Annotated in this window: 51 protein-coding genes (2 of these 51 only partly in view); 31 read left to right on the forward strand and 20 right to left on the reverse strand. The window is 57.2% G+C overall.

Annotated elements, in window-relative coordinates:
- Together ACONT6_RS07100 and ACONT6_RS07105 are read left to right on the forward strand one after the other, a co-directional pair.
- On the forward strand, positions 1–635 hold the 3' portion of the coding sequence (locus tag ACONT6_RS07100; RefSeq protein ID WP_428821038.1) for a CaiB/BaiF CoA transferase family protein. 481 nt of this gene lie to the left of the window's left edge; the window shows 635 of its 1116 coding nt (coding positions 482–1116); its start codon lies beyond the left edge, outside the window; its stop codon occupies positions 633–635.
- 93 nt (positions 636–728) lie between these two features.
- Complete coding sequence (locus tag ACONT6_RS07105; protein WP_181253367.1) at positions 729–1898, forward strand: aromatic ring-hydroxylating oxygenase subunit alpha; 1170 nt, start codon at positions 729–731, stop codon at positions 1896–1898.
- 124 nt (positions 1899–2022) lie between these two features.
- Here the strand turns inward: ACONT6_RS07105 and ACONT6_RS07110 are convergent, their stop codons facing one another.
- The 5 genes from ACONT6_RS07110 to ACONT6_RS07130 all read right to left on the reverse strand — a co-directional run bounded on the left by ACONT6_RS07110 (position 2023) and on the right by ACONT6_RS07130 (position 9305).
- Positions 2023–3477, reverse strand: a complete 1455-nt coding sequence (locus ACONT6_RS07110; protein WP_428821039.1) for a sodium/proline symporter — start codon at positions 3475–3477, stop codon at positions 2023–2025.
- Positions 3478–3644: 167 nt separating this feature from the next.
- The gene (locus tag ACONT6_RS07115; RefSeq protein ID WP_428821040.1) at positions 3645–4292 is read right to left on the reverse strand and encodes an SOS response-associated peptidase family protein; all 648 of its coding nucleotides are present in this window, start codon (positions 4290–4292) and stop codon (positions 3645–3647) included.
- Positions 4293–5321: 1029 nt separating this feature from the next.
- Entirely contained in the window at positions 5322–7466 is a 2145-nt protein-coding gene (locus ACONT6_RS07120; protein WP_428821041.1) for a M4 family metallopeptidase, read from the reverse strand.
- Between the two features lie 452 nt (positions 7467–7918).
- Positions 7919–8401: a GNAT family N-acetyltransferase gene (locus tag ACONT6_RS07125; protein WP_428821042.1), complete on the reverse strand. Its 483-nt coding sequence runs from the start codon at positions 8399–8401 to the stop codon at positions 7919–7921.
- Positions 8402–8435: 34 nt separating this feature from the next.
- Positions 8436–9305, reverse strand: a complete 870-nt coding sequence (locus tag ACONT6_RS07130; RefSeq protein WP_181253363.1) for a LysR family transcriptional regulator — start codon at positions 9303–9305, stop codon at positions 8436–8438.
- A gap of 93 nt (positions 9306–9398) precedes the next feature.
- On the opposite strand from ACONT6_RS07130, the gene glyA reads away from it, so the two are divergent.
- The 5 genes from glyA to gcvP are packed head-to-tail and all read left to right on the forward strand — an operon-like array spanning position 9399 to position 16545.
- On the forward strand, positions 9399–10679 hold the full coding sequence (glyA, locus tag ACONT6_RS07135; RefSeq protein ID WP_428821043.1) for a serine hydroxymethyltransferase: 1281 nt from the start codon (positions 9399–9401) through the stop codon (positions 10677–10679).
- A 2-nt stretch (positions 10680–10681) separates the two neighbouring features.
- Positions 10682–12082 (forward strand): L-serine ammonia-lyase, encoded by a 1401-nt coding sequence (locus ACONT6_RS07140; RefSeq protein ID WP_428821044.1) that lies wholly within the window; start codon positions 10682–10684, stop codon positions 12080–12082.
- 13 nt (positions 12083–12095) lie between these two features.
- Entirely contained in the window at positions 12096–13211 is a 1116-nt protein-coding gene (gcvT, locus tag ACONT6_RS07145; RefSeq protein WP_428821045.1) for a glycine cleavage system aminomethyltransferase GcvT, read from the forward strand.
- A gap of 40 nt (positions 13212–13251) precedes the next feature.
- Positions 13252–13626, forward strand: coding sequence for a glycine cleavage system protein GcvH (gcvH, locus tag ACONT6_RS07150; protein WP_181253359.1), 375 nt, complete (start codon positions 13252–13254; stop codon positions 13624–13626).
- Between the two features lie 24 nt (positions 13627–13650).
- Positions 13651–16545, forward strand: coding sequence for an aminomethyl-transferring glycine dehydrogenase (gcvP, locus tag ACONT6_RS07155; protein WP_428821046.1), 2895 nt, complete (start codon positions 13651–13653; stop codon positions 16543–16545).
- A 56-nt stretch (positions 16546–16601) separates the two neighbouring features.
- On the opposite strand, the gene ppnN is transcribed toward gcvP, so the two are convergent.
- From ppnN to ACONT6_RS07170, 3 genes are all read right to left on the reverse strand, one after another.
- Positions 16602–17975, reverse strand: a complete 1374-nt coding sequence (gene ppnN / locus ACONT6_RS07160; protein ID WP_428821047.1) for a nucleotide 5'-monophosphate nucleosidase PpnN — start codon at positions 17973–17975, stop codon at positions 16602–16604.
- 273 nt (positions 17976–18248) lie between these two features.
- Positions 18249–19415 (reverse strand): NAD(P)-dependent alcohol dehydrogenase, encoded by a 1167-nt coding sequence (locus tag ACONT6_RS07165; protein ID WP_428821048.1) that lies wholly within the window; start codon positions 19413–19415, stop codon positions 18249–18251.
- A 66-nt stretch (positions 19416–19481) separates the two neighbouring features.
- Positions 19482–20645, reverse strand: a complete 1164-nt coding sequence (locus tag ACONT6_RS07170) for a (R)-mandelonitrile lyase (RefSeq protein ID WP_428821049.1) — start codon at positions 20643–20645, stop codon at positions 19482–19484.
- Between the two features lie 650 nt (positions 20646–21295).
- On the opposite strand from ACONT6_RS07170, the gene ACONT6_RS07175 reads away from it, so the two are divergent.
- Together ACONT6_RS07175 and ACONT6_RS07180 are read left to right on the forward strand one after the other, a co-directional pair.
- Positions 21296–22237 (forward strand): AraC family transcriptional regulator N-terminal domain-containing protein, encoded by a 942-nt coding sequence (locus ACONT6_RS07175; RefSeq protein ID WP_428821050.1) that lies wholly within the window; start codon positions 21296–21298, stop codon positions 22235–22237.
- 73 nt (positions 22238–22310) lie between these two features.
- On the forward strand, positions 22311–22727 hold the full coding sequence (locus ACONT6_RS07180; RefSeq protein WP_428821051.1) for a (R)-mandelonitrile lyase: 417 nt from the start codon (positions 22311–22313) through the stop codon (positions 22725–22727).
- Here ACONT6_RS07180 and ACONT6_RS07185 read toward each other — a convergent pair.
- Positions 22724–23485, reverse strand: coding sequence for a pseudouridine synthase (locus ACONT6_RS07185; RefSeq protein WP_428821052.1), 762 nt, complete (start codon positions 23483–23485; stop codon positions 22724–22726). The genes ACONT6_RS07180 and ACONT6_RS07185 overlap by 4 nt on opposite strands.
- A 34-nt stretch (positions 23486–23519) precedes the next feature.
- Positions 23520–23915, reverse strand: coding sequence for a YchJ family protein (locus tag ACONT6_RS07190; RefSeq protein ID WP_428821053.1), 396 nt, complete (start codon positions 23913–23915; stop codon positions 23520–23522).
- 245 nt (positions 23916–24160) lie between these two features.
- Between ACONT6_RS07190 and ACONT6_RS07195 the strand changes: the two genes are divergently transcribed.
- Positions 24161–24415 (forward strand): hypothetical protein, encoded by a 255-nt coding sequence (locus tag ACONT6_RS07195; protein WP_428821054.1) that lies wholly within the window; start codon positions 24161–24163, stop codon positions 24413–24415.
- 48 nt (positions 24416–24463) lie between these two features.
- On the opposite strand, the gene ACONT6_RS07200 is transcribed toward ACONT6_RS07195, so the two are convergent.
- On the reverse strand, positions 24464–26089 hold the full coding sequence (locus tag ACONT6_RS07200) for a hybrid sensor histidine kinase/response regulator (RefSeq protein ID WP_428821055.1): 1626 nt from the start codon (positions 26087–26089) through the stop codon (positions 24464–24466).
- Positions 26090–26312: 223 nt separating this feature from the next.
- Between ACONT6_RS07200 and ACONT6_RS07205 the strand changes: the two genes are divergently transcribed.
- From ACONT6_RS07205 to ACONT6_RS07215, 3 genes are read left to right on the forward strand one after another with little or no spacing between them, the layout of a single operon-like run.
- On the forward strand, positions 26313–27755 hold the full coding sequence (locus tag ACONT6_RS07205) for an amidohydrolase (RefSeq protein WP_428821056.1): 1443 nt from the start codon (positions 26313–26315) through the stop codon (positions 27753–27755).
- A complete protein-coding gene (locus ACONT6_RS07210) occupies positions 27755–29050 on the forward strand; it encodes an amidohydrolase family protein (RefSeq protein ID WP_428821057.1) in 1296 nt (431 codons plus the stop codon). The genes ACONT6_RS07205 and ACONT6_RS07210 overlap by 1 nt, the downstream gene beginning before the upstream one ends.
- Before the next feature lie 51 nt (positions 29051–29101).
- Positions 29102–29494: an MAPEG family protein gene (locus ACONT6_RS07215; RefSeq protein WP_428821058.1), complete on the forward strand. Its 393-nt coding sequence runs from the start codon at positions 29102–29104 to the stop codon at positions 29492–29494.
- A 155-nt stretch (positions 29495–29649) separates the two neighbouring features.
- Here the strand turns inward: ACONT6_RS07215 and ACONT6_RS07220 are convergent, their stop codons facing one another.
- The 3 genes from ACONT6_RS07220 to ACONT6_RS07230 all read right to left on the reverse strand — a co-directional run bounded on the left by ACONT6_RS07220 (position 29650) and on the right by ACONT6_RS07230 (position 31334).
- Positions 29650–29952: a YebG family protein gene (locus ACONT6_RS07220; protein WP_181253352.1), complete on the reverse strand. Its 303-nt coding sequence runs from the start codon at positions 29950–29952 to the stop codon at positions 29650–29652.
- 114 nt (positions 29953–30066) lie between these two features.
- Positions 30067–30693: a LysE family translocator gene (locus ACONT6_RS07225; RefSeq protein ID WP_428821059.1), complete on the reverse strand. Its 627-nt coding sequence runs from the start codon at positions 30691–30693 to the stop codon at positions 30067–30069.
- Positions 30693–31334, reverse strand: a complete 642-nt coding sequence (locus ACONT6_RS07230; protein ID WP_428821060.1) for a DUF924 family protein — start codon at positions 31332–31334, stop codon at positions 30693–30695. Before ACONT6_RS07230 ends, ACONT6_RS07225 begins: the two co-directional genes overlap by 1 nt.
- A 330-nt stretch (positions 31335–31664) precedes the next feature.
- On the opposite strand from ACONT6_RS07230, the gene ACONT6_RS07235 reads away from it, so the two are divergent.
- From ACONT6_RS07235 to ACONT6_RS07245, 3 genes are read left to right on the forward strand one after another with little or no spacing between them, the layout of a single operon-like run.
- On the forward strand, positions 31665–32519 hold the full coding sequence (locus ACONT6_RS07235; protein WP_428821061.1) for a DUF6249 domain-containing protein: 855 nt from the start codon (positions 31665–31667) through the stop codon (positions 32517–32519).
- A 12-nt stretch (positions 32520–32531) separates the two neighbouring features.
- A complete protein-coding gene (locus ACONT6_RS07240) occupies positions 32532–33086 on the forward strand; it encodes a sigma-70 family RNA polymerase sigma factor (RefSeq protein ID WP_078085785.1) in 555 nt (184 codons plus the stop codon).
- Positions 33087–33126: 40 nt separating this feature from the next.
- Positions 33127–33495 carry a hypothetical protein gene (locus tag ACONT6_RS07245; RefSeq protein ID WP_428821062.1) on the forward strand — a complete coding sequence of 123 codons (369 nt, stop codon included), beginning with the start codon at positions 33127–33129 and terminating at the stop codon, positions 33493–33495.
- A gap of 80 nt (positions 33496–33575) precedes the next feature.
- On the opposite strand, the gene ACONT6_RS07250 is transcribed toward ACONT6_RS07245, so the two are convergent.
- The gene (locus ACONT6_RS07250) at positions 33576–33989 is read right to left on the reverse strand and encodes an LEA type 2 family protein (RefSeq protein ID WP_428821063.1); all 414 of its coding nucleotides are present in this window, start codon (positions 33987–33989) and stop codon (positions 33576–33578) included.
- Positions 33990–34483: 494 nt separating this feature from the next.
- Here ACONT6_RS07250 and ACONT6_RS07255 point away from each other — a divergent pair, with 494 nt between their 5' ends.
- Positions 34484–35401: a 2OG-Fe(II) oxygenase gene (locus ACONT6_RS07255; RefSeq protein WP_428821064.1), complete on the forward strand. Its 918-nt coding sequence runs from the start codon at positions 34484–34486 to the stop codon at positions 35399–35401.
- 94 nt (positions 35402–35495) lie between these two features.
- A complete protein-coding gene (locus tag ACONT6_RS07260) occupies positions 35496–36521 on the forward strand; it encodes a mechanosensitive ion channel family protein (protein ID WP_428821065.1) in 1026 nt (341 codons plus the stop codon).
- Positions 36522–36530: 9 nt separating this feature from the next.
- On the opposite strand, the gene maiA is transcribed toward ACONT6_RS07260, so the two are convergent.
- Positions 36531–37166: a maleylacetoacetate isomerase gene (gene maiA, locus ACONT6_RS07265; RefSeq protein WP_428821066.1), complete on the reverse strand. Its 636-nt coding sequence runs from the start codon at positions 37164–37166 to the stop codon at positions 36531–36533.
- Between the two features lie 374 nt (positions 37167–37540).
- Here maiA and ACONT6_RS07270 point away from each other — a divergent pair, with 374 nt between their 5' ends.
- From ACONT6_RS07270 to ACONT6_RS07290, 5 genes are all read left to right on the forward strand, one after another.
- The gene (locus ACONT6_RS07270) at positions 37541–38062 is read left to right on the forward strand and encodes a MarR family winged helix-turn-helix transcriptional regulator (protein WP_428821067.1); all 522 of its coding nucleotides are present in this window, start codon (positions 37541–37543) and stop codon (positions 38060–38062) included.
- 102 nt (positions 38063–38164) lie between these two features.
- Positions 38165–39361 (forward strand): aromatic amino acid transaminase, encoded by a 1197-nt coding sequence (locus ACONT6_RS07275; protein ID WP_428821068.1) that lies wholly within the window; start codon positions 38165–38167, stop codon positions 39359–39361.
- Between the two features lie 90 nt (positions 39362–39451).
- The gene (locus ACONT6_RS07280) at positions 39452–40849 is read left to right on the forward strand and encodes a class II 3-deoxy-7-phosphoheptulonate synthase (RefSeq protein WP_428821069.1); all 1398 of its coding nucleotides are present in this window, start codon (positions 39452–39454) and stop codon (positions 40847–40849) included.
- 42 nt (positions 40850–40891) lie between these two features.
- A complete protein-coding gene (locus ACONT6_RS07285) occupies positions 40892–41575 on the forward strand; it encodes a glutathione S-transferase family protein (protein ID WP_428821070.1) in 684 nt (227 codons plus the stop codon).
- Positions 41576–41979: 404 nt separating this feature from the next.
- Positions 41980–44199, forward strand: coding sequence for a M3 family metallopeptidase (locus ACONT6_RS07290; protein WP_428821071.1), 2220 nt, complete (start codon positions 41980–41982; stop codon positions 44197–44199).
- 112 nt (positions 44200–44311) lie between these two features.
- On the opposite strand, the gene ACONT6_RS07295 is transcribed toward ACONT6_RS07290, so the two are convergent.
- Positions 44312–45964 carry an amidohydrolase gene (locus ACONT6_RS07295; protein ID WP_428821072.1) on the reverse strand — a complete coding sequence of 551 codons (1653 nt, stop codon included), beginning with the start codon at positions 45962–45964 and terminating at the stop codon, positions 44312–44314.
- A 349-nt stretch (positions 45965–46313) separates the two neighbouring features.
- On the opposite strand from ACONT6_RS07295, the gene ACONT6_RS07300 reads away from it, so the two are divergent.
- Positions 46314–46520: a DUF2905 domain-containing protein gene (locus ACONT6_RS07300; RefSeq protein ID WP_428821073.1), complete on the forward strand. Its 207-nt coding sequence runs from the start codon at positions 46314–46316 to the stop codon at positions 46518–46520.
- Positions 46521–46524: 4 nt separating this feature from the next.
- Here ACONT6_RS07300 and ACONT6_RS07305 read toward each other — a convergent pair whose 3' ends face one another.
- Entirely contained in the window at positions 46525–47007 is a 483-nt protein-coding gene (locus tag ACONT6_RS07305; protein ID WP_078085797.1) for an Lrp/AsnC family transcriptional regulator, read from the reverse strand.
- Between the two features lie 404 nt (positions 47008–47411).
- On the opposite strand from ACONT6_RS07305, the gene ACONT6_RS07310 reads away from it, so the two are divergent.
- Entirely contained in the window at positions 47412–50948 is a 3537-nt protein-coding gene (locus ACONT6_RS07310) for an indolepyruvate ferredoxin oxidoreductase family protein (protein WP_428821074.1), read from the forward strand.
- A gap of 70 nt (positions 50949–51018) precedes the next feature.
- Here ACONT6_RS07310 and ACONT6_RS07315 read toward each other — a convergent pair whose 3' ends face one another.
- Positions 51019–51735, reverse strand: coding sequence for a ChrR family anti-sigma-E factor (locus tag ACONT6_RS07315; protein ID WP_428821075.1), 717 nt, complete (start codon positions 51733–51735; stop codon positions 51019–51021).
- Positions 51736–51741: 6 nt separating this feature from the next.
- A complete protein-coding gene (locus tag ACONT6_RS07320) occupies positions 51742–52338 on the reverse strand; it encodes a sigma-70 family RNA polymerase sigma factor (protein ID WP_428821076.1) in 597 nt (198 codons plus the stop codon).
- Between the two features lie 245 nt (positions 52339–52583).
- Here ACONT6_RS07320 and ACONT6_RS07325 point away from each other — a divergent pair, with 245 nt between their 5' ends.
- From ACONT6_RS07325 to ACONT6_RS07350, 6 genes are all read left to right on the forward strand, one after another.
- Entirely contained in the window at positions 52584–53036 is a 453-nt protein-coding gene (locus ACONT6_RS07325) for a nuclear transport factor 2 family protein (protein WP_428821077.1), read from the forward strand.
- A gap of 54 nt (positions 53037–53090) precedes the next feature.
- Positions 53091–53879 carry an SDR family NAD(P)-dependent oxidoreductase gene (locus tag ACONT6_RS07330; RefSeq protein WP_428821078.1) on the forward strand — a complete coding sequence of 263 codons (789 nt, stop codon included), beginning with the start codon at positions 53091–53093 and terminating at the stop codon, positions 53877–53879.
- Complete coding sequence (locus ACONT6_RS07335; protein WP_428821079.1) at positions 53879–55171, forward strand: NAD(P)/FAD-dependent oxidoreductase; 1293 nt, start codon at positions 53879–53881, stop codon at positions 55169–55171. The genes ACONT6_RS07330 and ACONT6_RS07335 overlap by 1 nt, the downstream gene beginning before the upstream one ends.
- On the forward strand, positions 55171–55923 hold the full coding sequence (locus tag ACONT6_RS07340) for a DUF1365 domain-containing protein (protein ID WP_428821080.1): 753 nt from the start codon (positions 55171–55173) through the stop codon (positions 55921–55923). Before ACONT6_RS07335 ends, ACONT6_RS07340 begins: the two co-directional genes overlap by 1 nt.
- Positions 55924–56097: 174 nt before the next feature.
- Complete coding sequence (locus ACONT6_RS07345; RefSeq protein WP_428821081.1) at positions 56098–57432, forward strand: class I SAM-dependent methyltransferase; 1335 nt, start codon at positions 56098–56100, stop codon at positions 57430–57432.
- Between the two features lie 4 nt (positions 57433–57436).
- Positions 57437–57671 carry the 5' end (the start) of a DUF2878 domain-containing protein gene (locus tag ACONT6_RS07350; protein ID WP_428821082.1) on the forward strand. The gene runs 338 nt beyond the window's last position, so 235 of the gene's 573 nt are visible here — the first part of the coding sequence; it begins with the start codon at positions 57437–57439; its stop codon lies off the right edge, out of view.

Below are 57671 nucleotides of genomic sequence, written 5' to 3' on the forward strand. Positions count from 1 at the left end.
TGCCGGTGGCAGATATGGCCGCGTCATTGATGGGGCTTTCGGGCATACTGATGGCATTACTGCGGCGGAACGAAACCGGGTGCGGGGACTACCTGGATATCTCCATGCAGGACAGCCTGGTGGCCTGGTTGCCCAATGCGCTTGGCCCTGTGTTTGCGGAGAATCGCTCACCGGTCGTCAAGCAGGAACGCTCCTGGGGCGGCAATGCCATGTACCGTATCTACCGTACCGCGGACGGGCGACATCTGACACTCGGTGGCAGTGAAATCAAATTTGCCAAAAACCTCTTTTCCCGTTTGGGTCGGCCAGAATTGGCCGCAGTCTGCGAGCGTCCACCCGGCGATCAGGAAGAGGCAATTGAGTTTCTGAAAAAGGAATTTGCCGGCCGTACACTCGCTCAGTGGAGCGATTGGTTCGAAGGCTTGGATGTCTGCTGGTCGCCGGTTCGTCTTCTCGATGAAGCCCTGGAAGAAGAGCATCTGCGCGTTCGGGAAATGGTTTTTGAAGATGACGCAGGTAATCGGCATCTCGGGGTGCCGATCAAGTTTTTACACGAGCCGGCACAGGTAAATACCTGCTTGCCGAAACTCGGTGAACACAATCAGAGTTTTTTGGCCTCGGGTCAGGAAATTTGACAGAAAAAATTACTTATAAATACAAAATAAGTGATCTTGCTGTTGCCATATAACGTAAACAGATTAGATCAATAACGCACTGAGGTGGTAATCATGCTGACTAACCTTTGGTATGTAGCAGAGTGGTCCAAGGCGGTAAAAGACAAGCCCGTTCGGGTGAAAATGCTGGGACAGAATTTCGTTCTGTTTCGCGACAAAAGCGGCAAGGTGAACTGCCTGAGTGATGTGTGTATTCACCGGGGTGGCGCACTGTCCAAAGGCTGGACCACCGAACGCGATTGTGTGGCCTGTCCTTATCACGGTTGGGAATTTGACGCGGAAGGTAAGGTAAAGTTCATCCCTTCGCGGGGTGAGGATGCGCCGATCCCAGAGCGCGCGCGTATTGACGCTTATCCCACGGAAGAGCGTTACGGCATGATCTGGGTATTCCTTGGTGACCTCCCGGAAGAAGAGCGCTACCCGATTCCCGAGTTCCCTGAGTACGAAGACAAGGCCAACTGGCGCCCGGTTGAAGTCGAATACAACTGGAAGGGTTCGGTTGATCGGGTGGTCGAAAACGGTATCGATATCGCGCATACCTCCTTCGTGCATCCCGGCTTCGGCTACAAGGAAATGGCCGATAAAAACAAGATTCTGAAGGTGGATCGGGGTGAGTACTGGGGCTCTTCTGACAACGTGCTTTATCCGCCGCAGCTGCAGGGTAATTTCGGGCTGATGAAGTTCTTCCGTCGCGACAAGGAAGCGACGTATGTGACGCCGTCTTTCTATCTGCCGGGACACTGTGTGCGCCTGCATATCAAAGTGAACTCCTGGATGGAGATGATCATCTTTGACGCCAATACACCGGTAGATGAAAACACCACTCGCTCGTTTGCGGTACAGGTGCGGAACTTCTTCAAGTGGTCGATATTTGATAAGGGTGCGAAGAAGCGCACCAGCAAGGTCTTTGGGGAAGACGGCGAGATTGTTGCGGAACTTTCCCCCAACTACCTGCCCGAGTCCCTCGAGAACGAGGTGTCTGTGGAGCAGGACAAGTTTATGGGCGCCTGGCGTATGATCCGCAGGAAGCATATCGAAGAGAAAGGCTGGAAGATCGATACCAAAGCCATGCGGCCTTTCGAAGGTGAAAAGGTGTTTACCATTCCTTCTCCGGCGCGTCGAACCAATCCCCATTTCAAATGGGCACTGGATACGGTGCCATTGGTGGCGCCGACCCGACGTCCGGTGAATGTACAGGTGGAGCCTGAGCCGGAGACTACCTGATCGTTTTGCAGTGGACCTGAAAAAGGTCCAAAGATGATGAAATAAAAAGCCGCGCTTTATGCGCGGCTTTTTATTTGACTTCCTGCTGTCCAACCAGTGCCCGGTGGAGACCTTTATGGTTGTTTTACCTGGCGGGGTCCGAGGTGGTACGGGTGCGGAGTCTGCTGAGAAAGCGCTGGAATAACATGGGTGCAAGCAAAACTGCCATCGCAGCGGAGAAGGGGACGAGCCTCTCAGCCCAGTCACCAGGGGTGTTGGGGCGCAGGTAAAAGGCCACTGCGAGCACAAACCCGGTAATCATGGAGCGTGTGACATCTTTCGGGTAAATCGGTATGCCCGAGAGCCGTGCAAGAATCGTCGGCGCAAACGCAGATCCGATGGCAATCCACGCAAACAGCACGCGTTCGAATATCGTCGCCGGTAAAAACATGGCCACCAGCACTGCCAGTGTTGCAACGGCGACCATAGACACGCGCGACAGCAACAGCTCCCGGCCCGGCAGTAACCGCTGGAACTGCAGGTCATTGGAGATGGTGGCGGCAACCACGAGAAGCATGCTATCGGCAGTAGACATAATGGCGGACAGAACCGCGGCCAGCAGGATCGCGCCGATAAATGGAGGGAGCAACTGGCTGGAAAGCTCGAAGAATAAAGCCTCTGGATCTACCAGGTCCGGTAACAGAACTTTACCCATGAGGCCAAGGGCGAACATGCTGAGGAACATCAGCGATATCCAGCCAATCGCCAGTACCTGCGCAGTTTTAAGCGCGCGCTGATCCCGCAGCGCCATAAAGCGGTTCAGCAGGTGTGGTTGGCCGAGCGTGCCGATCCCCACCGCCAGATTGCCAGCGATGAAACCTGCGGCGGCAAGCCCTGCGTTCTCTCCCGTGAGTGTCAGAGACTGGTCAGTGAAAATGCCGGAACCCTTTATCGACTCCCAGCCGCCAAGATAGATAAACGCCGTACCCGGCAGCAGAATGGCGGCGATCAGCATCAATCCACCCTGCAATGTGTCCGTTATGCTGGCGGCCCAGAAGCCGCCGAGAAAGGTATATATGGTAATGATGGCTGCACCTGCAATCAGGCTTTCTGCCAGTGGCAGTCCGAACACGCTCGCAAAGGTGGTTGCTGAGCCCTGGAATTGTGCTGCGATGTAGAAAATGAATGAGAGCAGGATGATTGCAGACGCAATTTTGGCGACCTGTGCTGAATTCTCTGTTGAAGCTTGTTCGGGGTTCTCAGCAAGAAATTCCGTGAGGGTAATCTGGTTCCTGGCGCGGGTATATTGCATCAGTCGCGGGGCGATCCAGATCCAGGCGACAGCGCAGCCCAAAATTGCCCCCGCGGCTATCCAGATGGCGGGTAGGCCCAGCATGTAGGTAACACCGCTCATCCCGAGTAGCGTCCACGCAGAGGCACTGCTGGCGCCGTAGCTGATGGCCGCCACTACCGGTCCCAGATTTCGCCCACCGAGAAAATAGTCTTCGGTATCCCTGGTGCGTCTTTGGCTCCAGAAGCCGATGAATATCAGAATGATCTTGTAGATGATCAGGGTATATACAGCAACGGAAACGTCCATGGGGATTCCCCACTTGTATAGCGTGAGAGAGGGTTGAGTCAGAAAGGTATAAAAAATCTATAGATATAACAATAGATTTATTGTGGCGGGATCGTTTGCAGAGTAGGCGCGGTAACGTAGTGACTGAGGCCGAGGCGGATATCGTCCCAAGCTGTGTACCAGCGGTTTCAAACCTGCAGTCGGGGACCGGTGTATTCCGTCGCGGTCGCGCGCGTGACGGGCTGAACGTAAAGCGGGGCGCCGCCCGCCGTGGTATCCGGGCGCAAATAGGGTTCGAATGGATGGGTGTCCTCATCCGGCCCCAGCCACCGCGCAATAAATTCTTCGTTATCAGGCGCGATCATCGGGAAGCTCTTTTCGTGGTACCTGGCGGTATCCGGATGCGCATCCAGGGTGATGATGCTGCAGCTCAGGGTCTCGCCCCAGGTTTTATACAGCCCGCAGAAAAAGAACGGTTTGTGATCGCCAAAGGTGAATTCAACGGGGTTTTTACCATGCTGGCTTTCTACCCAGGCGGTGGCGGGAATCAGGCAGCGGGATTTTCGGTATTCCGGGCGCTGCCCCAGTTTTTTCCAGTTGCTGTTAATGGACCAGTATTTCTTGTGGGGTTTCCAGCCATCGCCATCGCGCTGCAGATAGAGGTGCCAGATGGCGTTCTCCACCGCGGGTTCTCCGTGGCGAGCGGTGACGATACTGATTTTGGAAGTAGGGCGCCGCCGGCGGCCGAATAGCATCTGCTGCGGGTGGTGGATGCCGTGCTCTTCAATAAATCGCTCCAGGCCGGCATCGTCATCTGCATCAAATAGGCTACACATGCGTCGATATCTGAATACTTGGTGGATTTACAGCTTAATTGCTTTCAGGGCTATTTGCATATTACTGATAGACCTAAGGTGCCGATTGGGTGGGCGCAGCACCGGTCGGAGCGGTTGCTGAATGGCTGTGGGCATGAGTATGAATGATCGGCCAGTCACGTTTTTGATAACTCCTGGTGATCTGCATAGAACGTAATGGGGCGGAAAGCGGAGGATATCCGGGATGTTCATAGGATCAGGCAAGGATTTTTAAGCTTTCAGATATCGTTGAAATTGCCATGAGCGCAGAATTCACTGGCCGGAAAGAAGTGAATTGGCTTTAAAGCGGAGCCACCAGCAATCTTTCGTGAGAGCAAAAGAGCGGAGGTCTGGAAATGAAAATGTTTAACGCGAAAGTCAAATGGGTAATCGGCGGGCCTGCCGACGCTCTGCGTTCCGCGGTTATTGAGCTGGGGCTGATGCGCGCACGTCGCATGCGGGCGGAAAGCGGGCAGGGATGCCGATCGTCGATACCGAGAGGTGCTGAGAATGTGTAAGCGCGTGTTGATCGCCACTTTGATGATGTTCGTTACCGCATTGGCCTTTACCGGACCGGCGGTATCCGAGCAGGACTTCCTGACAGAATTGCACAGCAGTCAGCTGTAACTCGTCGGGCTTCTACCCCGACCATCCCCTTGGGCCCTGAATCCTTTTCGTTAGTGACCACCCCATACTCACGGAAATCAGGGCCTTTTTTTTATTTCTGTAGTGCGAAACCCTATAGCGTCTAGTCCGAAGCGGGGAGCAACATCTCAATATTCGGAATCCCGTGTTCTTCAATAAATCGTTCAATGCCGGCGTGGTCATCCAGGTCCCAGAGGCTGTACATGGGCTTCCCGTCTTTCTGATTCGTGTTGTTGTTAGCATGTTATCGAATCTAACCGATTGCAGGTTTGCGAGCGAATTGCCAGGCAGTAGGTCTGTCATTATTCCAAAAATTAAAAAAATGGCGGCCACAGGCCGCCATTTCAATTTGACTAGCGGTTAACCTTACGGACTGGCCTGTGCCTCGAGGGTTACGCCGGAATACGCACGATAGCCCCGGACACTGATATACCAGGTGCCTGCCTGAGGGTTGTTGAAGTTGCAGTTTTCACTGTTGCCCGAGGTGTAGGGGCGGCAGTCGTAGCTACTGGTGGTTGGTTGCGAGCCGAAACGGACGTAAAGGTCTGCATCTCCAGTCCCGCCAGACATCTGCACATCAAGCGCGGACATCCCAGACGCCACATTCAGGGTGAAGTGCTGCCAGGAACTCCGGTTGCCGGAGAGATTGTTCTCTACCCAACCATCGCCATCGTTACCGCCGCCGGTATCCTCGTCGTAGCTGCCTACCAGGCTGACTCCAGAGAAGCTGCTGTAGGCCCGGACCATGACGTAGTAAGTGCCGGCCTGCACATTGGAAATATTGCAGGTCTCACTGTTGCCGCCGATATAGGGGCGGCAATCGTAGCTGGCGGTGGTGGGTGCAGAGCCGTAGCGCACGTAAAGATCAGCATCTCCACTGCCACCAGAGATCTGGAAGCTCAGGTTGCTCGCGCCAGCCGGTACATCCAGTGTGTAGTGGATTTCCTCGCCGGTGCTGCCGGAAAGGCTGCTCTCGGTAACCCCGTTTTCCAGTTCGCCGCCACCGGGGTTGCCGCCACCGCCGCCACAGCTGGCAGTGGATACGCCGACGGTATCAAATGCAGATGAAACCGCGGCAGCATCGTAAGCGAGGTCGGCTGTCGCCGACATAACCCCGCAAGCCGCATCGACGTAGTTAGAGGTGGAATTCCAGTACATCTGGTTCGCCAGTACGAATATGTCGAATGCCTTGCGCGTATCCCAGCCACTGGTGTTGGCGATCAGATAGAAGGCGCGATTGAAGACCCCAGAGCTATGATGCACGTCCATACCGGAGTAGTAGTCGGAGGCGTGCCCGATAGAGCTTCCATCCAGAGTGGGGTCTTCCATATACCGCAGCGCGCCGTTGGCCTTGTAGATGTCGGCACCTACCAGCCAGTCGTTGCTGCCGCGCATGTAAAACTCCGCGGCCTCACCGGCCATATCGGAAAAGGCTTCGTTGATGCCGCCGGACTGGGCGGAGTACTGCAGACCGGAGTTCTGCTCGGTAAAGCCGTGGCTCACTTCGTGGGCAGATACATCCAGGCTGACCAGTGGGTGGAATGTACTGCCGCCATCCCCGAAGGTCATCTGGCTGCCGTCCCAGAATGCGTTTTCGTAATTGTTACTGTAGTGCACGCGCATCCGCAGTTTCTGGGTTAGCGGTGCGGTGTTATACCAGTCGCTGTACAGCCCGAAAACCACGCCGCCAAAGAAATGTGCATCGTTTAGCGGTGAGTAAGCACCATTAATGGTTTTGTAATCGTTGTACGGACAGGTAAATGAGAAAATACTACCGCCGCTGGTTCGGTTGTTCATGTCGACGGTTTCAACGTCGGGTGTATCCATACGGCAGCTGCTGTCTACCTGCATGGCGGGAAAGTCTGTGCCGTATTCGTAGCGCCCGGTTTTCTGGTTGCCGCCAGGGCCGGTGGCATCCTGATGGGCAAGCCCATCCCAGTGCTCAATGACTTCACCGGTCAGGGCGTCGATGAAATAGAAGGGGCGTGACGGCTCATCCCCGTATTCCACCCAGCTTACCAGGTACGCAAGGCGTGCATGGTTTTGGCTATCCACATGAATATACAACTGCTGCTTCTGGTTTTTGGCAGCGAGTTTCAGTGCCGGCATCGACAGTGCGCCGTTGATCTCTCCCTGTTGTGCACGCTGGTTAACCATATGGCCCATGGCACGCTGGATGGCGTTGGAAGCCTGGATGGATGGTTTAGTAGACGGCACGTCCAGGGTCAGGCCCATCAAGACATCACCGCTCACCTGTGCAGATATCCCCTGGCCGGCACTGGTAACGGTTTGCCCCCATACGGGAATTCCCTGATGTGTCTGGCGGTATCGTTTAACAACCTTTCCGTTCGGCAGAGTGCGGGAACGGATTTCCTCTAGTGCGATGTCGGTGCCACTAGTCGCTGCGAGTGCTTGAGGGGAAAGCATGTCCGGGGTGGCCGGAACGCGGTCCGCCGCATGGGCGCTGATCGCAAGTGCAAGTGTGCAACTTATTCCTAGAAAACGCGTCATTGCAAATTATTCCTTATTGTTCGGATTGCTTTTCGAAATTCGAATTCCTGAGGGGTCGCCTCTGCAGCGCGCACAATACGAATGCGCGGCAAGTACGCGCGCACTGCCATTCGATTTCAAAAAAATGGAAGGTAAGACTGCAGAAGACGAACTTGAGTACGGGATACGCGAAGTGGAAGCAGGCAGAGGGGACTGACTGCTTACTGGGGGGCACTCAACTTTCTCAAACCGAAGATGCCCGGGGTTACCGGACTGTCTGGATAGTACCCCTCGTACTCACATTTACAATCTAGTGGTGATAGCGAGGCTAAGATCTCGCAGTTTTTTAAACTGTATTGAGGAATTGGTCGCACAAACGAGCTGACTATCCCGCCTGAAATAGTCAGTTTGTACGCTTGTACTGGTGGCGTATGGCGTGAAGAACTACTTGTAGGTAGTACGTCCGTGTTAACTCATTTGAGCGCGGGGCGCAGCATCTCGACATGCGGGATCCCATCTTCGTCGTAGGTTTCTGAACATTGCTCAAACCCAAGCGCTTCATAAAACCGCTTTAAATAAAGTTGCGCCGAAATACGAATGCGCGCTTTCGGATATTCTTGCAGCGTATGTTCAATCCCCAGTCGCATCAGTTCTCTCCCAATGCCTGTGCCGCGCACGCTACTTCGCGTTAGCACCCGGCCGATGGAAGGCTCGGCATATTTTTTCCCTGGCATCACCACACGCAGGTAGGCGAGGAGGGTGGGGGTATCGGCATCACTGTCCCAGCAGGCGAGATGCCAGGCAACGGGATCTTTGCCGTCTACGTCCTGATAGGCACATTCCTGTTCTACGACGAAGACCTCCTGGCGCGCGCGCAGAATTTCGTACAGTTCGGTAGATGTCAGCTGGTCGAAAGGTGACCAGCGATAGTGGTGCTTGGGTGTGGGCTTTGGCATGGGAGTATTGTAGAGAGTATTGGTCGATTCTTGTCTAGCTCAGGCTAAGCCCACTCTGCAGGTGCTCCGCAAGACGCATCGCGGCCTCACTGGGGCGGCGGTTCTTGAAGTGGAGCCCAATGGAGATCTCCCCCAGTTTCGGCAGGGCGCGGGAGGGGCGGAGTATGCGCAGGGACTCGGGCACCGTGCTGCGGGTGAGGGCGGTGATCCCCAGTCCTGCCTCCAGTGCTGACTGGATACCGTTCAGGTCGGGAATGGTAAACACATTGCGCGAGGCGATACCCGCAGACTGCAGCACCGATTGCGCCCGCTTGCGATAGATACACCCCTCGGGAGCTAGTACCAGTGGCAGCGGCTTCAGCAGGTGCGCCGAGTGCTTGTGGCTGGCGACCCACACCAGGTCGTCGCGTATTACCAGCTGTCCCTCTGCGGCGTCCGGTTTTTCCTGCAGCGCCAGTATCAGGTCAAACGTATCCCTGTGTCCTTTGGCCAGCAGATTGCGGCTGAGGTCACTGGTGACTTCCAGGGATACCTCCGGGTAGCTCTGGGAAAACTGGCCGATAATGCGCGGCAGCAGCACCGAGGCGAATTCACTGGGAATCCCCAGGTGCAGTTTGCCGGTTACCGAGGCGCCGCTGAACTCGAATACCAGCTCGTCATTGAGGGCGAGTATCTTCTTCGCCTGGTCGTAGACCCGCAGGCCGCTCTCGGTCAGGTTCAGGGTGCGCCCCGAGCGCAGCAGCAGCTGTCTGCCCAGCCGTTCTTCCAACTCCTTGATCTGCCGACTGATCGCAGGCTGTGTGCGTGCGAGCAGTTCCCCTGCCTGACTGAAACCGCCGCAGTCCACCACAGTGACCAGGGTGCGCAGCCATTCGGTGGGGAGATTCTTGTGGGATAGCTGCATAAGAAAATCTTATAGATGGATCAGAAGTATAAATTTAACAGATTCTATCGGCGGGGCTAGCATCGCTCAATACATAAGAATCAGGAGAGAGCCATGGACCCCGTAGAGACCCACCTCAAAGCCGTCGACGGCGAAGTATTTGCCGCAATCGAAGCCGAGCGCGCGCGTCAGGAAGCGCATATCGAGCTGATCGCATCCGAGAATTACACCAGCCAGGCGGTGATGGCCGCACAGGGCTCGGTACTCACCAACAAGTACGCCGAGGGCTATCCGGCCAAGCGTTACTACGGCGGCTGCGAGCACGTCGATGTGGTAGAGCAGCTGGCGATCGATCGGGCCTGCGAGCTGTTCGGTGCCGAGTACGCCAACGTGCAGCCACACTCCGGTTCCCAGGCCAATGCCGCGGTTTATATGGCATTGCTGCAGCCGGGTGATACCTTCCTTGGCCTTTCCCTGGATCACGGTGGGCACCTGACCCATGGCGCAAAGCCCAATTTCTCCGGCCGCCTGTACAACGCGGTGCAGTACGGTCTCAATCCGGAGACCGGTGAAGTCGACTATGACGAAGTCGAGCGGCTGGCGCTGGAGCACAAGCCGAAGATGATCGTGGCGGGCTTCTCTGCCTATTCCCAGGTGATGGACTGGACCCGTTTCCGCGCTATCGCCGACAAGGTCGGTGCCTATCTGTTCGTGGATATGGCGCACGTGGCGGGCCTCGTGGCAGCGGGGCTGTACCCGAACCCGGTACCGGTGGCCGATGTGGTCACCACCACTACCCATAAAACCCTGCGCGGCCCCCGCGGCGGCCTGATTCTGGCCCGCGATCCGGAGGGGCTGGGCAAGAAATTCAACTCGCTGATCTTCCCCGGTATCCAGGGCGGCCCGCTGATGCACGTGATCGCCGCCAAGGCGGTGGCCTTCAAGGAGGCGCTGGCACCGGAGTTCGTGGCGTACCAACAGCGCGTGATTGATAACGCAAAGGCCATGGCAGCGGTATTTATCGGGCGTGGTTTTGACATCGTGTCCGGCGGTACCGAAAACCACCTGCTGCTGATCGATTTGAGCAAGCGCGGTGTGACCGGCAAGGCCGCGGATGCGGCGCTGGGTGCGGCCCATATCACCGTCAACAAAAACACGGTACCCAATGATCCGCAGTCGCCATTCGTTACCAGCGGTGTACGTATCGGCACCCCGGCGATTACCGCGCGCGGTATGGGCACCGCAGAAGCAGAGCAGTTGGCCAGCTGGATGTGCGACATTCTCGAGAAGCTCGAACAGCCGGAAGCCCTGCCGGAAGTACAGGCGCGGGTGCGTGCTGACATTGAAGCACTGTGCATGCGCTTTCCGGTCTACCCGGCGCACGGAGCGGACTGAATATGTCGCTCAGTGTTTTTGACCTGTTCAAGATTGGTATCGGCCCGTCCAGCTCCCATACGGTGGGGCCGATGAAGGCTGCGGGCCTGTTTCTGCAATTGCTCCGCGACAGGGGCAGCTTCGCGGATGTAACGCGGGTGACCGCGCATATGTTCGGCTCTCTCGGCGCTACCGGCGTTGGTCACGGTACTACCAAAGCGGTGATGCTGGGGCTGGAAGGCGAACAGCCGGAGCTGGTGGATACCAATACCGTCGATGAACGTGTTGCTGCGATAGAGCAATGCTGCAGCCTGAATCTGGACGGCGAGCGGGTAATCGCCTTTGACCCGCAGCAGGACCTATTGCTGATCGGCGAGGAAGAGCTGCCACTGCACGCCAATGGCATGCGCTTTACCGCACTGGATGCGCACGAGCGGGTTCTGGTGGAGGAGGTCTACTACTCCATCGGTGGTGGCTTCGTGGTGACGGAAGCCGAGGCGCAATCGGAAAATGCGCTGGAGCAGGCGCTGGCGGTACCTTACGAATTCGATACCGCGGAAGAGTTGCTGGCGATTTGTGCGCGGGAAAACCTCAAGATCAGCGACGTGATGCTGGCCAATGAGGCTGCCTGGCGCAGCGAAGAGGAAACCCGTGCGGGCCTGATGAAAATCTGGCAGGTGATGCAGGACTGCGTGACCAACGGTATGCACAACGAGGGCATTCTGCCCGGTGGCCTCAAGGTAAAACGCCGCGCGGCCAACCTCTACCAGCAGCTGCGCAGCCGCCCGGAAGCCTGTCTGTCCGATCCCTTGTCGGCACTGGACTGGGTAATCCTGTATGCACTGGCGGTGAACGAGGAAAACGCCGCGGGCGGTCGTATCGTCACTGCACCCACCAATGGTGCCGCCGGCATTATTCCTGCGGTGCTGCATTACTTTATGCGTTTCTCCAGAAGTCCCACCGAGGAAGATGTTATCCGCTTCCTGCTCACCGCGGCCGCGGTGGGCATTCTGTTTAAGAAAAATGCCTCCATCAGCGGCGCCGAAGTGGGCTGCCAGGGCGAGGTCGGCTCCGCCTGTTCCATGGCTGCGGCCGGGCTGGCAGAGGTGCTGGACGGTACCCCGCAACAGGTGGAAAACGCAGCGGAAATCGCCATGGAGCACAACCTGGGCCTCACTTGCGATCCGGTGGGCGGCCTGGTGCAGGTGCCCTGTATCGAGCGCAACGCCATGGCTTCGGTAAAGGCGATCAGCGCTGCGCGCATGGCCCTGCGCGGTGATGGCGAACACTTTATCTCCCTCGACAAAGTCATTCGCACCATGCGCGACACCGGTCGCGACATGCAGGACAAATACAAAGAAACCGCGCGCGGTGGCCTGGCGGTGAACGCCATCGATCTGCCCGTCAGCGTTATCGAATGCTAAGGACTAGAAAACCATGAATAACGAAGTACGCAAGACCCCCTTGTACGACCTGCACAAGGAACTTGGCGGCAAGATGGTGCCGTTTGCCGGCTACGCCATGCCGGTTCAATACCGCGCCGGTATCGTCCAGGAGCATCTGCACACCCGCGAAGCGGTCGGTGTATTCGATGTTTCCCATATGGGCCAGCTGGTGGTCAGCGGTAGCGATGCGGCGAGCGCGCTGGAAAAGCTATTGCCTATCGACGTGCAGACCCTTGAGATCAACCAGCAGTGTTACGCCGTGATGACTTCGGAAACGGGCGGGATCCTCGATGACCTGATTATTACCCGCTGGGGTGATGATGAATTTTTCCTGGTGGTGAATGCAGCCACCGCGGCAGCAGATATCGCACACCTGCAGCAACACCTGCGCGGCTGTGATATCCGCGTGCTCGGCCAGCAGGCACTGCTCGCCGTTCAGGGCCCCATGGCCGGTGAACTGATCGGCGCGCTGGCACCGGCAACCCGCGCGCTGACGTTTATGCACGGTGCGCGCGTCGAGCTGTTTGGCGAAGACTGTTATGTGACGCGCTCCGGGTACACCGGCGAAGACGGCTTTGAAATTTCCGTTGCTGCCAGTGCCGTGGAAAAGATTGCCCGCAAACTGCTGGAAGACGGCCGCGTGCAGATGATTGGTCTCGGTGCCCGCGACACCCTGCGCCTGGAAGCCGGATTGTGTCTGTACGGCAATGATATGGACAGCGACAAAACGCCGGTAGAAGCGAGCCTGCTGTGGAGCATCGCCAAGTCCCGCCGCGCCGACGGCGCAAAGGCCGGTGGCTTCCTCGGGGCAGAGGTCGTAATTGGGCAGATTGCCGACGGCGTTGCGCACAAGCGCGTGGGCTTCTCGGTACAGGGCAAGATCCCGGTACGCGCCGGTGCCGACATTATCGACGAGGCCGGCAATGTCGTGGGCAAGGTCACTAGTGGCGGATACGGGCCCACCCTGGGTGCTGCTGTCGGCATGGGCTATGTGGATCGCGGCTACGAGAAAGTCGGCACCGACCTGCAGGCCCTGGTACGCGGCAAGACGGTACCGATCGTCGTGACCAAGACACCTTTCGTACCCCAGCGCTATTACCGCGGTTGAGCGGCTGCAACATCAAATTTGAATTTCAGGGAAAAAGAACATGAGCAACGTGAAATACACCGAAAGCCACGAGTGGTTCTCCGTCGACGGCGATGAAGTCACCGTAGGCATTACCGATTTTGCCCAGTCACAGCTGGGTGATGTGGTTTTTGTGGAGCTGCCGGAGGAGGGCGCCGAGCTGGCGGCCGGTGATGAGGTCGCGGTGATCGAATCGGTAAAAGCCGCAGGTGATATATCCCTGCCATTCGCCGCTACCGTGGTCGCGATCAACGGCGCACTGCCGGACGATCCGGAGCTGGTCAACAGCGATCCCATGGGTGAGGGCTGGTTTATGCGTGTGCGCCCGCAAAACCCCGCGGACCTGGACCAGCTGCTGAGTGCGGATGCCTATACCGCATTGATCGACGGCGAGTAATTTCCCGGAGCGGAGGAGACCCAAATGTTGCAAGCCAAGCAAACCCTGCGCGACCTGGAGCGTCGCGATGAATTTACCCATCGCCATATCGGCCCTGCGGACGGCGGTCTTGCGCACATGCTGAAGACGCTGGGGCACGACCGCCTCGAGGCGTTTATCGATGAGGTGGTGCCCGGCGGTATCCGTATGTCGGACGCCCTGGCGCTCGAAGAGGGCATGCCCGAGCACGAGGCGCTTACAGAGTTGCGTGCACTGGCAAGTGACAACAAGCCGTTCCGCTCCTTTATCGGCCAGGGCTATTACGGGACCCGCACGCCCAATGTCGTGCTGCGTAATATTCTCGAGAATCCCGCCTGGTACACAGCCTATACGCCTTACCAGCCGGAGATTTCCCAGGGCCGGTTGGAGGCGCTGTTCAACTTCCAGACCATGGTCAGTGATCTCACCGGTATGGACCTGGCGAATGCCTCGATGCTGGATGAAGCCACTGCCGCGGCCGAGGCCATGACCCTGTGCCAGCGTATGTCGAAATCCAGGGCGCAGGCATTCTTTGTGGATCGTGATTGCCTGCCGCAGACTATCGAAGTGCTGCAGACCCGCGCGGAGCCGCTGGGTATTGAGGTAATCGTCGGTGACCCCACCACAGAGCTGGATGCGAGTTCCGTGTTTGGTGTGCTGTTGCAGTACCCCGGTGCCAGTGGCGCAGTGCGAGATTACCGCGCGGTGATCGACACGGTACACGAGCAGCGCGGCCTGGCGGTGATGGCGGCAGATATCCTGAGCCTGGTGTTGCTCACCTCGCCGGGCGAGCTGGGTGCGGATGTCGCTGTCGGTTCCACCCAGCGTTTCGGTGTTCCCATGGGCTTTGGTGGCCCGCATGCGGCGTACATGGCGACACGCGCCTCCTACAAGCGTTCGCTACCGGGTCGTTTGGTCGGGCAGTCCATCGATGCCAATGGCAAACCGGCATACCGCCTTGCCCTGCAGACCCGTGAACAGCATATCCGCCGTGAAAAGGCCACTTCCAATATCTGTACCGCGCAGGTTCTGCTGGCGGTAATGGCTTCCATGTATGCGGTGTATCACGGTCCCCAGGGGCTGCGTACTATTGCCGCCCGGGTGCATTACCTGACCAGCGTGCTGGCGCTGGGATTGCAGGAGCTCGGATTCGAGCTGGATAACGATACCTGGTTTGACACCCTTACTGTGCGTGTTCAAGGCGGCAGTGCAAAGGTGCACGAAGCAGCGAAGAGCCGGGGGCTCAACCTGCGGAATATCGACGGCGAGTACGTGGGGATTTCCCTGGACGAAACCGCAACCCGCGAAGATGTGGAAGCGCTGTGGTCGCTGTTTGATGCGGATAACCGCTTAAGCTTCGACGCCATCGAGGCCCGCGAAGCACCGGTGCTGCCCGGCAACCTGCTGCGCAGCGGTTCGCTGCTCAGTCATGAGGTGTTCAACCGCTACCATTCCGAAACCGAAATGCTGCGCTACCTGCGCACCCTGGCGGATCGGGATATCGCCCTGGATCGCTCGATGATCCCGCTGGGCTCCTGCACCATGAAGTTGAATGCCACCGCAGAAATGCTGCCGGTAACCTGGCCTGAATTTGCCAATGTGCATCCGCTGGCGCCCGCAGAGCAGGTGCATGGTTACAGCGCGATGATCGATAGCCTGGAGTCCATGCTGTGTGAGATCACCGGCTACGATGCCATTTCCCTGCAACCCAATGCGGGCTCCCAGGGCGAGTACGCGGGGCTGCTGGCGATCCGCGCCTATCACGCCAGCCGCGGCGAAGCGGAGCGCGATGTCTGTCTGATACCCAGCTCTGCCCACGGCACCAATCCGGCCTCCGCGCAAATGTGTGGTATGCGCGTGGTGGTGGTGAAGTGTGACGAAAACGGCAATGTCAGCCTGGAAGATCTGCGCGCGAAAGCGAGTGAACACGCCGCGCGACTGGCTGCGATCATGGTTACCTATCCGTCCACTCACGGCGTGTTCGAGGAAGGCATCAGTGAGATCGCCGAGATCGTACATAGCCATGGCGGTCAGGTGTATATCGACGGCGCTAACCTCAATGCCATGGTGGGCCTGTGCCAGCCGGGCAAGTTTGGGGGGGATGTTTCCCACCTGAACCTGCACAAAACCTTCTGTATTCCCCATGGCGGTGGTGGTCCGGGTGTGGGGCCGGTGGCGGTTGGGGCGCATCTGGCGGAATTCCTGCCGGGCGCGGTATCTGCCAGCAGCAAGGGCATGGCCCAGGCCGGTCGCAACGGCGCGCCGGTTTCCGCAGCCACTGCAGGTAGTGCGAGTATCCTGCCGATTACCTGGATGTATATCCGCATGATGGGGCGCGATGGATTGCGCAAGGCTACCGAGCTGGCGATCGTGAACGCGAACTATATCGCCGCGCGCCTGCAGGACAGCTATCCGATTCTGTATCGCGGTGCCAATGGCCGCGTGGCCCACGAGTGCATCGTGGACCTGCGACCGCTGAAGGAAAGCAGTGGTATTTCCGTCGACGACGTGGCCAAGCGCCTGATCGACTACGGCTTCCACGCGCCCACCATGTCATTCCCGGTGTCGGGAACGCTGATGATTGAGCCTACGGAAAGTGAGTCGGTGGAAGAGCTGGACCGTTTTTGTGACGCGATGATCCAGATTCGCGAGGAGATTGCCAGGGTGGAGCGGGGCGAGTGGTCCCTACACAGTAATCCGCTGGTCAACGCACCGCACACTGCGGAAGTGTTGGCTGCGGAGTCCTGGGAGCATGCCTACAGCCGTGCGGAAGCGGTGTTTCCGCTGGAAAGCCTGCGCCAGAGAAAATACTGGCCACCGGTGGGACGGGTGGATAATGTCTACGGGGATAAAAACCTGGTGTGTTCTTGTCCGCCGATGGCGGACTATATGGAAGACTGAAAAAAAGCGCAGCCCTCGGGCTGCGCTTTTTTTACTTTTGTTTTTCCCGCGAGTGGTCAGTCGCGTGTAATCCGATAGCAGGGTACGTACTCCTTGCCTGGCAGTTTCATGCGGTGCTGTTTGGCAAAGGATTCCAGCAGGGTATCCATGCTGCGCATCAACTCCGGGTCCCCATACAGCTCGTAGGGACCGTTTTTCTCAACGTTGCGGATACCTTCGTCTTTCACATTGCCCGAGACAATGCCGGAAAAAGCCCTGCGTAAATTCGCAGCCAGCAGGTAGGGCTCCTGATTGGTGTGCAGGGCCAGGTTGCGCATGTTTTCGTGGGTGGGGGCAAAAGGCCTCTGGAACTCCGTGGAAACCTTCAACTGCCAGTTGAAGTAATACGCATCGCCCCCTTCCTTGCGGTATTGCCGCACAGCCTGGATACCTTTCGCCATTTGCCGGGCCACTTCCTCCGAGTCGTCGATGATGATCTGATACTTGGAGCGGGCCGCTTCCCCGAGGGTGGAGGCAATAAATTGGTCGATACGGATGAAATAGTCAGCGGCACTGGCCGGCCCCGTAAAAATAACCGGGAAGGGCTGGTTCCGGTTGTCCTCGTGCAGGAGTATGCCCAGTAGGTACAGGATTTCCTCGGCGGTACCGGCACCGCCGGGAAAAACGATGATGCCGTGGCCGGTACGTACAAACGCTTCCAGGCGTTTTTCGATATCCGGCATGATCACCAGTTCATTGACGATCGGGTTGGGTGCTTCTGCGGCAATGATACCGGGCTCGCTAATTCCCAGATACTGCCCGTGCCGGTAGCGTTGCTTGGCGTGGCCGATGGTGGCGCCTTTCATTGGTCCTTTCATGGCACCGGGACCGCAGCCGGTGCAGATATCCAGATGCCGTAACGCCAGCTGGTAACCCACGCGCTTGGTGTAGTCGTACTCCTCTTGAGAGATGGAGTGACCGCCCCAGCACACCACCAGTCTGGGGGTGCGGTCCCCATCAAAGGTGCCGGCATTGCGCAGGATATGGAAAACCGCATCGGTAACACCCTGCGCGGATACCAGGTCGTAGCGCGGGTCGCCGGTAATTTCGCTGTTGACGTATATGATGTCCCGCAGGACCGCAAACAGGTGCTCGGCGATTCCCTGGATCATCTTGCCATCGACGAACGCCGACGCGGGTGCGTTTTTTACTTCCAGTTTGACACTGCGCTCAGTGGGCACCACCGCAATATCAAAATCGGCGTACTTTTCCAGCAGTTCCTTGCCGTCATCCATGTAGTTTCCACAATTCAGAACGGCGAGGGAGCAGTTGCGGAAAATCTGATAGTGCGGGCCATGGCTGTGGCGGGTCAGTTTATGAATTTCGTATTTGGACAGAATGTCGAACTGTCCGGTGGGGGATACCTGTGCATCAACGAGATCTGTAGACATGCAAGCCTCAAGCGGCGCTGTAAGCTTCTACGGCGCAATCATTGCTGTACAGCTGTTATACCCAAATTATTGATTGCGCTTACTTTTACATTACGCCACTGGCGGGATTTTGCGCGTCAAGAAGGTGAAATTTGGCGCCAAAATTCGCACTCTGGCGATCATTTGTGCTGTATGGATACTAATTGGCTGGAAGTGGGACGGATGGTGGTGGTTTACCTGGACGAATAAGGGGGGCGCAGGGGCCGGGTGGGCTCCCTGCACGTTAAATCAGCCTCAGAAAGTGGCTGCATCAATCACGTAGCGGAAACGCGCTTTCTTGTTTACCACATTCTCCCAGGATTCATTGATCTGATCGGCTTTGATCATTTCAATTTTGGGCAGTACTTTGTTGTCTGCGCAGTAATTGACTACATCCTGAGTATCTTTCATACCGCCAATCAAGGAGGCATTAAAGTTAACTCTGGAAGCCGCCAGTGCGAGGTTGTTGAGGTTGATCTCGAATTTGTCCGGCATGCCCACGTAGGTGAAATCCCCATAGGGTTTAACCACGGAACTGTAAGCTGCGACATCGAACTGGTAGGGGATGGTGGAGATCATGTAGTCCAGCTTGCCTTTATAGGGGGCCAGTTTTTTGAGGTCGTCAACCACGATGACTTCTTTTGCACCGAAGGATTTGATGTCTTCGACTTTATCCGCGGAGGTGGTAAAGGCGTAAACGTCCGCGCCCTTGGACACCGCAAGCTTGACCGCCATATGACCCAGGCCGCCAATACCGGCAATACCGACTTTATCGCCTTTCTTTAGATCGGCCTTGAGAATGGGCGTGTAGGTGGTGATGCCGGCGCACAGCAGCGGAGCGGCTTCCTCGAAGCTGATATTCTCCGGAATATGCACGGCAAAATGGTCATTCACCACGATGTTGGTGGCGTAGCCGCCCTGGGTAATACCGGTTGGGGAGCGCTTGTCCGGATAGCCGTAGGTGAAGAGGGTGTCACTGTGGTACTGCTCTTCATTCTCCTTCATGTCTTTGCAATCCATGCAGCTGTCTACCATACAGCCAACGCCAGCTCGGTCGCCGACTTTGAACTTGGTGACATTCTTGCCTACGGCGGCAACCACACCAACAATCTCGTGGCCCGGCACCTGCGGGTATTGCTGCTTGCCCCAGTGCCCCTTCATCTGGTGAATGTCTGAGTGACAGATGCTGGCGTACTTGATGTCGATCAGTACATCGTTGTCACCGACCGGGCGACGCTCGAATTCCCAGGGAACCAGCTTGCCGGAGGTGTCAATCGCCGCATAACCCTTTGCCTTGATGTTGTTGTTTTGCGGGTTGTCCGCAGCGAACAGGCGCGAGGGGTTGGCCAGTAGCGCGCCGCCACCGACGAGTGCGCTCCGGTACATGAATTGACGTCGATTGAGATCTTTCTTTTCAGTCATAAACAATTTCCTCTCTAATAAGTATGCTCAGTCGAGGTTTAAGTGATTCGAAAAGCCATGTGGGGCTTAGTCGTCGCCGGCTAAAACCGCCTGAATAGCTTGCTGGGTTCTTGCGCCTTCCTCGGTGCCGACGTTGTCGCTCAGCACACTCGCTAGCGCGGTAAGCTGCTGCTTTGTCAGGCCGACATTGCTGGCAATGCCAATGTGAGATTTCAGCTGGGAGTCGACACCATCCATGCTTGCAAGGGCAGATACAGTGGCAATTTCCCGCCCTTTGTAGTCAAGAATCCCGCGGCCGAAGAGGTCGCCAAACAGATGGCTTTGCAGAAATATATTGATCGCAGGTGCGAAGTCGAACAGTGGCCCGGTCACCGGCTTTCCAACCAGTTCGGTCTGGACTTCCTCGCCATATTCCTGGCTGGTCTTGTTTGCCGGCAGGGCGGCCGCTTCTTCGCCTGTCTCGTCCTTGATACCTGCTGCCTTGCGGGCTTCGACGGTGTTCATCAAAGTGGCGAGGCCATTTAGCGCGCGGGGGAAGCCGGCGTAGGCGTAAAGGTGGATCATGATTTCTTTGAGTTCATTGACGCTCAGCCCTGCGTCCAGCGCTGCAATGATGGCGGCATCGAGGCGCTGCAGATCACCGTTCGCGGTAAACGCCGCAACTGGCACCATATGCTGTTGTTTTGACGTCAATGCATCTGCGCTTTTGTCGCTTTTCATGTTCACCTTTCCTTGATCGTTTCCCAGATATTCTGAATCCGTGACCTTTTTCTTCCAGACGACGTTCTCACCATCCTTGCTGCCGGTGACGACCAGATGTGTCATGGAGCTGCCGAGCGTTGCACCGTGCCAGTGGTCAATGTTGGGCGGGCACCAGAGGGAATCACCTTCCGTGATCTCGATGATTTTCCCGTCGCGGGTTCCGGTGAAGCCGGTACCTGAGGTCACCACCATATGCTGACCAGCGGGGTGGCTGTGCCAGGCGGTTCTGGCGCCGGGCTGGAAGGTGACGTAAGCCCCTGAATAGTGAGCGGTGTCATTGCCGGGAAACAGCATGTCCACTTTTACGTCGCCGGTGAAATAGGTGTCCGGTCCTTTAAAGGATTTTTGCTTACCAGCGGCGTACAGGGTCTGGGAGGTGGCCGATGGTTCGGCGGCGATAGCGAAGTTGGCCAGGTACCCGATCGCTGCAAACAGTACGGACCTGAAAAGCCATCCTTTCTTTTGCATGCGTCAATCTCCCTGTGCGTTGCGTTTATCGTCGAGTTGACCTGTGCTCTTTCGTGCTGAACACGAAGGCCCCGGGGCTCTATCAAGACTGACAACTACTATAGATAGTCCCGTCACGTGAGTTGTAGAACATTACTGCTAACCTCTTGCCTATTCCTTTAGTTTTCATGCAGAGGCGTGAAGCGCGAGACGGTTCAACCTGGTTGAGTCATAGGCCTTCTGGAACAGATCATCCCAAAAGAGAAATAGGCGAGGGGGTGGCCGGAATGTTCCAGAGCGATAGTAGGCCCAGGGTGGGAGGGCGTGTGATCAGTTGTCGGGGACCATTGATACGTCGATGGTGGTAGGGATGAAAGCTCGGCCTATCCTGTAGGCCTCGGGCATTCTCATAACCTTAATGTGGTACTACGCACACAGGCGAATAGCCGGTTAGCTTCCCGCCATTCTCTCTAGGTCCCACGATTCGGCGATGCCCCTCCCTGAAGGGGCGTTGCTACTGAGCTCTGCTGGTTGCGTATTTTCATGAGTGAAATGGTGGATCAGTAGAACATTGATCTGGTTTTCTTGCCTGATCCTATGGGTTGTTCGTGAAATGGTGGTCGTGGCCGGGGTGGCAGAGTAAAGTTGCTATTAACAGGAGGGATGTGTAAATGGCGAACCAAAACCCCACGAAAAAAGAGTCTGGCAAAGAGGTTGGTGCCCTCCATAAGTCCCTGGCGGGTGTGATTTCCCGCTGGGTAACCACGGAGGCAGACTTTTCCACGCCTATTCCAAATCTCAACTTTTTCCGGCGAGAGGCACCTTCGCAGCCTGACTTCTGTCTGATTGAGCCAAGCGTGGTGCTGGTGGTCCAGGGCGAAAAGAAGATCGCGATTGGCGGTGAGGAGTACCCCTACGATACGTCTCACTTCCTGGTGACATCTCTGGATCTTCCGGCTACGTCTCAGGTGATTTCTGCCAGCGCCGATAAGCCCTGTCTCGGGTTTGCGCTGAAACTCGATTTGCGCATGCTGGCCGAGCTGGTTGCGCAGGGGAACGTGCCTCCGCCGAGGGAGCGATTGGGAGCCAGTAGCATTGGGTTGGGCGCGGTGTCCGTAGATATTCTTGAGCCATTTAATCGCCTGTTGAAACTAATGGATGAACCTGAATCGATCAGCGTACTTGCACCGCTCATCGAGCGAGAGATTCATTTTCGTCTGCTGATGAGTGATCAGGCGGCGTTGGTGCGGCAGATTGCGTCCGTGGACAGCCATGGCTACCGGGTGGCAAAAGCCATCGACTGGTTAAAACTGAACTTTGCATCCGCGCTGAGAGTGGAAGAATTGGCTGCCCGGGTGCAGATGAGCGCACCGACGTTTCATCACCACTTCCGTCAGCTTACTTCCATGAGCCCGCTGCAATACCAGAAATGGCTGCGACTGAATGAGGCAAAGAGCTTAATGCTGAATGAGCATCTCGATGCAGCCAGTGCCGCATTCCAGGTCGGCTACGAGAGCCCTTCGCAGTTCAGCCGTGAATACAGTCGCCTGTTCGGCGCACCGCCGAAGCGCGATATCGAAAGGTTGCGCAATCAGGTCAACAATGTTGCCTGAGTCTTTTTAAATCGGCTCCGCTGAGCGATCCGGGGTCGGGAATGTCGGGAATGAAAGACGAGGAGAATTACCGATGGATATGCAAATTTACCGTGCGGGCTCCCAACCTTCAGTGTCTGGGCCCGAAGAGTTTTTTACCGGCCGAGTACGTATAGATCCCCTGTTCAACCCCGCAGATCCCGCGCGCACCTCGGCAGCTCTGGTGACCTTCGAACCCGGTGCCCGATCCGCTTGGCATACCCATCCGCTGGGGCAGCACTTGATCGTGACCGCTGGCGTTGGCTGGACCCAGTGTTGGGGTGGCCCGAAGAAGGAGATCCGCGCCGGGGATGTGGTGTATTGCAACTGTGGCAAGAAGCATTGGCACGGCGCCACAGACACCACCGCGATGAGCCATATAGCGATACAGGAATCGCAGGATGGCTCGGCGGTGGATTGGCTGGAGAAAGTCTCTGACGAACAGTACCAGTCGCCGGTGGAGCCGGACTAAGGGGTGTCAGCCGAAATTTCCGGCGTAAGCGTCCAGCCAAACTGCTGGATCAACTGCTGAAAACAGCCCTGGGGCTCGGCTTGCAACAGCATGGCCTCGCCGGTTACCGGGTGTTCCAGTTGCAGCCTGTGCGCATGCAGGAGTAGTCGGGCGCAGCCAAACTGATCGGCAAAGAAGCGGTTATGGGTGGACTTCCCGTATTTCGGACACCCGATCAGCGGGTGCGAAATATGCTTGAAGTGCCGTCGGATCTGGTGGCGACGCCCGGTCTTGAGTTGTACTTCCACCAGTGAGTAGCGACTCGTGGGATATCGATCCACGAGGTAGGGCAATTCGACGGTGCCGAGGCGGCGGAACAGCGTAATTGCATCCTGGCGGGGCAGCTCACTTTTGGGGCGTTTGCGCTGGTGTTTGAAGTCCGCAACCGGCGGCAGGGGATGATCGATCACCCCCTGTTCCGGGCAGTAGCCACGGCAGACCGCCAGGTACTGTTTGATCGAGCTGTCGCTGTCCAGCTGGGCCTGCAGGCCCGCCGCGGCCTCGCTGGTTTTACCGAATACGATAACGCCGGAGGTGGGCTTGTCGAGGCGGTGTACCGGGTACAGGTGAGCGCCGGCGAGATCCCGCAGGTATTGCAGCAGGATTCGGTTTTCGTGGGGATCTATCCCCGAGCGGTGCACCAGCCAGCCCTCCGGCTTGTAGGCGGCAAGCAGGTGTTCATCCTCAAACAGGATTGCGGGCTTGAGGTGGCTGGTCATAACGATGCGCGCCCGGTAAGGGCCAGTTGGCGATTCACGGCCAGGCGTCCAGCGGTGACACATACACCCAGCGCTTCTTGTTCAGTTTGAACAGGGAGATTTCATGCAGCGCACGCTCCTCACTTCCTGCACCTTCCTCGCTCTCATCACTGAACCACGCCTTGAATTCTACGATGGACTTTTTCAGCCCCTGTTTACTCTTGATGACTTCGAGTCTGGTCCAGCGCGTCTGCAGGTCTTGGCTGTCCAGCTCGGGACAGGTATCGGGGTGCCAGGTCTTGCGCAGGTAGGGGAGGTTGCCGGTCACGTAGGCACTGTAGCGGCTGCGCATCAGCGCCTCGGCAGTATTGGGGTAGGCTTTGCCGGAGAGGTAGATCTCGCAGCACTGGCTGAATGGCTTGCCGGAGCAGCAGTAACAGGAGGCTGACATGGTCGTTGAGGGGGTCCGTACTTCGTGGGCTTGGAATGGCTGGGCGTATGATAACAGCGGAAGGGGGGAACTGGCTGGTCAAACATTCTGGCCAAACTAGGCAATGAAACAGGCGCCGCAGCTGCTAGTCTCTAGGGAGTAGTGGGCACTTTTCAGGTGTTGAGATGAGTCGCTGTAATCGAACTTCCGGAGCCCTAGCCTTTGGTTCGCTGATTGTCGGGATACTGTCCGCTGTCGGGTACGCTATGGCACAGACGGAGAATCCTGGCCAGACGCAATTGGGGGGCGGGCAGAGCCCATACCTGAGCTTTTGTCAGGAGCGATTCTACGAGGAGGATGACGGGCTGATACGCTGCAACTGGGCGGTCAATTTCAATTACGCGTGTTTCGTTTCCTACCCATCCAACAAGGTCATCCAGCTCGGATCAAAAATTACCGAACCGGAAGTGGTGGGGGAGTGCGACAGCGGTGAAAAAGTCATCAAGATCATGCATTACTAGCGGCTGATTGTTTCGCCATCCCATGTCTACTATTCATCCATCGCAGATTCAGGACGGTTCCGCCTGTAGATGTCCTTCAGACAGCATGTCAGTGATTTTTCGCTGCAGCTGATCGTAGGTGAAGGGTTTCTTCAGGCAGTCAAGGATTCCGTCTTCCACGATTTCCTGCACCTTACTTTCCACACTGTACCCGGTGGCCAGCATGGCTTTGATATCCGGGTTGATCTGCTTCAATTCGGCAAACAACTGCTGTCCATCCATATGCGGCATGATCATGTCCAGTAGTACCAGATCAATATCCGCACAATTATGTCTATAGAATGCGATGGCTTCACTGGCGGTGGCGAAGGTGTCCACTTGGTGGCCGTGCATTTCAAACAGGGTTTTCGAGTAGCTGCGTACGATCGCTTCGTCGTCCACCACCATCATGCGAATGGGGCGTTCCGGTATCTCGTTGTCCTGTTTGTTTTTCAGATGTTTGCTGCAATCCCGGATGATGGGCAGGTAGAGATCAAAGCTACTGCCTTTGCCGATTTCGGATCGGCACTGGATGGCGCCCCGGTGCATGTGGGTGGTGCCGTAAACCGCAGCCAATCCCAGTCCGGCGCCGCGCCCGCTGGATTTGGTGGTGAAAAACGGCTCGAAAATTCTCTGGCGGACTTCTTCCGTCATACCCATTCCGTTGTCACTCACATGGATCTGCAGATACTGGCCCGGCTCCAGCTGGAAGTCGGAGATCGCCAGGGGCTCGTCCACGGTAATATTGCGGGTACTGAATTCCAGTACACCCCCTGAGGGCATGGCATCTTTCGCGTTGATTCCCAGATTCAGCAGGGCGCTTTTCAATTGCGCGGAATCCCCTTTGATATGGGGCAGCCCTGCCGACAGCTGTTGTCGGATGACGATTCTGCGATCAATGGTGCGTTTGAGCATGGCGCAGACGTCGCGCACGATATCGTGGGTATTGCAGTCGTTGAGCTGGTAGGAACCTTTGCGGGCAAAGGTGAGCAGTTGCTTGGTAAGTTCTGCGGCGTGGTGTGCGGTGGTAAGGATCTGGCTGGCGTACTGCGCAATCTTTTTATCGACGGTCATCTGGTGAATGACTTCGGCAAAGCCTGCGATACCGTGCACCATATTGTTGAAGTCGTGGGCGATACCCCCGGCGAGCTCACCGATGGCCTGCATTTTCTGGGCCTGGCGCAGTTCTTCTTCCAGCTGTCGCTGTTTGGTGATGTCGCTGCCGATACTGAGTACACCGATGGCTGAGCCTGTGTCATCGGTGAGGATTTTATTGGTCCAGGCTACCCAGGCACGAGCGCCGTCCTTGGTGATGTTTTCGTTGACGTTATAGCGGTGTTTTTCGGGATAGTTGCAGATGTGGTCCATGAGCGGGCGCAGGTCGCGGCCGGTACTTTCACTCTCGGGGACGATGGTCCCAACCACGTGTTTACCGATGATCTCTTCTTCACTGAACCCGAAAAAGTTCTGGGCATACTCGTTGAAGAAGGTGATGACACCGTTTTTATCCCAGCGCAGGATAATGGAGTTGGCGTGTTCCACCAGCTCCCGGTAGCGCTCTTCACTTTTGCGTAGCGCCTCATATACCTCTCGCGAATCTCCCTGTAAGCCGGGTTGTCCAGTGTGCACTGCAGGCTGAATTGCACCTGCATTCATTGGTTTTTCCATCCGTCCATCCTGGATTCAAGGAGAGAAGCTAAATTGCAACACGGTGATTTACCGTTGTCTAGGGCGGGTTCTCGTGCATTCTGTGACCTGCGGCGCAAACAGGATTTATTGGGCAGTACCAGTTGGCAGACTGGCGGATTCCTGAATTGCTGATAGCATGGGATCTGTTTATGAAAATTTCCTAATAACAGTAAAACAAGTAGGAGGGGCAATGCGGCCAGCTCTGGAATCGACAAAAGTGGTGCGACGTCTGTTGGCAACGGCCTGCAGTGCAGCTATGGCACTGACATTGACGGCTTGCGGGGGAGATGACGAAGCCAAGTCAAAAGGGGCTGATTTTTCCCGGCAGGATGCTTTCCCCTCTACTTATAAAGCAGACGAAGCCGGTCCGGTTCTGATCCGTGGTGCTACGCTGCTGACCGGCACCGGGGAGCAGTTGAACAATACCGATGTGCTGCTGAAGGACGGAAAAATCGCAGCGGTTGGTGAAGAGCTGAAAGTGCCCAAAAAAGGCATGGTGGTGGAAGGTGCCGGTAAGTGGGTAACCCCGGGCATTATCGATGTTCACTCCCACCTGGGCGACTATCCGGCGCCGGCCATTGAATCCTCCCAGGACGGCAACGAGATGACCGCACCGAACACCGCACAGGTGTGGGCCGAGCACTCGGTGTGGACCCAGGATCCCCAGTTCGCGCTGGCACTTGCGGGAGGCGTTACCACGCTGCAGATCCTGCCGGGTTCAGCCAACCTGTTTGGCGGCCGCGGGGTAACCCTCAAGAATGTGCCCGGGCGCAGTGTGCAGGATATGAAATTTCCCGGCGCGCCTTACGGTTTGAAAATGGCCTGCGGCGAGAACCCGAAACGCGTGTACGGTGGTAAGGGCACCTTGCCCTCCACGCGTATGGGAAATGTGGCGGGCTATCGACAGGCTTGGATCTCTGCCGCCGCCTACCGCGACAAGTGGGACAATTACCATGAGAACGGCGGTGAGGAGCCGGATCGGGACCTGCAGATGGAAACCCTGGCGGGGGTATTGAACGGCGATATCCTGGTACACAACCACTGCTATCGCGGTGAGGAAATGGCCATCATGATGGATATTGCCAAGGAATTCGATTTCCAGATTTCCACCTTCCACCACGCGGTTGAGGCCTACAAGGTCGCGGATCTGCTCGCCGAAAACAAGGTGTGTGCCGCGATGTGGGCAGACTGGTGGGGTTTCAAACACGAAGCCTTCGATATGACCGAAGCCAATATCGCCATCGTCGACCAGGCCAAGGCCTGCGCCATGATCCATTCGGATTCCGCCATCGGTATCCAGCATCTCAATGAAGAAACTGCCAAAGCCATGCTAGCGGGGCAGCGCGCCGGTTTCCATATTGAACCGCGTCATGCGGTGACCTGGATGACCCTGAACCCGGCGCGTGCGCTCGGCGTTGACGAAGTTACTGGCAGTCTGGAGAAAGGCAAGATGGCGGATGTGGTGGTCTGGTCCGGCAACCCATTCAGCGTGTACAGCAAAGCGGAAAAAGTGTTTATCGACGGTGTGCTGATGTACGACCGGGACAACCCCGAGCGACAGCCGCACAGTGATTTTGAACTGGGTATTCTCAACGCGGAAGGCGAACGCCTGCCGGAAGGAGGGCAGCGCTAATGGGTATTAAGCAGGTATTCAAAATTGGCGCCATCGCCTCGCTGGTTTCTGCGGTAGTCGCTGCACCACTGGCAACTGCACAGACACTGCTCATCAAGGACGCCAAGGTCATCACCCTGGGCGATCAGGGCACCGTGCAGATGGGGGACCTGTTGGTAAAAGACGGGCGTATCGAGCAGGTGGCCGAAGACCTCGGCAATCTGAATGCAGACCTGGTTATCGACGGCCGCGGCAAGGTGGTGACCCCGGGCATCATCGCGCCAAGCAGTGAACTGGGGCTTACCGAAATCGGCGCGGCGGCCTCCACCAACGACAGCGCGATCGAGGACGCGTCCATCGGTGCCGGGTTCAATCCATCGGTGGCTTTTAACCCGCACTCCACCCTGATTCCCTTCAATCGCGCCGGCGGTGTCACCCGCGCGGTTGTGGTGCCGAGCAGCCAGGAGAAGATATTTGCCGGGCAGGGGTTTGCCATCAAGCTCACCGGTGAATTCGACAGTGTTACCAATGATGCGCTGGTACAGAAAGTCTATTTCGGCGAGTACGGCGCGGAGCTGGCGGGCGGCAGTCGGGCCCGGGCCTACGAGCAGATTGAGGGCGCTCTGGCACAGGCGAAAGAATATGCCGATAACCGCGATGCCATCCGTCGAGGAGAGTGGCGGGAACTGGATTATTCCATTGATGATCTTGAATCCCTGCAGCCACTGTTGATAGGGGAGCAGTCCCTATTAATCACGGCGAACAGAGCCAGCGATATCCTGCAATTACTGGCGCTTGCAGAGCAGTACAAGCTGAAACTGATTGTGGAGGGTGCTGCCGAGGGCTGGATGGTGGCCGAGCAACTGTCTGCGGCGCGGGTACCGGTGATCGTGGATGCCATGGGGAATTCCCCGGATGCCTTTGAGAAACTGGGCGCGCGTATGGATAACGCAGCGCTGTTGCAAAAGGCGGGTGTGACGGTGGTGATCAGTGGGCCAGGTTACGCTGGGTCCCACAACAGCTATCTGTCACGACAGGGGGCGGGCAATGCGGTGGCGTATGGCCTGCCATTTGAAGAAGGGATACGTGCGATCACGGCCAACGCGGCTTCGGTATTCGGCCTCGAAGGCGGTGTGCTGGTGCCGGGCGGCGTCGCCGACCTGGTATTGTGGAGCGGAGATCCCCTCGAGGTCACCAGCTACGCAGAGCTGGTGGTGATTGATGGCAAGCCACAATCCCTGGTGAACCGCTCGACGCGTCTGCGCGACCGTTATCTGCATCCGCAGTCTGGTACCGGGCACGGTTACAAAAAATAACGATCAATCCGAAAAAACGTTAACAGGAGTTTCAAGCGAAATGGTGAGCATATGCTGAATATTGAGGTAACCGCACTTTACGCAGGACTTTGTGCGCTGCTGGTCATAGCCCTGGCGTTCAAGGTGGTCGCGTTCCGTCGCGGCAAGAAAGTGGGACTGGGTACCGGCGGCGACAAGCAGGGGGAGATTGCGGTGCGGATCCACGCCAACGCGGTCGAATATATCCCGCTGGCCCTGATCCTGATGTTGATTGCGGAAATCAACGGCCTGTCTCATCTGTGGCTGCACTGCCTGGGCGCTGCGCTGTTATTTGGCCGTCTGTTGCATGCAATCGGTCTGTCTGCGGGTAGCGGCGGCTATCACCCCGGTCGTTTTATCGGCACCTCGTTGACCTGGCTGGTCATTATCATCCTTGCGGTGATCGATATAAGTGCAGTGTTCTAAACCAGCTATTCCTACTGAACGCGCCAGGCAGAGGCTGCCTGGCACGGTATAAAAACGGTATAAAAAAAGCCCGGCAAGCCGGGCAGAGTACAGGGATGGAATTTCTGGGGAATATGCGCAACCGGTGGGGGCGCCGGCTGCGCGGGCTGCCAGAATTACTGGTTGGCAGCGAGTGGGGTGACGTTTTCACCACTGTTATCTGATTGCTCGCTGGTTTCTTCTGCGGCGAGCAGCTCCTCCGGCTTACCTTTACAAGCCTTGGCCAGCACTTCGCGGCGCTTGGCAAGCATCAGGCCGATTTCTTCGCTGGCTTCTTCAGAAACGCCTTCAATATTGCGCTCGATCAGCGCAGTAATATTGGCAGCCAGTTCCAGCATCTTGTCGTGTTCTTCGGCATCTTTTTTGTTGTCGAACATGGCTCCGTCTCTATCGCATTTCCAAACCGCTACTACCGCCATAATGGCCTCCTGTTGTCATATACAGTGATTCCGGGCTGAATCCGGACAATAACCGTAAATTGTTATTGAGTTGGATGAATGTACAGTATCTGTATGCCTGTCCAGTGTCAACCGTCAAATCTGCCACAGCAGACGACCGGCGAGGGCAATCAGCAGAATGCCGAACAGCTGCTGCAGGCGATGGCTCCAGCGCCCGGGGCGAATGCCCCTGCGGCGGCCAAAGTAGAGGGCTGCACTGACCAGCAGATACCAGAGTGTATCGATACCTGCGGCCACGCCGGCCATGGTGAACTTGGTGGCCGTGGCCTGCTCGGCGCCGACAAACTGGCTGAACAGGGCGGCGAAAAACAGCGCCACCTTGGGATTGAACAGGGCGATTCCGAAGCCCTGTGCCGCGGCCGCAGCAATGGATTGTCGTGGGGCGTCGGTCTCTGGAGTCGCCGCATCAGACGCCTTTGGCGCGGGCGCGCGTATGGACTTCCAGCCCAGATACACCAGAAACAGGGCGCCGCCCCATTGCAGGCCAGTGAACACTAGTGGGGAATTCGTCAGCACCAGGCTGAGTCCCAGGGCCGTCAGCAGCGCGTAACCGCCAATACCGGCACCGTGGGCGATGGCACAGGCGGCCCCGTGGGCAAAACCGGCACTGGCATTGCGCACCACAATCAGCAGGCTCGGCCCCGGGGACATGGCACCCAGGGCACAGACACCAGCGAGAGAAAGCCAGGCTAACCAGTCCATTAAAAGCCGCCCCCGTTGTCCAGCCATTCCTGCTCTTGCGGGGTATTCTCGCGGTCGAGCGCGGCGTTGCGGTGGGGGTAGCGTCCGAACTGCTCGATGACTTTCTGGTGGGCCACGGCGAAGCGATAGTAGTCCTCGGCCAGCCTGGCGGCCTGCGGGCCGGCATTGTCCTCGCTGTAATCCGTGCGCAACTGGTCGAAGTAGGCCACCGACTGGGCCTGTACCTCGGCCAGCTCCGAGTGCTCCAGTGGCATGCCGGCAAATGCGCGCTGGTGCAGCCCCAGCTTGCACTGGTGATTGTTGCGAATCATTGCCTGGGTGATCTCCAGCGCAATCGGGTCTCCGGCGAAGGCTTTGGGCGAACCTCGGTAGATATTGCGGGTGAACTGGTCGCAGAGAAGGACCAGGGCCAACTGGCCTTCGGCGGTGTCGCTCCAGCTTCCCAGCTCCCCGGCCAGTGCCGCGTCGATGGCTTTTTCGAAACGATTGCGGATCTCCCGATCAAATTCGTCATTGCGTTGGAACCAGCGGGCGCGCTGTTGCGCCGGGATTTCTCCGTCCAGCGCCTGGCTGCCGAACCAGAAAGAGAGGACTTCGGCCGGGTGGGTGATTGAGGTGACGGTGAGCGCGTCTGAAGTCATGAATACCCCGTTTTTGGTTATGTTGCGGCGATTGATCGGCCTCAGGCCCGGTCGTCAGGCCGGCAGAGCGGTCGTGATTCCGGGGCCGCTGAAATATTTGATCCGGCCTTGCATCTAAAGGGCGCATCTCCGGCGTCCATCAGGGGAAGGGTAAAGCCCGGCCAAGTCACAGTCAGTAAGGTAACCCGGAATGTGCCCCTGATACAGGGTGCTCAAAAAAGGTACACTCTGACGCGAGAAAGGTCCCGGGTCCCCGCACGGGGCCAGTTTACCTCGGGTCAGACTAGAAAGAGCGAGATAACACCAATGAGAGCGAAAGATTCAATTGTTGTGCGTAACCGACTGCCCGGCTGGGCGCTCGCGATCGCAGCGACCCTGGCGATGGGAGTCTCCGGAACTTTGCTGGCACAGGAAGACGCCGTAGCACCGCAGCCACCTGAGCCTCCGGCCCCTGTAGTCGCACCTGAGCCCCCTGCGAAAGACAAGGTAACCAAGCAGGTGCGGATCCTGCGCCAGGAAGATGGCCGTCTGCGGATTCATACGCGGGATGAACACGGCGAGAGCGCCAATGTGGAGATCGACCTCGGTGAGGAGTTTGGCGGTGCAGTTACCCGCCGAATCTACGAACAGCTCGTGGAGAAGGGTGTCCTCGACGACACGGGAGTGGTCGTAGATGAGGCGCTGGAGTCGGTGCCGCGCAATATCAGTATCGGGATCAATGCCGATATGGAGCGGGCCGAGCGCGCTAAGGAGCATGCCGAGCGTATGCACGAGCGCACCCACGAAATCCACGTGTCACAAGAGCGCGGTGGTCGTTCCAGGGGGCCGGATATGGACTGGCTGATCGGGATCGTCGCGATTCTCGCAGTCTTCGGTACCCCGATCCTGATCGTGTGGCTGGTGACGCGCAACAGCTATCGCAAGAAGCAGCTGGTGATGGAGAACATCAATCGCATGGTGTCCGAGGGACGCGATATCCCGCCGGAACTGCTGGATGCCCTGGATGGTCAGAACACCGTTACCACCAAGGACCGGGGGATCACCCTGATTGCCATCGGCGCCGCGATCTTTATCTGGCTGTCTGCCTCAGCGGGTGTTGGTGTCGGTAGTCTCGGGTTGATCCCCCTGTTTATCGGGATCGCCCGCTATATCAACTGGAAGCACGACCAACAGCAAGCGGGTTAAGGACAGCCATCCATGGACCTCAATGATGAGGATCTGATCAAGCGCGTCGTCGACGACGGGGACCAGCGGGCCTACGCCCAGCTGGTTCGTCGCTATCAGTCACAGCTGCGTTTCTCGCTCCGCCAGCTGTGCAATGGCGACCAGGGACTCGCCGACGACATGGCGCAAGAGGCTTTTATCAAGGCCTACAAGGCGCTGCCTGCGTTTCGTGGGGATGCGCGTTTCAGCACCTGGCTGTACCGCATCGCCTACAATCTGGTCATGAGCCACAAGCGTAAGAATGCACCAGATGTGGATCAGGAGGCGGTGGACCGTGCGCAAGCCCAGGAAAGTGTCGAAGAAGCACAGCAGTTGGGTATGGCCAGGGACCTGAATTCGGCAATGGGGGAATTGAGTGACGCCCAGAGACAGGCGGTGCATCTGTGTATGCAGCGCGGCTTTTCCCACGAGGAAGCGGCCACGATTATGAAGTTGCCGCTGGGCACGGTAAAATCCCACGTAAATCGCGCAAGGGCCAAATTGCAGACTCTGCTGCAGGCCTGGCGAGAGGAGGTAGCCAGTGGCTGATTCCCGAAATTTGAACAGTGATACTGCAGGTATTACAGGTATGGTAATTACAGACGGTGTTGTAAGGCCCGCTCCCGGTACATTTGGGGGTGATGAGCCGGACTTTGACACCTGGTTGTCCCAGCAATTGCAGTTCAATGAGCCGCACCTGGACAATGACGGCTTCTGTGAACGGGTGATGGCGGAGTTGCCGCCGGCGCCGGCCAAACGGGCCGAGCGCAGGGCGAACCGCTACCAGTACGGGGCAGTGGTTGCGGCCTCGGCGATTGTCTGCTGGCAATTTCCCCTGGAGGAAGTCCTCACCGTGATGGCTGCGCAGAGCATCAGTCTCTACAGCCTGGTGGGAATTGGTATTGTCAGCTCCATGGTCGCCATGACTGGGGGCATCCTGGCTGCGCGCCGCGGCTAGCGCCCGATAGCCCTGTCTTGTTTCTGCAGGCCGGTGATTCCACCGGCCTGCGCATTTCCTCTGATCTCACTTCCTGCGCATCAGCGCTGATATTGCCCCAGCTGAATGTTCCCCTGCTTACTGACCCGGATCGCCGGCAGGATAGACCGCTGCAGGCCCAGCTTCGCCTCCAGTTCGTAAGGCACCGTGTTCCCCTGTAGTCGAAGCAGCTCCGCGGCGGCCATAAATGACCCCATCAGGTTGGCCGAGGCGTCGACGCTGATCGCCTGCTGACCGTAGGCGGGAATCACCGGCAGGTTGCTGGAGGTGCCGGTGACCACCTTGTGGCCGGCCAGCTTCAGGGTGTAGTAGAGGCCGGACAGGGCGAGCTCGCTATTGTTGGGGTTGAATACACGCAAGTGGATACGAAAGCGCAGATCGCCACTGTGGTTGTTCGGTAGGGGTTCCAGTGCAGTTACCTGCACCTCCGGCTTCTCAAAGTCCGGCGAGAGCACGGCGCACCCCGGGAGCAATGTCAGGGGGAGCAGCAGGAGGAGGGCAACCCACAATCGTTTGCCTGTTGCCGGGGAATGCCCGGGCTGTTGGCGATTGTGAAGCCGTTTGCGGGACAGGGTGTGAAATGAGTGACGGAGCGAGTAAATCAAGCGGGTTCCCCTCAGGTAGCATGGCCAGTAGATCGGCAGTTCGGCAGTGAATTAGACGCCGGTACAATTTTTCTCGAGCAAAGGTTATTCTGAATCGACGCGATCCTCACGGAATTTTTGTTGCCCCAGTTCACATTAGGCGCGAACTTTTTCCGAGGATGGCGCCCACCGATAGACAGCTGTGGCAACAGTGGGTTCAACCCTGGAATCGGTCGGGCCTGGTCCTGTAAATTTTCGGAATGCCCCGGGGAAATGGGCGGACGGGATAGAACTATACTGAGGTCGAAAATTGACCTCTATCGTCAAGGTGAGGTATAGCCGGAAAGAAGACAAAGGAGCGTCTTGTGGAGTTTGCTGAGCTTCAATCGGACCTTCAGCAGTGGATGCGCGATGCGGTCAGGCAAGGCCAGAGCCAGTCCGCGATGATTGATGCGCTGCTGAAGGCGGGATATCAAACATCCATTGCGGGTGCAGTGGAGCAGTGTATTGCTGACTATCGGGCGGCGCAGCCCGCTAGTCGGCAACCTTCAGTGTCCGGCGGAGGGGTAGACACCGCAAGTGCCCCCGGCGCATCTGGCAAGTCGGATGACGGTGCGCGTTTTCGCCTGTTTGAGCCCACCAAGAACCTCTACGACCTTGGCGATCGCCAGATAGAAGTCCTGCTTTCGATCAAGCAACCCAATATCGTGATGTTCGGCAGTCTGTTATCGGATATCGAGTGCGACGCGCTGATCGAGATGTCGCGGGCAAAGCTCACCCCCTCCCGTGTAGTTAACGCCGATCGCGGCACCTATGACGTGGAAGCGGCGCGCACCAGTTCCGGAACCTATTACCGGCCTGGCGCCAATCCACTGATCGCGGGTATAGAATCCCGTATTGAACGGCTGCTGGGGATACCGGCAAGCCGCGGTGAATCGATGCAGATCCTGCACTATGAGCCGGGTGCCGAATACCGACCACATTTCGATTACTTCAATCCCGAGAGGGCGGGTACCCAGCGGGTGTTGTCCAAGGGCGGGCAGCGCGTTGGTACCATGATCATGTATCTGAATGATGTAGAGGCGGGGGGATCGACGGTGTTTCCGCGGGTGTCGCTGGATGTTCTGCCCAGAAAGGGTTGTGGGCTGTTTTTCTCTTACGCCAACGAGCACGGGGAGCTGGACCAGCGAACGCTACATGGAGGGAGTCCCGTTATTGCTGGTGAGAAGTGGATTGCCACCAAGTGGCTGAGGCTCGAGGACTATGTGTGTGACGAGGCGTGAATTACCCGCCCCGACCTGAATGCCCCCGGCTGGCAATTTGCTAGGCTGGTACAAGTTCGACTGAATCTGAGCGCGACTGTAACCGGCCATGTTTGTGACCCGCCTTTCTTTGACTGCTTCCGATCTGCTCTCCACTGGCGGGTCGATACAGTCCAATCCCACTCTGCCAGTAGACACCGATAAGGCGAAGGAGTTGGCGGAAACACTGGAACTCGCCAAGGCCGATCCATCATCGCTGTCAGGTGTAGTGGAAACCGTGATGACTTCCCTGGATAAAATCTGGGAGGGGTTTCTCGCGCATATTCCATTCTTTATTGCCAGTGTTTTGATGCTGGTGGTGACCTGGGGAATCGCTACCGTAGCGGGGAAATTTGCCCGCCGATTTGCAAGAAAGACTACCCCACGTCCGTCCCTGCAAGATCTGATGGTTCGTCTGACCAGGATCTTTATCTGGCTGATCGGGCTACTGTTTACCGCCATGGTGTTATTTCCCGGTTTGACCCCCGCCAAAGCGCTGGGAGGGTTGGGATTGCTATCGGTGGCGGTAGGGTTCGCATTCAAGGATATTTTCGAGAATTTCTTTGCCGGTATCCTGATCCTGTGGCGGTTCCCGTTCGAGGCGGGCGACGTTATCAAGTGTGAGAACGTTGAGGGCAGGGTAGAGGCAGTAGAAGTGCGCAATACCACGATTCGCCGCACCACTGGAGAGCTGGTGATCGTGCCCAACCTGTTCCTGTTCAAAAATCCCTGCGAAATCCTCACAGATCGCAACAAGCGTCGAATCTCCATTATTGCCGGTATTGCCTACGGTGAAGATGTTGCCAGCGCGGTGGAGGTCATCAAGGGGGCGCTAGACGAGTGTGAAACGGTACGGGACGATGAGCCGATCCAGGTGTTCCCGCAGGCATTTGGCGACAGCAGCATCGATATCGAAGTCACCTGGTGGGCTGGATCGACTCCGTTTGAGGAGCGTCGATCCCGGGGCGAAGTGGTTACCGCGGTGAAGCAGGCACTGGATGAAGCCGGTATAGAGATTCCCTTTCCCTATCGTACGCTTACCTTCAAAGAGCCTCTGCCGATTGCGGGTGATCCCACAGAGACTCCTTCGCAGGGGGAGTAGCGCTGGCGGTCAGACGGTGCTGTCCGGCTGATTCTCCGGGCGCGCCTGTTCAAATGCGGGTAGCTCCGCGCAGGCTTTCGCGATTGCCGCTATGCGGGGAAAGGCATCGAGTGACACGCCGAAACGTTCCGCGTTGTAGATTTGCGGAATCAGGCAGCATTCAAACAGTCCGGGCGTATCACCACCAGCGAAGGTGCCGCCCTGTCCATCCAGCTGGGTTTCCAGCGCTTGAAAGCCGCCGGTAATCCAGTGGCGAATCCACTCCACTTTCTGTTCATCACTGGCACCCAGTTCCGATTGGATATATTTGAGCACGCGCAGGTTCTGCACCGGCTGGATATCACAGGCGACGTTGTAGGCGAGAGCGCGTATACGGGCGCGGCCGAGAGCGTCGTGGGGCAGCAGTGCAGGCTCCGGGTGCTGTTCGTCCAGCCACTCAAGGATGGCGAGGGACTGGGTAAACACATGGCCGCTCTCGATCAATGCGGGAACCAACCCCTGGGGATTCAGGCTGCGGTAACGCGCCTCTACCTGTTCACCTTTCAGCAGGTTTACCGGGTGGTAGTCGTAGCTGAGGCCTTTCAGGTTCAGTGCGATGCGAACGCGATAGCTGGCGGATGAACGAAAGTAGCCGTGTAGTTCCATAAATGATTCCCTGTATGGAGTTGCTCCCGTCACGCCCGGTACGCCGAGCTAGGGGGAGTCGCGAGAAAGCGCGATAAACTGTTTGGGGGTGGGTGCTTTTACAGGAAGGCCCGGTAGAAAGGGCAATCGGCGCGCAAATAGTTTGCGCAGATGCCCTCAAAGGGTGACAAAAATGGCGTCAAACGCCGTATAATGCGCGCCCAATCTCGCCTGTAGTTGTACAGGCGTACCCGATGTTTGAAGTTTCATCGGTGGCGGCTACCCAATCCCCGGAGCTGCCAAAAATTTCCTGCAATAGTGGTTACAATTGAAACCAATCTTAGTTACATTTGAAACCTGGTACAACCCGTCCAGCAGCAGGTGAATGGACCGCGATGACAATAGATAATACCAAGAGCGATATCACTGAATTTTCTGATCCGATTGATGCAGTGCGTCCGGACGATCTGCGCCTGGAGAAATTCCTGCCGTATCGTCTGTCTGTGCTTTCCAACCGGGTCAGCAATGCGATCGCTGACGCCTACAGCGCGCGATTCGATCTGACCATTCCGGCTTGGCGGGTAATGGCGATTCTCGGGCGCTTCCCGAACCTCTCCGCCGCTGAGCTGGTAGAGCAGACGGCAATGGACAAGGTTGCCATCAGTCGCGCAGTTTCCATTCTGATCAAGAATGACTACATCACCCGCAGTGAAGATCTGGCCGACCGTCGTCGCCAGGTGCTGAACCTTTCGGAGCTCGGTCGCGACGTGTACGAACGCATTGTGCCGCTTGCCCAACAGTACGAGAACGACCTGATGGGATCCTTGTCCGGGGAAGAGCGCAATCAGCTCGATAGCATTATCGAGAAGCTGATGGCGCGCGCCCAGGATTGGGCCAATCGCGGCCTGATCGACTGATCACCGAACCTTCTGCCGCGCTTCATCCCATAATCACTGAATTGGATTTTACCCACCGGTGCACCCTGCGGAGTGTACCGGCACGAATTACCAGGAGTTACCATGTTTGACCACCTGAGCAGCCTTCCTGCAGATCCCATCCTCGGCCTGCTGGCCACCTACCGCGCCGATGAAAACCCCAACAAGATCGACCTGGGGGTGGGTGTTTATAAAGACGAGGCCGGTCACACCCCGGTTCTGCAAGCGGTAAAAGAGGCGGAAACCCGCCTGCTGCAGAGCGAAGATACCAAGGCCTATGTCGGACCTGCGGGCACACCCGGTTTCAACACCGCCATGCAGGAACTGGTACTGGGTGCGAGGCATGCGGCACTGGTGGGTAATCGTGTGCGTTCCGCCCAGACACCGGGCGGCTGTGGGGCACTGCGTGTGCTGGCAGAGTTTTCCAACCGCGCCAAAGAAGGCGCGACCATCTGGGTGAGCGATCCTACCTGGGCCAACCACGTGCCCCTGCTAGGCAATGCGGGCCTGCAGATCAAGAGCTATCCCTATTACGATCGCGCCACCAGCAGCCTGCAGTTTGACGCCATGGTGGAAACCCTGAAGCAGGTGGGCGAGGGCGATCTCGTTCTGTTCCACGCGTGCTGCCACAATCCCTGTGGCGCGGACCTGAGCCGCGAGCAGTGGAAAGTGCTGGCGGAAATGGCGCAGAAGCAGGGCTTCACGCCGTTTATCGATATGGCTTACCAGGGCTTTGGTGACAGTCTCGATGCGGACGCCTACGGCCTGCGCCTGATGGCAGAATCTGTACCCGAAATGCTGGTTGCGGCTTCCTGCTCCAAGAATTTCGGTCTCTACCGTGAGCGCGTCGGGCTGGCGATGGTGATTTACAGCGATGCGGCGGCGGCAGATCGCGGCCAGAGCCAGCTGCTGAACGTCGTGCGCGGTAACTATTCCATGCCGCCGAACCACGGTGGTGCCATTGTTGAATCCATCCTTACCGACGCCAGCTTGCGCGCCAACTGGGAAGCAGAGCTGACCGAAATGCGCGAGCGTATCAACAGTCTGCGCAGTGGCGTGGTTGAAAGCCTGCAGGCCGCTGGCGCCGCTGGAGATTTCAGCTTTATCCAGCGACAGAAGGGCATGTTCTCATTCCTGGGAATTACTCCGGAGCAGGTGCAAAAGCTGCAGCAGGATTATTCCATTTATATGGTAGATTCCAGCCGTATCAGTATTGCTGGCCTGAGCCAGGGCAACATGGCGTATTTCTGTAAATCTGTGGCAGAGGTGCTGGAGTCCTGATGGCAGTCGCGGCTACAGTCGCGAAATGCCAGCAAAGTGCGCTGCTGCATCGCAGCGCACTGATGTAACTATTTTGATGTAGAGCCGAAAATGGAAGTTGAGGTAGACAAGCCCGTGTCAGAGCCCCTAGTCAAACCCTGGGATCCCGCCAGCTGGCGCAAATTGCAAGCGCACCAGCAGCCCAAGTATCCGCAGGCGACAGCGGTTGAGTCAGTTGAACAACAGCTGGCCAGCTATCCGCCGCTGGTATTTGCCCAAGAGGCCAGAGATTTACGCAGCCATCTGGCTGACGTGGCTCAGGGGAAAGCATTTTTACTGCAGGGCGGGGATTGCGCGGAATCTTTCGCGGATTTCAATGCGAACCGGATTCGTGACACCTTCAAGGTGCTGTTGCAGATGGCGGTGGTGCTTACCTTTGCCGGCAACCTGCCAGTGGTGAAAGTGGCGCGCATGGCCGGGCAGTATGCAAAGCCGCGTTCTGCGGACATGGAAAGCGTGGATGGTGTCGAGCTGCCAAGTTATCGCGGCGACATCATCAACGGCATCGACTTCACCGCTGAAGCCCGGGTGCCGGATCCCCAGCGGATGCTAACTGCCTACAATCAGTCTGCCGCAACCCTCAACCTGCTGCGCGCTTTTGCCCAAGGTGGGCTTGCGGATCTGCACCAGGTACACGCCTGGAACCTGAGTTTCCTGGAAAACAATCCGCAGCGGGATCGTTACGCGCAGCTGGCGGAGCGTCTGCAGGACGCACTGGAATTCATGGCCGTGTGCGGCGTGAACTCCGCAAACACCCCGGCCATTCGCGAGACGACCCTCTACACCTCCCATGAGGCGCTGCTGCTGAATTACGAGCAGGCACTCACGCGCACCGACAGCCTCACCGGCAAGTGGTACGACTGCTCCGCGCATATGCTGTGGATCGGCGAGCGCACGCGCCAGCTGGATGCCGCGCATATCGAGTTTCTTTCCGGAGTTTGGAATCCCATCGGTGTCAAAGTCGGCCCCGGTATGGGTACCGATGAGTTGATCCGCCTGATCGACCGTCTGAACCCGAACAACGAGCCCGGGCGATTGACTCTGATTACCCGCATGGGCGCCGATACCCTGGGTGACAAATTGCCCGCTCTGGTGCGCGCCGTGGAGAGGGAAGGGCGCTCCGTTGTATGGAGTACCGATCCCATGCACGGCAATACCGAGAAAGCATCCAGCGGTTTCAAAACCCGCAACTTCGATAATATCTTGCGGGAAATCCGCGACTTCTTCGCTGTGCACCGTGCCGAAGGTACGCACCCGGGCGGTATTCACCTGGAGATGACCGGACAGCACGTGACCGAATGCACCGGCGGCGCGTGGCAAATTTCCGATGCCGATCTGGCCAGCTGTTACCGCACCCAGTGCGACCCGCGGCTGAATGCCGATCAGGTCCTTGAGCTGGCTTTCTGTATTTCCGAAATGCTGCGCGATGGGCGCAACGGCGGCAATTAATCGGGCCGTACTCAGTAAAATCCACCGAATAGGGAGATCGGGATGTATCAGTTATTTATCGGAAACAAAAATTATTCATCCTGGTCTCTGCGCCCGTGGCTGCTGGCGACCGAACTGGACATTCCCTTTGAAGAGCAGCTGGTGCCCTTCGACGAGGGCGGCAGCTGGAACAAATTCCGCAAGTTTTCCCCCACCGGCCTAGTGCCCTGTCTGGTCGATGGCGATACCACCGTGTGGGATTCCCTTGCCATCACCGAGTATCTCTACGAGTCCCATCCCACAGTCTGGCCTGAAGACAGGCAGGCGAGGGCCTGGGCGCGTTGTGCGGCTGCGGAGATGCACGCCGGATTCTTTGTGCTGCGCAATCAGTGCAGCATGAGCTGCGGGGTCACCGTTGCTCTCAAAGAGGTGGATCAGGCTCTGCAGAAAGACCTGGATCGAATTGAGGAGCTGTGGAAGCAGGGTTTATCGCGTTTCGGTGGCCCATTTCTGGCGGGGCAGGGGTTCACCGCCGTGGACGCATTCTTTGCACCGGTAGTAATCCGCATTACCGGTTACCAGCTCTCTCTGGGGCGCGAGGCAATGGATTATTGCCAGCGAATCCTCGCACTTCCCGGTGTGCAGTCCTGGATTGAAGCGGCTCTGGATGAGCCCTGGCGGGAGACAGAGCACGAAGAAGAATTACTCGCGGTCGGCAGTGTAGTTGAGGACCGGCGCCGGGCCTGATGGCCCGGTTGTATCTATTGCGCCGCGGACGCGCATGAATCTTCCGCTCCTTAATCTCTCCACTCCTCAATTTCTCCACTCCTCAATCCCTCTGGTCCCTGGTTCCACAACACCCTCTAAACATCTCCTCATTCGACGGTTTCCCGCAGCGCGCAGTCTGCTGCGGGTTCTGCATCTGCAGTTATAACTATGCACTTATTAAGTCGTTATCAAATGACGCAAAAAATGCCACCTCGCCAAATCCTCCGTAAGGTTGATCAGCGGCGGGGGATAGTCCTGCGAGTAATGTACTTCGCGACAGGAAGTTTTGGGGTGGTGCGCAGTGCATAGCGGGATCTACCGCCCCGCGGTACACTCCGGGCACTCATAATTCTAATTAAGCAAACTACTAGAGGATCGAGTCGATGCGTCAAACACTGATCGCGATGTCCATCGCTGCTGCCCTGGCAACGGTTGCCGGTTGCAGTAAAGAGCCCGAACAAGTCCAGGCCGCGAAGCCGGCCGAGCAGGTATCCGCTTCTGCAGAAATCGTCGCGGACGTTGCCAAAAGCAATCCCTTGCTGGCGGAGTGGACAGGCCCGTACGGCGGTGTTCCTGCATTCGACAAGATGGATGTGGAAGCCCTCAAGCCAGCCCTGGAATACGGCATGGCCCAGAATCTGGCCGAAATCGACAAGATAGCCAACAATCCGGAAGCGCCGACCTTCGCCAATACCATCGAAGAGATGGAGCGCAGCGGCAAAGCGTTGAGCCAGGTATTCACCTACTGGGGTATCTGGAGTGGCAACATGTCTTCTCCGGAATTCCGTGCTGTACAGGCGGAAATGGCCCCGAAACTGGCCGCCTTCAGCTCCAAGATTATTCAGAATGACAAGCTGTTCCAGCGTGTGAAGGCTGTATTCGAGTCTCGCAACGATTCCGATCTGAATGCCGAGCAGAAGCGCGTTGTCGAGCTGGTGTATGACGAGTTCGCGACCAACGGTGCGACCCTGTCTGGTGAAGACAAGAAGCGCTATGCGGAAATCAATAACCGCCTGGCCGAACTGCACACCAAGTTTGCCAACAACGTGCTGGCGGATGAGGAAGGCTACGATATTTTCCTGACCGAAGATCAGTTGGCAGGGCTGCCCGAGTCTTTCGTCAAAGCGGCTGCCTCCATGGCCGAAGAAAAAGGCCAGAAGGGCAAGTACGCGATCAAGAACACCCGCTCCTCCATGGACCCGTTCCTGACCTACTCCGAAGATCGCGCGCTGCGTGAGAAGGTGTGGACCAACTACTACAGCCGCGGAGACAACGGTGGTGAGCACGACAACAATGCAATCATCGCCGAGATCCTGCAGCTGCGCGACGAGCGCGTAGCATTGCTGGGCTTCGATAACTACGCCGAGTGGCGCCTGCAGAACCGCATGGCGAAGAACCCGGAAAATGCCATCGAGCTGATGGAAGCGGTTTGGCCGGCGGCGGTTGCCCGTGTGCATGAAGAAGTAGCGGATATGCAGGCGGTTGCCGATGCGGAAAAAGCCGGTATCAAGATCAAGCCCTGGGACTACCGCTACTACGCCGAGAAAGTGCGCAAGGCGAAGTACGACCTGAACTCCGATGAAGTGAAGCAGTACCTGCAACTGGACAAGCTGCGCGAGGGCATGTTCTACGTTGCCGGTGAACTGTTTAATTTCACTTTCTCACCGGTAGAAGAGGGCAGCGTACCGGTCTTCCATGAAGACGTTAAAGTCTGGGAAGTGAAAGACAAGACCACCGGTGAGCACATTGGCCTGTGGTACCTGGATCCGTTCGCCCGTACCGGTAAGCGTTCCGGTGCCTGGGCCAGTATGTACCGGGATCACACTACCTTTGATGGCAAGGAAACCGTACTGGCTTCCAACAACTCCAACTTCATCAAGGGTGCACCCGGCGAGCCGGTACTGGTTGGTTGGGACGATGCGGAAACCTTCTTCCACGAGTTCGGCCACGCTCTGCACTTCCTTGCGTCCAATGTGAGCTACCCGACCCTGAACGGTGGCGTGCGCGATTACACCGAATTCCAGTCCCAGTTGCTGGAGCGTTGGTTGAGCACCGACCCGATCATCGACAACTACCTGGTGCACGCAAAAACTGGTGAGCCGATTCCGGCAGAGCTGGTAGCCAAAATCAAGAAGGCCGCCAACTTCAACCAGGGCTTCGCAACTACCGAATACCTGGCGTCGGCACTGGTCGATATGAAGCTGCACACCACGGATCCTGAGGGTATCGATCCCGACAAGTTTGAGCGCGAAACCCTGGATGCGCTGGGTATGCCGTCTGAGCTGGTGATGCGTCACCGCACGCCGCACTTCGGACACATCTTCTCCGGTGAAGGTTACTCCGCGGGGTACTACGGCTACATGTGGGCGGACGTGCTGACTTCCGACGCTTCTGAAGCATTCGCCGAAGCGGAAGGTGGTTTCTACGATAAGGAAGTGGCCGGCAAGCTGGTGAAGTACCTGTTCGCACCGCGTAACGCAATGGACCCGGCGGAAGCCTACCGCAAATTCCGTGGCCGTGATGCGGGCATCGAGCCGCTGATGCGCGACCGCGGTTTTCCAGTGCCGGGTGAGGAAGGCACCGCCGCAGTGACGGGCGAGTAAAATATAGCCTTATAGCTGAGGCTTAAAATACAAAGCCGCACTCCCTTCGGAGTGCGGCTTTTTTTTCCCCTTGGTTTCAGATACGGGGGCAGGTACGGGTAATTTCTGAATGTTATTTGGGGCGCGCGTAAACCTTTTCACCTTCCACCCAGGTTTCCAGTACCTGTGCCTTCCAGATATCTTGCGGGTCAATCTTGAAAATATCGCGATCAAGCAGAACAAAGTCTGCAAACTTGCCAGGCTCCAGATTACCGATGAACTGCTCCTGGTGGCTGGCGTAGGCGGCGTCCAGGGTGAAAGAGCGTAGCGCTTCTTCCATTGTCATTGCTTCTTCTACATGCCAGCCCTTTTCGGGTTGTCCTTGTCGGTCGCGACGCGTGACCGCGGCGTGTAGCCCGAATAGTGGATTCACTGGCTCTACCGGGAAATCCGAGCCGGAAGCAATTTTGGTGCCCTGATTGAGGAATTTCCGCCACGCGTAAGCGCCTTCAAGTCGCTTGTCCCCGAGGCGATCCCCGGCCATATTCTTGTCGCTGGTTGCGTGCACCGGTTGCATGGAAGCGATCAGGTTCAAAGTGGGAAACTGCTCAATATCCTCCAGTGTCAGAACCTGAGCGTGTTCGATACGGTGGCGGAATGGCTTCTGATCATTTTCCTTGTTCAGTGTGTGGAATATATCCAGCACAATGTGGTTTGCGCGATCGCCAATGGCATGCACGTTCACTTGGAACTTGTTGTCCGCGGCCATTTTGATTTGCTTTAGCAGCGCATCCTTCTGGTGGATCAGCAGGCCTCTTTCGCCCGGGCGATCATGGTAGGGTTGGAGTAGGGCGGCGCCACGACTGCCCAGCGCTCCGTCGGCATAGACCTTGATACTGCGCACATAAAGCTTTTCATCGGGCGCGCCGACATAACCAGCATTAAGGAGCTCCGGCAGGTGTTTGTCGTCGCCGGAGATCATCGGGTAGATGCGTAGCGGGATCGCTTTTTCCGCGGCCAGTTGGCGGTAGGCTTCCAGTGTCTGCTTTTCAACACCAGCGTCGTGGACACCTGTCAGGCCAAGGGAGAGGGCGAGTTCAAACGCGGTGCCGAGAGCTGCTTTTTCTTCCTTGAGGTCTGGCTGCGGGATTACGCTTTCCAGCAGAGCCATTGCATTGTCCACGAGTACACCGGTCGGCTCGCCATTTTCATCGCGAATAATCTCACCGCCTGCGGGCGCCTTTGACTGGCGGGTGATTCCCGCGCGCTCCATTGCCGCACTGTTGGCCCACCCCGCATGCCCGTCAATACGACGCAGCCAGATCGGTTGGTCGATATCCAGTGCGTCGAGTTGTTGACGTGTCGGGAATTGCTTGCCGCGCCACAGGACCTGATTCCATCCGCGTCCGATCAGCCAATCACCGGATTGTTGATTGCGTGAAAATTGTTTGATCGCATCGAGTGTCTTCGAGAGGTCGAGGTCACGCAGATCCAGTTGCTGCTGTAGTCTTCCCTGTCCCAGAACGTGGCCGTGGGCATCGATTAATCCGGGTAACAGCACCTTGCCGCCGGCGTCGACTTTTGTTGCCTCCGGGTATTTTTGACTGAGTGTGGCGAAATCACCGGTGGCCAATACCTTGCCCTGGTCAAACACCAGCGTGTTGAACTGGTCAAGGTCGCGTTCGGTTGTTTGATAGCCGGAGAAGTTATGTACGATCGTCGTGGCCTGGAGGTTCCAGGACGCGAGGATGGCGCACACGCCAACGAGGGTATGAGAGAGGCGCATAGTTATTAGCCTTGTAGAAGCGTCTGTCAGAGGGTCACTCTGATGGTATCAGCGCAACAAGGAGCTGCCAATTTGTCTACTTTCTGCACGTGTCGATGGCCCGTCTTAAAATGCAGGTAGAAAGTAGAGTCTCGCTCGCCATGTTTCTTTGCTGTCGGCTGGGTCTGATGCGCGCAACGTGAATAGCAGTTGATAGCTATTCTTTACCCTGGCCGACATCGTCTTGCATTGCCGCACGCCGGCAAGTGCAAGTGGGATGTGAGTACTACAGGAAAGGTTCAGCTGTATATGCTGAGGGCAATTTGTCCGATGCGGTGAAATCCAGTAACGAACAGAGGAGTGTGAAGTAATGGCGCGGTGGTTAATTGTCGCGGGGATTCTGCTGACCGGGATTGGCTTGACCTTGCATTATGCGCCGTGGCTACTGAACTGGTTTGGGCGTTTGCCCGGCGATATCCGTATCGAATCCGGGCGCAGTCGCTTTTATTTCCCTATTACCACAATGATTATTGTCAGCGTGGTGCTGAGTATCCTTTTGTCCTTGTTCCGACGCTAGCGCGTTACTTTTCCAGAAGTTGGTCCAGCGGAAGCTCTGTGCGATATCTCACCTGCTTGAGGGAAAAGCTACTCTTAATGTGGTCGATTCCAGGGAGTTCGGTCAGCTTCTTGTCCAGAAACTCCTGGTAAGCATGCAGATTGGGTACCACCACCCGCAACAGGTAATCGAAGTCCCCGGTCATCAGGTAACACTCCATCACTTCCGGCCACTGGCCAATGGTGGATTCGAAGTGTTGCAGCTCTTTTTTGACCTGGTGATTCAGCGTGACCTGAATAAACACGCTCACCGGCAGGCCGACCATATCCGGTTCCAGCAGGGTGACAGCGCGCTTGATAAAGCCTTGTTCGTGCAGATTCTTTACCCGGCGGGAGCAGGGGGAGGGTGACAGGTGAACCTTTTCCGCCAGCTCGATGTTGGGGATGGTCGCATCCTGCTGAAGGATCTCCAGAATGTGTTTGTCGATGGCGTCCAGTAGATAGGCCATATAGTTTCCCGGTGTTCCTGATTCTCTGTAGTTGAGAGTGCCAAATTCAGTGGAGTTAAACGATCTACCGCGGGTTGCGGCTCCGGAGAAGAATACATTATGTGACCAAGGTATCGCAGGAATTCACGATTCCTGTCCCGCTACAAGCCCGCGGGCGGCCGCCCGGCCCGAAATTGATAAATATTCTCACCTAATCGCTTTCAGTTATGAATTATTGCAGAAAATGATCCCTGTGTGGTGGATTCTTTCTGCTTCGTGCACTTTCCGTGGTGATTTTGGTATGACCTGCCTGACTTGCCGGTGATAGTTTACTGGCATCAAAACAATAACGCTGGAACTGACGCTGCGGGGCACCGCGCACCCGTGTCAGGTACTTGCCAGATAATGCGAGAAGGTCCTAACCGATGGCGATGGTCGAAACTGATCAGGAACTGGGCTTTGACCGGGAATACTCCCTCAAAGCTGCATTTACCCGAGACTCCGGACGCGTTTTCCTAACCGGTATTGATGCCCTGGTACGCCTGCCCTTGATGCAGAAGCAGCTGGATGAGCAGGCCGGATTGAATACCGCGGGCTTTATTTCCGGTTACCGCGGTTCCCCCCTCGGCGGTTACGACCAGACGCTATGGCGCCACAAAAAGCTGCTGGCGGAGCGGGATATCCATTTTGAGCCGGGTATCAATGAGGACCTTGGTGCCACCAATATCTGGGGTACCCAGCTGCTGGATCACTATCGCCAACAGGCGACACGGGATGGTGTCTTCTCCATTTGGTACGGCAAGGGCCACGGTGTGGATCGCAGTGCCGACGTATTTCGCCAGGCAAATATCCAGGGGACTTCCAGGCTCGGCGGCGTGCTCGCCCTATGCGGTGACGATCACACTGCGGAATCCTCCATGTTCTCCCATAATACCGACCAGATTTTTGAGTCGGTCATGATGCCGTTGCTGTTTCCTGCAACCATCGATGAATACCTGACCCTCGGCCTTGCCGGTATCGCGCTGTCGCGCTTCTCGGGTTTGTGGGTAGGATTCAAGACGATTACCGAAACCGTGGAATCCGGGGCTTCCATCGTTGTGCCCCCGCTGCCGAATTTTGTCTTGCCGGAATCCTTCCCGATCCCCGCACATGGCCTCAACTACGATCCACACCTGAACTGGCCCGCCGAGCGCATGGAGTACGAACGCCGCATGCTCGAGGAGCGGCTGCCCGCGGCAAAGGCATTCGCCTATGCCAACGGGTTGGACAAAACCATCGTGGATGCTCCACAGAAACGCTTCGGTATCGTCACGGTGGGCAAGGCCCACGGGGATCTGCTGGAAGCGCTGAAACTGCTGGAGCTCAGCGAGCAGGATCTGCTCGACGCAGGTGTCTCGATTCACAAGGTGGCCATGAGCTGGCCGCTGGAGCCGCGGGGCATGAGTGAGTTTGCCCGCGGTATGGAGCGCGTACTGGTGGTCGAGGAGAAGCGTCCGCTGGTAGAGGACCAGATGAAGAACCTGTTCTATAGCTGGCCGGACAGCGAGCGTCCGAAAGTGGTCGGCAAGAAAGACCTCGACGGCAATGATTTACTGCCGGCGATCTGGGGATTCGGCCCCGATCAGGTCGCCAAGGCCATTACCCGCTGGCTGGCGGACACCGAACTGGCGGCGAGACTGATTCCGCTGGCGGAAAAACTGGGCAGTGGTGTTCTGCAAAAGGCCAGTGGCCTGCTGGCGCGGGAGCCGATTTTCTGTGCCGGCTGCCCGCACAACAGCTCCACCAAGTTGCCCGAGGGCAGTACCGGCAGTGCGGGTATTGGTTGTCACATCATGGCGCTGGGCAAGGGCCTGCGCACGGATACCTACTCTCATATGGGCGGGGAAGGGGCCCACTGGGTGGGGCTGCACCGCTTCTCCAGTGACAAGCACATCTTCCAGAATATGGGCGATGGTACCTACAACCACTCCGGCCTGCTCGCCATCCGTCAGGCGGTGGCAAGCAAGATCAATATCACTTACAAGATTCTGCTAAACGATGCAGTCGCCATGACTGGTGGTCAGCCCGCGGATGGGGAAGTCACCGTGCCCACGCTGTCCCGTCAGTTGCTGGCAGAGGGCGTGGGGCAGGTTTGCCTGGTGAGCGAGAACCCCGATTACTGGAATGCCAATCGCAACCTGGTCCCGGCAGAGGTTCAGGTTTTCCACCGTGATGACCTTGATGAGGTGCAGCGTAAGCTGCGTGATACCGCAGGCGTCACGGCGATTATTTACGAACAGGTTTGCGCAGCGGAAAAGCGTCGCCGTCGCAAGAAAGGGCAGATGGTAGATCCTGCCAAGCGCCTGCTGATCAATCACCGGGTATGTGAGGGCTGTGGCGATTGTAGTGTTCAGTCCAGCTGCATTGCGGTTGAGCCACTGGAGACAGAATTCGGGCGCAAGCGCCAGGTGAATCAATCCAGCTGTAACAAGGATATGCGTTGCGCGGATGGTTTCTGTCCAAGCTTTGTCAGTGTGGAAGGCGGCGAACTGAAAAAGCCGGCGCTGAAATCTTTGGCAGAATCGATCGACGAGGCCAGTCAAGGACTGGCCGACGCCCCGAAACCGCAACTGGATCAGCCGCTGAGCATTCTGGTGGCAGGTATTGGCGGAAGCGGTGTGCTCACCGTGGCCGCGCTGCTGGGGATGGCCGCCCACCTTGAGGAAAAAGGCAGCACCACGCTGTATTTCACCGGCCTTTCGCAGAAAAATGGCGCGGTGGTTGCCCATGTAAAAGTCGGTAACCGCCCGCAAGATATCACCACGGCTCGTATTCGCGACGGCGCGGCCGACCTGCTGTTGGGTTGCGATATGGTGACCGCGGCCGGGCAGCGTCCAAAATTTGCCAGCGGCAGAATGAAGGCGCTGGTGAACACCGCGGAAGTTCCGGTAGCGGCATTTGTGCGCAACAATGAACTGGCGTTCCCCGCCGACGAAACTGCACAGAGCATTGAGTCTGTGGCCGGGGAATATCATGCGCTGGATGCCAACCGTTATGCCGAGGCACTGTTTGGCGATACGGTGGCAGCCAACCTGATGATGATGGGCTATGCCTGTCAGCAGGGGCTGTTGCCGGTATCGCAAAGCGCCATTGAACGCGCGGTGGAGCTGAACGGAGTGGCGGTTGAAAACAACCTGCGCGCGTTCCGCGCCGGCCGTCTGCTGGTGGAAAACCCGCAGGCCATCGAGCAGCTGCTCAGCCCTGCACAGGTGGTCAAGCTGGTGGAGCCCGAGGAGGGCATCGACCAGCTGGTGGCGCGCCTGGCCGGAGAGCTGACTGCATACCAGAGCGCCGCTTATGCCCGCCGTTTCACCGAGGTGATCGAAAAGTTACACGCCGCCGAGCGCAAGCTGATGGCGTCCGGTGGTGCGGTGACCGGAGATGCGCTTACCCGCACCGCCGCCCTGAGCCTGTTCAAGGCCATGGCCTACAAGGATGAGTATGAGGTGGCGCGGTTGTACAGTGGCGAGGCGTTCCAGCGTCAGCTGCGCGAAACCTTCAGCGGTGACTACAAACTGAAATTCCTGATGGCGCCGCCGCTGCTTGCGCGTCCGGATTCAAGTGGGCGCATTCGCAAAATCGCCCTTGGGTCCTGGCTGGCCAAGTTGTTACCAGTCCTCGCCAGGGGCAAGGTCTTGCGCGGTACCCCGCTGGATGTGTTCGGATATACCCAGGAGCGTCGTCAGGAGCGCAGCTGGGCGCGGGAAGTACGTCAGTCCGTGCTGGATGTGGCTGCAGGCCTGGGCACTGGCAACAGGGAGCTTGCCGCGGAGCTGCTGGCGCTGCCGCAACAGGTGCGGGGCTTTGGCCATGTGCGTGCGGCAAAGCTGGATGCGGTGCGCGAGCGCTGGGATACCCTGCTCAGTCGCTTCCAGCGCAACGGCAGCAGTGGTAGTGGCGTTGAACTGGCAGAGATGAATTAACGCGAATGCAATAAAAAATCCCGGGTAGATCCCGGGATTTTTTTTGCCTGCTGAATTTCTTGACTCGCGGCTACTGCGGCCGGAAAGAGAGGAACGGGTTGACCAGTTTTCCCATCAGCCCGGTGAGTGCCACCGGTGCCTCTACCACGGACAGGCACAGGCATTCGTGATCCTGGGTGGCGGTGGGGCGATGGGTTTCGCCCGGCTCGCGCACCAGGAAGTCCCCCGGAGAGTAAATGCCATCGGCATCAGAAAAGCTGCCGTAAAGCACCATAGTGATCTCCGTGCCGCGGTGATCGTGCTCGGCCACCTTATTGCCCGGCGCGATACGGTGGAAAGCGACTTCGTGCTGGCATTGCCCGGTTTTCAAGCGCGCTTCCTTCAACCCCTTGGAGAGGCGACGCCAGCGCAATGCCGAGTTTTGCCCGAGCAGCTTTCCGACCACCGGGGGCACAGATGCGAACACCGGATCTTTTGCCAGTTTGCGGGGCAGGGCGGATCTCGGTGCTTTTTCCTCGGGCGCTTCTGACGCCTTGGACGACTGGTTATCGGAGTCGATCCGGCGCATCAGCTGCTCGAAAGATTGTTTTTCCTGATCCGGGGCGCTGGCAGGCACGGGCGCACTGGTTGCCAGCAAATTGCCGCCGATGCCATTGAGAAGCTTGAGATCGGCTGCGCATTTCGGGCACAGCTGCAGGTGGGCCGCTACCACGATACTGTGGGCCCAGTTCAGGCTTCCGCTGGCGTATTCCAGGAGCATGTTGTTGTCTGGATGGTGATGAATCATGGTGACCTACCTGACAATGGTGCTTTGTAGTTTCTTGAGGGCCAGTCGTACTCGCGACTTTACCGTGCCCAGAGGGAGGCCCAGTTCCTCGGAGATCTCACTGTGTGATTTGCCCTCGATATAGGCTTTCTCAATCACATGGCTCTGCTCCGGCGGGAGGCTCTGCAAGCCGTCTGCTACTGCGCTTTCACTGCGTGACTGCTGCAGGTAGATCAGCGGCTGGTCGTCCTGGCTGTCATCCCAAATATCCTCTACGTTCAGGCTTTCATCGGTATCTGGCTGCCGGCCATGGCGCCGCAATGCGTCGATGCGACAGTTGCGCATGATGGTGTATATCCATGTGCTCGCAGCGGCCTTGTCGGGATTGAAACTCGGTGCCTTACGCCACACCTTGAACATTACCTCCTGCACAAGTTCGTCTGCCGCTTCCGGTGCTGAGCTCTGCCCTCCGCGACTGAACTGAAACCCTTTTATCAAGGGGGAGAAATGGCAATACAGCTGCTCGAACGCCGCGCGATCTCGATGTCGCCCAACGCGGATCAGCAGTTTGCTCCATTCGTCGTTTCTGGCCTGATCAGAAGCCTGCACTATTGTTTGACTCACTGTTTCTGTGTTCCATTTCGACCATTGTACTGACAATGGTCTTCAGCTGCTTGGCTTACCTACTGTTCACCGGGTTCTACGCAGCATTTTCCGGTTTGGATCAATTGCGGGTCACACTCTTTAACTTACTCAGCCCCCGGAGCCGATAACGGGCGCAGGGATATTGTGACCGGGTGGTAATCTGATTCGCGTTTGGCGGCGTAATCAAAGGTACTCGTCCTTACGTGACGCCCGGGAGGGGCAATATGGCATCGCTGGTAAATCGCATTAAAAGGCTGTACTCCGATTTTTTGGCGGCAGATCCCGGCTCAATCGCCGAAGTTTACGCGGAAAATGTGGAGTTCTCTGATCCGGTTCATCGAATCCAGGGGCTTGGTGATATGCAGGGGTATTTTGCCGGTGTCGCCAAGAACCTGCAGGAGTGCAGATTCGAATTCGATCAAACCCTGATTGAAGGCAATACCCTGAATCTCTGGTGGACCATGCATTATCGCCATCCCCGCCTGAGTGGCGGCAAGCTGCTGAGCCTGAGAGGCGCATCCTTGTTGCGCCTGGACCTGGAGCAAGATCGCGTGCTGGCACACGAAGATATCTATGATCTCGGCGCCATGGTGTACGAGCAGGTGCCACTGCTGGGATCGGTGCTGCGCTACGTGAAGCGGGGCATCGCGGGCGGTAATGGAGCACAAAGCCAATGACCGGCCATCTACATAGTGAACCGCTAAGAGATGGCTGCGGGAGGTGCACGACTGATGTCTAAAAGCGTTCACCCTGCTGACAAGCAGACGATCTGGATTACCGGTGCAAGTTCGGGTATTGGCGCTGCGCTGGTGCGCATGCTTGCCGGTGAGGGGCATTTTGTAATCATCAGCGGTCGAAATCGCGACGCACTGCTGGAGCTACAGAAGCCGGCTCCCAAATTGGTCAAGGTTTTGCCCTGTGATGTGGGCGATGATGCTTCCATGGCGGAAGCGGGGGCATTGCTGAGGGACATTACCGACCAGCTTGATCTGGTGATTGCCTGTGCCGGCACCTGCGAGTATGACGACGATCTATCCCTGGATATTGCGAGCTACCGCAGGGTGTTCGACAGTAATTTCTTTGGCGTGGTGAATACTCTGCGTGTGGCTTTGCCGCTACTTAACAATGTACGAGCGCCCGTATTTGTGGCGCTGGGCAGCCTGTCATCGGTGGTGGGGTTTCCGCGTGCTGAGGCCTATGGTGCGTCAAAGGCGGCACTTCAATATTTTATGGATGCGCTGCGCGCGGATACATCAAATGTTGCCCTGCGGTCCGTTTTGGTTCGCCCCGGCTTTATCGATACACCCTTGACCCGAGAAAATGACTTCGAGATGCCATTCCTGATGGCACCAGACGAGGCGGCCCGTCGGATTCTTTCCGGAATAAGGCGTGGTAAGAGTGTGATCGATTTTCCCCGTCGAATGAGTTGGCCCTTGCGATTACTGGGTTTTCTGCGGCCTGTGTGGTTTGCTGTGTGTGCGCCTCGTATGACCAGAATTAAAAAATTGAGGAGAGGTTGATGAAAATCGCCATCGTTGGCAGTGGTATTTCAGGATTGACCGCGGCACATTTGTTACACGAAAAATATGACATCACCCTGTTCGAGGCAGATGACCGCCTCGGCGGACACACCGCCACTATTGATGTGAGCGAAGGTGACAGGACGCTCGCAATAGATACCGGTTTTATTGTCTTTAACGACTGGACCTACCCGAATTTCATCAAGCTGATGAACAAGCTCGGTGTGGAATCCCAGCCAACAGACATGGGCTTCAGTGTGTCGACACCGCAATTACATGAGGCGGGCAAAGAGCAGGGTGGACGCGAGTTTGAGTATGCGGGTAATAGCCTCAATTCCCTGTTTGCCCAGCGCCGCAATCTGCTGGATGGCGGGCACTGGCGGATGCTCAAGGATATTGTACGCTTCAACCGCGACGCGGTGAGTGACTGGCGCGATGGTGAATTGAGCCCGTCGATGACCCTGGGTCACTATCTGGATAGCAACGGTTATTCGGCTGAATTTTCTTCGCGCTACTTGGTGCCTATGGGGTCGGCCATCTGGTCTGCCAGTATGTCCCGGATGCTGGATTTCTCCGTGGATTTCTTTATCCGCTTCTTCTACAACCACGGTTTGCTGAATATATTCAACAGGCCCCAGTGGCGCGTGATTCAGGGGGGATCTCGAAGCTATATCGAGCCAATGGTGCGTGGATTTTCCGACCGTATCCGACTGTCCTCGCCGGTGCAGAAGGTGGTCCGGCAGGAGGAGGGGGTGACCCTGGAATATCGGAACGACCTGGGCGAATCCCGACAGGAGGTGTTTGATCAGGTGATATTTGCCTGTCATTCCGACCAGGCGCTGGCAATGCTTGGCGATGCTGATGCACAAGAGCAAGGCATCCTCGGGCAGATTCCCTATGAGAAAAATTCCGTCGTGTTGCACACGGATATCGGCCTGTTGCCCCGTCGTCGCAGCGCCTGGGCAAGCTGGAATTACCGGCTGCAGGGTGCCCACGACAGCCTGCCGGCGCTCACCTACAACATGAATATCCTGCAGCGGCTGGATACAGACAAAACCTACTGCGTCACCCTGAATGCGGACCATGCCATTGACCCGGAAAAAGTCATTGGCCGCTACGAGTATTCCCATCCCCAGTTTTCGGTGGATGGCACCCATGCACAGTCCTGCTGGTCGGAAATTAATGGTGTCAAGCGTACCTGGTTCTGCGGCGCCTACTGGGCCAATGGCTTCCATGAGGACGGGGTGGTAAGTGCGATTCGTGTGGCCAGAGGATTGGGGGTCGATTTCTAGTGCGCAGTGGACTTTACACTGGCTGGATCCAGCACAGACGCATACAGCCTCGGGAGCACAGCTTCCGCTATCGGGGCTTTATGGTGTATGCGTTTCTCGACGAATTGCCAGTGCTGTTTGCACAGACGAGATTATGGTCTGACAAACCCGGTGCACCGGCGCGATTCTGTCGGGAAGACTTCTACGGGGACCCTTCTGTCCCGCTGGAGCAGGCCGTGCGGGCGCGGGTGCATGAAGAGAGTGGTGTGCGCCCCGAAGGTCCCATTGCGCTACTCGCGAACTGGCGTTATTTCGGCTACAACATGAATCCCATCAGCGTGTATTACTGCTTTGATCGTGCCGGTCAGGCAGTGGAATACTTGCTGGTGGATGTGCACAACACGCCCTGGAACGAGCGGCATGGCTACGTTTTGGACGTACGGTCCCAGGATCGGGTGCACAAGACTGAATTCCGCAAGGAGTTGCATGTATCCCCGTTTATGCCACTGGACCAGCGCTACCTGTGGCGAAGCACGCTACCTGGCGACAGGCTTTCCATCCGCATCCAGTCCGTGCAGGGGCAGGAGCGGGTGTTTGACGCTTGTATGACCCTGAAGCGCGAGGAAATCAGTGGGGCGGCGCTGCGCAAGAAACTGATCCAGTTTCCTCTGCACACCGTAAAAATCATCATCTCAATATACTGGCAGGCACTGAAGCTTCTGGTGAAGCGTATTCCCCTGTTTACCCATCCGGGGAAGAAGCGCCCTTTGTAGTTGCTATTGTTGGGCGGCAATTGTGCCCGCTAGCTGCGACGTAATCGAATATCAATTTAGAGCCGGAGAGCAATCGATATGAAGTCTGGATACAAGTCCGCCCCTGCCACTGGGGCAGATTTCCTCGCCGAAGCGAACAGGAAACTTTCAGAAAACGTCGCGGGGCAAGCGGGGATGAAGGCAGGTGCTGTGCTTGATGCTGCGAACGAGCAGGACAACCTGTCCAGTGCTCGTCGTACAGCGCCGATATCCCGCTTCGAGCGGCTGTGCAGATGGCTGCTAGTGGAAAAGTTGAAGAGTGTGAGCGTGGGGACACTGTTCGTGCACGAGCAGTATGCACTGTCCTCTGCAAACCAGGGGAGTCATTCCGAAACCGGTGGTGCATTGGTGTTTGGCGAACCCGCCGGCACTTCCGATATCGAAGCACATATCGTTGTGACAGATCCGACCCTGTATGCGCAGGTGGTGCTCAATGGATCAATCGGGTCCGGTGAGGCCTATATGGATGGCGCCTGGCGCTCACCAGATCTGGTGCAGGTGATCCGCTTGATGACCGCCAATATGGCGTTGCTGGAAAGCCTCGATTCCAAATGGAACTTCCTGAATAAAATTGCCCTCAAGGCTTTACATGCACTGAACGGCAATTCGCTGCGCGGCTCCCGTCGCAATATCTCTGCCCACTATGATTTGGGGAACGACTTTTTTGGCCTGTTTCTTGACCCGACGATGCTGTATTCATCGGCGGTGTTCCCGTCCAAGGATGCGAGCCTCGCCGAGGCTTCGGAGTTCAAGCTGGCGCGAATCTGCCGCAAGTTGCAGCTCAAGGAAACGGATCACCTGCTGGAAATCGGCACCGGCTGGGGTGGGATGGCGGTGTATGCGGCCAAGAAGTATGGCTGCCGGGTAACCACCACTACCATCTCAAAAGAACAGTACGAATACGCAAAAGCCTGGGTTGCGCGCGAGGGGCTTGAGGATCGGGTAACCTTGCTGCTCAAGGATTATCGGGAACTGGAAGGGCAGTTCGACAAGCTGGTTTCCATCGAGATGGTCGAGGCAGTGGGTTACCAGTACTATCGCGACTTCTTCTCGCGCTGCAGTGCACTGCTAAAGCCCCACGGTTTGATGGTAATGCAGGCCATCACCATTCAGGATCAGCGCTTCGAGCAGTACAAAAACAGTGTCGACTTTATCCAGCGGTATATTTTCCCGGGAGGCTGCCTGCCTTCCAACAAGGTCGTTGCGGACAATATTGCGGCTCACACGGACATGCAGATCGTCGGGTTGGACGATATTACCTTCGACTATGCGATGACGCTGCGATCGTGGAGAAAAGCCTTCTTTGAACGGATTGATGAAGTGCGTCAGCAGGGCTTTGACGAGCGCTTTATCAATATGTGGGATTTCTATTTCTGCTATTGCGAAGGTGGTTTCCTCGAGCGGGTGATCAGCACTGCGCAGTTCACCTTTGCCAAGCCCCGATGCAATACCTTGCCATCGCTGAATTAAGCTGATGGATTCTGTAGCCAGCGTGCAATCCCGATCGCGCAATTTCGGCAAGCTACTGCTCAGCGGCTTGCTGTTTGAAGTGGTGTGGTTTCTGTGTGTGGTCTCGCCAGGGACTGCACTGGTGGCTGTTGTCACTCTGTGTAACCTGTTGTTTCACGCGTGGTTGTTTGACCTCTCAGGCCCTGGCTCGCACGGTGTCAGGGGGGCTGCGCGTACCCTCGCATGGGTGGCGGCTGTCA

Source organism: Microbulbifer sp. MCCC 1A16149, assembly GCF_050368945.1.
GTDB lineage: Bacteria > Pseudomonadota > Gammaproteobacteria > Pseudomonadales > Cellvibrionaceae > Microbulbifer.

What these genes read in the sequence shown, in the direction of transcription:
- ACONT6_RS07105 (WP_181253367.1), top strand. Translation starts at nt 729, where the DNA reads ATGCTGACTAACCTTTGGTATGTAGCAGAGTGGTCCAAGGCGGTAAAA.
- ACONT6_RS07110 (WP_428821039.1), bottom strand. Translation starts at nt 3,477, where the DNA reads ATGGACGTTTCCGTTGCTGTATATACCCTGATCATCTACAAGATCATT.
- ACONT6_RS07115 (WP_428821040.1), bottom strand. Translation starts at nt 4,292, where the DNA reads ATGTGTAGCCTATTTGATGCAGATGACGATGCCGGCCTGGAGCGATTT.
- ACONT6_RS07120 (WP_428821041.1), bottom strand. Translation starts at nt 7,466, where the DNA reads ATGACGCGTTTTCTAGGAATAAGTTGCACACTTGCACTTGCGATCAGC.
- ACONT6_RS07125 (WP_428821042.1), bottom strand. Translation starts at nt 8,401, where the DNA reads ATGCCAAAGCCCACACCCAAGCACCACTATCGCTGGTCACCTTTCGAC.
- ACONT6_RS07130 (WP_181253363.1), bottom strand. Translation starts at nt 9,305, where the DNA reads ATGCAGCTATCCCACAAGAATCTCCCCACCGAATGGCTGCGCACCCTG.
- glyA (WP_428821043.1), top strand. Translation starts at nt 9,399, where the DNA reads ATGGACCCCGTAGAGACCCACCTCAAAGCCGTCGACGGCGAAGTATTT.
- ACONT6_RS07140 (WP_428821044.1), top strand. Translation starts at nt 10,682, where the DNA reads ATGTCGCTCAGTGTTTTTGACCTGTTCAAGATTGGTATCGGCCCGTCC.
- gcvT (WP_428821045.1), top strand. Translation starts at nt 12,096, where the DNA reads ATGAATAACGAAGTACGCAAGACCCCCTTGTACGACCTGCACAAGGAA.
- gcvH (WP_181253359.1), top strand. Translation starts at nt 13,252, where the DNA reads ATGAGCAACGTGAAATACACCGAAAGCCACGAGTGGTTCTCCGTCGAC.
- gcvP (WP_428821046.1), top strand. Translation starts at nt 13,651, where the DNA reads ATGTTGCAAGCCAAGCAAACCCTGCGCGACCTGGAGCGTCGCGATGAA.
- ppnN (WP_428821047.1), bottom strand. Translation starts at nt 17,975, where the DNA reads ATGTCTACAGATCTCGTTGATGCACAGGTATCCCCCACCGGACAGTTC.
- ACONT6_RS07165 (WP_428821048.1), bottom strand. Translation starts at nt 19,415, where the DNA reads ATGACTGAAAAGAAAGATCTCAATCGACGTCAATTCATGTACCGGAGC.
- ACONT6_RS07170 (WP_428821049.1), bottom strand. Translation starts at nt 20,645, where the DNA reads ATGCAAAAGAAAGGATGGCTTTTCAGGTCCGTACTGTTTGCAGCGATC.
- ACONT6_RS07175 (WP_428821050.1), top strand. Translation starts at nt 21,296, where the DNA reads ATGGCGAACCAAAACCCCACGAAAAAAGAGTCTGGCAAAGAGGTTGGT.
- ACONT6_RS07180 (WP_428821051.1), top strand. Translation starts at nt 22,311, where the DNA reads ATGGATATGCAAATTTACCGTGCGGGCTCCCAACCTTCAGTGTCTGGG.
- ACONT6_RS07185 (WP_428821052.1), bottom strand. Translation starts at nt 23,485, where the DNA reads ATGACCAGCCACCTCAAGCCCGCAATCCTGTTTGAGGATGAACACCTG.
- ACONT6_RS07190 (WP_428821053.1), bottom strand. Translation starts at nt 23,915, where the DNA reads ATGTCAGCCTCCTGTTACTGCTGCTCCGGCAAGCCATTCAGCCAGTGC.
- ACONT6_RS07195 (WP_428821054.1), top strand. Translation starts at nt 24,161, where the DNA reads ATGGCACAGACGGAGAATCCTGGCCAGACGCAATTGGGGGGCGGGCAG.
- ACONT6_RS07200 (WP_428821055.1), bottom strand. Translation starts at nt 26,089, where the DNA reads ATGAATGCAGGTGCAATTCAGCCTGCAGTGCACACTGGACAACCCGGC.
- ACONT6_RS07205 (WP_428821056.1), top strand. Translation starts at nt 26,313, where the DNA reads ATGCGGCCAGCTCTGGAATCGACAAAAGTGGTGCGACGTCTGTTGGCA.
- ACONT6_RS07210 (WP_428821057.1), top strand. Translation starts at nt 27,755, where the DNA reads ATGGGTATTAAGCAGGTATTCAAAATTGGCGCCATCGCCTCGCTGGTT.
- ACONT6_RS07215 (WP_428821058.1), top strand. Translation starts at nt 29,102, where the DNA reads ATGCTGAATATTGAGGTAACCGCACTTTACGCAGGACTTTGTGCGCTG.
- ACONT6_RS07220 (WP_181253352.1), bottom strand. Translation starts at nt 29,952, where the DNA reads ATGGCGGTAGTAGCGGTTTGGAAATGCGATAGAGACGGAGCCATGTTC.
- ACONT6_RS07225 (WP_428821059.1), bottom strand. Translation starts at nt 30,693, where the DNA reads ATGGACTGGTTAGCCTGGCTTTCTCTCGCTGGTGTCTGTGCCCTGGGT.
- ACONT6_RS07230 (WP_428821060.1), bottom strand. Translation starts at nt 31,334, where the DNA reads ATGACTTCAGACGCGCTCACCGTCACCTCAATCACCCACCCGGCCGAA.
- ACONT6_RS07240 (WP_078085785.1), top strand. Translation starts at nt 32,532, where the DNA reads ATGGACCTCAATGATGAGGATCTGATCAAGCGCGTCGTCGACGACGGG.
- ACONT6_RS07245 (WP_428821062.1), top strand. Translation starts at nt 33,127, where the DNA reads ATGGTAATTACAGACGGTGTTGTAAGGCCCGCTCCCGGTACATTTGGG.
- maiA (WP_428821066.1), bottom strand. Translation starts at nt 37,166, where the DNA reads ATGGAACTACACGGCTACTTTCGTTCATCCGCCAGCTATCGCGTTCGC.
- ACONT6_RS07270 (WP_428821067.1), top strand. Translation starts at nt 37,541, where the DNA reads ATGACAATAGATAATACCAAGAGCGATATCACTGAATTTTCTGATCCG.
- ACONT6_RS07275 (WP_428821068.1), top strand. Translation starts at nt 38,165, where the DNA reads ATGTTTGACCACCTGAGCAGCCTTCCTGCAGATCCCATCCTCGGCCTG.
- ACONT6_RS07280 (WP_428821069.1), top strand. Translation starts at nt 39,452, where the DNA reads ATGGAAGTTGAGGTAGACAAGCCCGTGTCAGAGCCCCTAGTCAAACCC.
- ACONT6_RS07285 (WP_428821070.1), top strand. Translation starts at nt 40,892, where the DNA reads ATGTATCAGTTATTTATCGGAAACAAAAATTATTCATCCTGGTCTCTG.
- ACONT6_RS07290 (WP_428821071.1), top strand. Translation starts at nt 41,980, where the DNA reads ATGCGTCAAACACTGATCGCGATGTCCATCGCTGCTGCCCTGGCAACG.
- ACONT6_RS07295 (WP_428821072.1), bottom strand. Translation starts at nt 45,964, where the DNA reads ATGCGCCTCTCTCATACCCTCGTTGGCGTGTGCGCCATCCTCGCGTCC.
- ACONT6_RS07300 (WP_428821073.1), top strand. Translation starts at nt 46,314, where the DNA reads ATGGCGCGGTGGTTAATTGTCGCGGGGATTCTGCTGACCGGGATTGGC.
- ACONT6_RS07305 (WP_078085797.1), bottom strand. Translation starts at nt 47,007, where the DNA reads ATGGCCTATCTACTGGACGCCATCGACAAACACATTCTGGAGATCCTT.
- ACONT6_RS07310 (WP_428821074.1), top strand. Translation starts at nt 47,412, where the DNA reads ATGGCGATGGTCGAAACTGATCAGGAACTGGGCTTTGACCGGGAATAC.
- ACONT6_RS07315 (WP_428821075.1), bottom strand. Translation starts at nt 51,735, where the DNA reads ATGATTCATCACCATCCAGACAACAACATGCTCCTGGAATACGCCAGC.
- ACONT6_RS07325 (WP_428821077.1), top strand. Translation starts at nt 52,584, where the DNA reads ATGGCATCGCTGGTAAATCGCATTAAAAGGCTGTACTCCGATTTTTTG.
- ACONT6_RS07330 (WP_428821078.1), top strand. Translation starts at nt 53,091, where the DNA reads ATGTCTAAAAGCGTTCACCCTGCTGACAAGCAGACGATCTGGATTACC.
- ACONT6_RS07335 (WP_428821079.1), top strand. Translation starts at nt 53,879, where the DNA reads ATGAAAATCGCCATCGTTGGCAGTGGTATTTCAGGATTGACCGCGGCA.
- ACONT6_RS07345 (WP_428821081.1), top strand. Translation starts at nt 56,098, where the DNA reads ATGAAGGCAGGTGCTGTGCTTGATGCTGCGAACGAGCAGGACAACCTG.